This is a genomic window from Thermoanaerobacterium calidifontis (assembly GCF_055381745.1).
The window spans coordinates 346,029-403,699 of the sequence record NZ_AP042436.1; the positions used below are offsets into that span (position 1 = coordinate 346,029).

60 protein-coding genes, 1 tRNA gene and 2 other annotated features (2 of these 63 cut by a window edge) are annotated in these 57,671 nt (G+C 38.2%); of the genes, 59 read left to right on the top strand and 2 right to left on the bottom strand.

Going from position 1 to position 57,671, the window contains the following annotated elements:
* The 7 genes from lysS to ACZ42G_RS01825 form a co-directional block, all read left to right on the top strand.
* Nucleotides 1–461: the 3' end of a lysine--tRNA ligase gene (gene lysS, locus ACZ42G_RS01795; protein WP_464851144.1), read on the top strand. It extends 1,060 nt beyond the left edge of the window; only the last 461 of its 1,521 coding nucleotides appear in the window; its start codon lies off the left edge, out of view; the stop codon is at nucleotides 459–461.
* Between the two features lie 129 nt (nucleotides 462–590).
* Nucleotides 591–1,157: a GTP cyclohydrolase I FolE gene (gene folE, locus ACZ42G_RS01800; RefSeq protein ID WP_014757876.1), complete on the top strand. Its 567-nt coding sequence runs from the start codon at nucleotides 591–593 to the stop codon at nucleotides 1,155–1,157.
* Nucleotides 1,158–1,178: 21 nt separating this feature from the next.
* On the top strand, nucleotides 1,179–1,991 hold the full coding sequence (gene folP, locus ACZ42G_RS01805) for a dihydropteroate synthase (protein ID WP_014757877.1): 813 nt from the start codon (nucleotides 1,179–1,181) through the stop codon (nucleotides 1,989–1,991).
* Entirely contained in the window at nucleotides 1,988–2,485 is a 498-nt protein-coding gene (gene folK, locus ACZ42G_RS01810; RefSeq protein ID WP_464852082.1) for a 2-amino-4-hydroxy-6-hydroxymethyldihydropteridine diphosphokinase, read from the top strand. Before folP ends, folK begins: the two co-directional genes overlap by 4 nt.
* A gap of 2 nt (nucleotides 2,486–2,487) precedes the next feature.
* Nucleotides 2,488–2,859, top strand: a complete 372-nt coding sequence (queD, locus tag ACZ42G_RS01815) for a 6-carboxytetrahydropterin synthase QueD (RefSeq protein WP_014757879.1) — start codon at nucleotides 2,488–2,490, stop codon at nucleotides 2,857–2,859.
* A gap of 19 nt (nucleotides 2,860–2,878) precedes the next feature.
* Entirely contained in the window at nucleotides 2,879–3,568 is a 690-nt protein-coding gene (sfsA, locus tag ACZ42G_RS01820; RefSeq protein WP_014757880.1) for a DNA/RNA nuclease SfsA, read from the top strand.
* An 87-nt stretch (nucleotides 3,569–3,655) separates the two neighbouring features.
* Nucleotides 3,656–3,871 carry a DUF896 domain-containing protein gene (locus tag ACZ42G_RS01825; protein WP_014757881.1) on the top strand — a complete coding sequence of 72 codons (216 nt, stop codon included), beginning with the start codon at nucleotides 3,656–3,658 and terminating at the stop codon, nucleotides 3,869–3,871.
* A gap of 22 nt (nucleotides 3,872–3,893) precedes the next feature.
* On the opposite strand, the gene ACZ42G_RS01830 is transcribed toward ACZ42G_RS01825, so the two are convergent.
* A complete protein-coding gene (locus tag ACZ42G_RS01830) occupies nucleotides 3,894–4,079 on the bottom strand; it encodes a hypothetical protein (RefSeq protein ID WP_014757882.1) in 186 nt (61 codons plus the stop codon).
* A 103-nt stretch (nucleotides 4,080–4,182) separates the two neighbouring features.
* On the opposite strand from ACZ42G_RS01830, the gene ACZ42G_RS01835 reads away from it, so the two are divergent.
* From ACZ42G_RS01835 to radA, 14 genes are all read left to right on the top strand, one after another.
* The gene (locus ACZ42G_RS01835; protein WP_014757883.1) at nucleotides 4,183–5,577 is read left to right on the top strand and encodes an aspartate aminotransferase family protein; all 1,395 of its coding nucleotides are present in this window, start codon (nucleotides 4,183–4,185) and stop codon (nucleotides 5,575–5,577) included.
* A gap of 8 nt (nucleotides 5,578–5,585) precedes the next feature.
* Nucleotides 5,586–6,077, top strand: a complete 492-nt coding sequence (locus tag ACZ42G_RS01840; protein ID WP_014757884.1) for a thioredoxin family protein — start codon at nucleotides 5,586–5,588, stop codon at nucleotides 6,075–6,077.
* Nucleotides 6,078–6,283: 206 nt separating this feature from the next.
* Nucleotides 6,284–9,709: an adenosylcobalamin-dependent ribonucleoside-diphosphate reductase gene (locus ACZ42G_RS01845; protein WP_014757885.1), complete on the top strand. Its 3,426-nt coding sequence runs from the start codon at nucleotides 6,284–6,286 to the stop codon at nucleotides 9,707–9,709.
* Between the two features lie 175 nt (nucleotides 9,710–9,884).
* Nucleotides 9,885–11,549: a sensor domain-containing diguanylate cyclase gene (locus ACZ42G_RS01850; RefSeq protein ID WP_464851148.1), complete on the top strand. Its 1,665-nt coding sequence runs from the start codon at nucleotides 9,885–9,887 to the stop codon at nucleotides 11,547–11,549.
* Nucleotides 11,550–11,617: 68 nt separating this feature from the next.
* Nucleotides 11,618–11,779, top strand: a complete 162-nt coding sequence (locus ACZ42G_RS01855; protein WP_168170192.1) for a hypothetical protein — start codon at nucleotides 11,618–11,620, stop codon at nucleotides 11,777–11,779.
* A 297-nt stretch (nucleotides 11,780–12,076) separates the two neighbouring features.
* Entirely contained in the window at nucleotides 12,077–13,804 is a 1,728-nt protein-coding gene (ptsP, locus tag ACZ42G_RS01860; protein WP_464851150.1) for a phosphoenolpyruvate--protein phosphotransferase, read from the top strand.
* A 110-nt stretch (nucleotides 13,805–13,914) separates the two neighbouring features.
* Nucleotides 13,915–15,951, top strand: a complete 2,037-nt coding sequence (fusA, locus tag ACZ42G_RS01865) for an elongation factor G (protein WP_464851152.1) — start codon at nucleotides 13,915–13,917, stop codon at nucleotides 15,949–15,951.
* A gap of 197 nt (nucleotides 15,952–16,148) precedes the next feature.
* Nucleotides 16,149–17,366, top strand: a complete 1,218-nt coding sequence (locus ACZ42G_RS01870; RefSeq protein WP_464851154.1) for an NAD(P)-dependent malic enzyme — start codon at nucleotides 16,149–16,151, stop codon at nucleotides 17,364–17,366.
* 56 nt (nucleotides 17,367–17,422) lie between these two features.
* Nucleotides 17,423–17,623 (top strand): hypothetical protein, encoded by a 201-nt coding sequence (locus ACZ42G_RS01875; RefSeq protein WP_274893921.1) that lies wholly within the window; start codon nucleotides 17,423–17,425, stop codon nucleotides 17,621–17,623.
* Between the two features lie 152 nt (nucleotides 17,624–17,775).
* Nucleotides 17,776–18,249, top strand: coding sequence for a CtsR family transcriptional regulator (locus tag ACZ42G_RS01880; protein ID WP_085112729.1), 474 nt, complete (start codon nucleotides 17,776–17,778; stop codon nucleotides 18,247–18,249).
* Between the two features lies 1 nt (nucleotide 18,250).
* Complete coding sequence (locus ACZ42G_RS01885; RefSeq protein ID WP_085112728.1) at nucleotides 18,251–18,778, top strand: UvrB/UvrC motif-containing protein; 528 nt, start codon at nucleotides 18,251–18,253, stop codon at nucleotides 18,776–18,778.
* 9 nt (nucleotides 18,779–18,787) lie between these two features.
* Nucleotides 18,788–19,795 (top strand): protein arginine kinase, encoded by a 1,008-nt coding sequence (locus tag ACZ42G_RS01890; RefSeq protein ID WP_085112727.1) that lies wholly within the window; start codon nucleotides 18,788–18,790, stop codon nucleotides 19,793–19,795.
* A 19-nt stretch (nucleotides 19,796–19,814) separates the two neighbouring features.
* Entirely contained in the window at nucleotides 19,815–22,247 is a 2,433-nt protein-coding gene (locus ACZ42G_RS01895) for an ATP-dependent Clp protease ATP-binding subunit (RefSeq protein WP_085112726.1), read from the top strand.
* 97 nt (nucleotides 22,248–22,344) lie between these two features.
* Nucleotides 22,345–23,691 (top strand): DNA repair protein RadA, encoded by a 1,347-nt coding sequence (gene radA, locus ACZ42G_RS01900; protein ID WP_085112725.1) that lies wholly within the window; start codon nucleotides 22,345–22,347, stop codon nucleotides 23,689–23,691.
* A gap of 24 nt (nucleotides 23,692–23,715) precedes the next feature.
* Here radA and ACZ42G_RS01905 read toward each other — a convergent pair whose 3' ends face one another.
* On the bottom strand, nucleotides 23,716–24,111 hold the full coding sequence (locus ACZ42G_RS01905; protein WP_013787120.1) for a nucleoside triphosphate pyrophosphohydrolase family protein: 396 nt from the start codon (nucleotides 24,109–24,111) through the stop codon (nucleotides 23,716–23,718).
* A 254-nt stretch (nucleotides 24,112–24,365) separates the two neighbouring features.
* Here ACZ42G_RS01905 and ACZ42G_RS01910 point away from each other — a divergent pair, with 254 nt between their 5' ends.
* The 38 genes from ACZ42G_RS01910 to rplP form a co-directional block, all read left to right on the top strand.
* Nucleotides 24,366–25,469, top strand: coding sequence for a PIN/TRAM domain-containing protein (locus tag ACZ42G_RS01910; RefSeq protein ID WP_013787121.1), 1,104 nt, complete (start codon nucleotides 24,366–24,368; stop codon nucleotides 25,467–25,469).
* 108 nt (nucleotides 25,470–25,577) lie between these two features.
* Entirely contained in the window at nucleotides 25,578–26,270 is a 693-nt protein-coding gene (gene ispD / locus ACZ42G_RS01915; protein WP_085112723.1) for a 2-C-methyl-D-erythritol 4-phosphate cytidylyltransferase, read from the top strand.
* 65 nt (nucleotides 26,271–26,335) lie between these two features.
* On the top strand, nucleotides 26,336–27,580 hold the full coding sequence (locus ACZ42G_RS01920; protein ID WP_274893925.1) for a lipase family alpha/beta hydrolase: 1,245 nt from the start codon (nucleotides 26,336–26,338) through the stop codon (nucleotides 27,578–27,580).
* A 10-nt stretch (nucleotides 27,581–27,590) separates the two neighbouring features.
* On the top strand, nucleotides 27,591–28,073 hold the full coding sequence (ispF, locus tag ACZ42G_RS01925; RefSeq protein WP_464851157.1) for a 2-C-methyl-D-erythritol 2,4-cyclodiphosphate synthase: 483 nt from the start codon (nucleotides 27,591–27,593) through the stop codon (nucleotides 28,071–28,073).
* Nucleotides 28,074–28,121: 48 nt separating this feature from the next.
* Complete coding sequence (locus ACZ42G_RS01930; protein WP_085112720.1) at nucleotides 28,122–29,834, top strand: proline--tRNA ligase; 1,713 nt, start codon at nucleotides 28,122–28,124, stop codon at nucleotides 29,832–29,834.
* Nucleotides 29,835–29,905: 71 nt separating this feature from the next.
* Nucleotides 29,906–30,145 (top strand): hypothetical protein, encoded by a 240-nt coding sequence (locus ACZ42G_RS01935; protein ID WP_013787126.1) that lies wholly within the window; start codon nucleotides 29,906–29,908, stop codon nucleotides 30,143–30,145.
* Nucleotides 30,146–30,278: 133 nt separating this feature from the next.
* The gene (gene gltX / locus ACZ42G_RS01940) at nucleotides 30,279–31,736 is read left to right on the top strand and encodes a glutamate--tRNA ligase (RefSeq protein WP_464852083.1); all 1,458 of its coding nucleotides are present in this window, start codon (nucleotides 30,279–30,281) and stop codon (nucleotides 31,734–31,736) included.
* Nucleotides 31,733–31,925: a binding site (T-box leader), on the top strand. It overlaps the preceding gene by 4 nt.
* 50 nt (nucleotides 31,926–31,975) lie before the next feature.
* Nucleotides 31,976–32,647, top strand: a complete 672-nt coding sequence (epsC, locus tag ACZ42G_RS01945) for a serine O-acetyltransferase EpsC (protein ID WP_085112717.1) — start codon at nucleotides 31,976–31,978, stop codon at nucleotides 32,645–32,647.
* On the top strand, nucleotides 32,634–34,028 hold the full coding sequence (gene cysS, locus ACZ42G_RS01950) for a cysteine--tRNA ligase (protein WP_085112716.1): 1,395 nt from the start codon (nucleotides 32,634–32,636) through the stop codon (nucleotides 34,026–34,028). Before epsC ends, cysS begins: the two co-directional genes overlap by 14 nt.
* On the top strand, nucleotides 34,028–34,450 hold the full coding sequence (locus tag ACZ42G_RS01955; protein WP_085112821.1) for a Mini-ribonuclease 3: 423 nt from the start codon (nucleotides 34,028–34,030) through the stop codon (nucleotides 34,448–34,450). The genes cysS and ACZ42G_RS01955 overlap by 1 nt, the downstream gene beginning before the upstream one ends.
* 2 nt (nucleotides 34,451–34,452) lie before the next feature.
* Nucleotides 34,453–35,199, top strand: coding sequence for a 23S rRNA (guanosine(2251)-2'-O)-methyltransferase RlmB (gene rlmB, locus ACZ42G_RS01960; RefSeq protein WP_464851159.1), 747 nt, complete (start codon nucleotides 34,453–34,455; stop codon nucleotides 35,197–35,199).
* 4 nt (nucleotides 35,200–35,203) lie between these two features.
* On the top strand, nucleotides 35,204–35,698 hold the full coding sequence (locus ACZ42G_RS01965) for an NYN domain-containing protein (protein WP_085112714.1): 495 nt from the start codon (nucleotides 35,204–35,206) through the stop codon (nucleotides 35,696–35,698).
* A 91-nt stretch (nucleotides 35,699–35,789) separates the two neighbouring features.
* A complete protein-coding gene (gene sigH / locus ACZ42G_RS01970; protein WP_085112713.1) occupies nucleotides 35,790–36,434 on the top strand; it encodes an RNA polymerase sporulation sigma factor SigH in 645 nt (214 codons plus the stop codon).
* 56 nt (nucleotides 36,435–36,490) lie between these two features.
* A tRNA-Thr gene (locus tag ACZ42G_RS01975) sits at nucleotides 36,491–36,566 on the top strand.
* A gap of 74 nt (nucleotides 36,567–36,640) precedes the next feature.
* Nucleotides 36,641–37,843, top strand: a complete 1,203-nt coding sequence (gene tuf, locus ACZ42G_RS01980) for an elongation factor Tu (protein ID WP_274893932.1) — start codon at nucleotides 36,641–36,643, stop codon at nucleotides 37,841–37,843.
* A 113-nt stretch (nucleotides 37,844–37,956) separates the two neighbouring features.
* Nucleotides 37,957–38,106, top strand: a complete 150-nt coding sequence (gene rpmG, locus ACZ42G_RS01985) for a 50S ribosomal protein L33 (protein ID WP_013296962.1) — start codon at nucleotides 37,957–37,959, stop codon at nucleotides 38,104–38,106.
* Between the two features lie 28 nt (nucleotides 38,107–38,134).
* Complete coding sequence (gene secE, locus ACZ42G_RS01990) at nucleotides 38,135–38,335, top strand: preprotein translocase subunit SecE (RefSeq protein WP_013787136.1); 201 nt, start codon at nucleotides 38,135–38,137, stop codon at nucleotides 38,333–38,335.
* Nucleotides 38,336–38,365: 30 nt separating this feature from the next.
* Complete coding sequence (gene nusG, locus ACZ42G_RS01995) at nucleotides 38,366–38,893, top strand: transcription termination/antitermination protein NusG (protein ID WP_014757914.1); 528 nt, start codon at nucleotides 38,366–38,368, stop codon at nucleotides 38,891–38,893.
* A gap of 25 nt (nucleotides 38,894–38,918) precedes the next feature.
* Nucleotides 38,919–39,341 carry a 50S ribosomal protein L11 gene (rplK, locus tag ACZ42G_RS02000; protein WP_085113710.1) on the top strand — a complete coding sequence of 141 codons (423 nt, stop codon included), beginning with the start codon at nucleotides 38,919–38,921 and terminating at the stop codon, nucleotides 39,339–39,341.
* 58 nt (nucleotides 39,342–39,399) lie between these two features.
* Complete coding sequence (gene rplA, locus ACZ42G_RS02005; RefSeq protein WP_041592050.1) at nucleotides 39,400–40,092, top strand: 50S ribosomal protein L1; 693 nt, start codon at nucleotides 39,400–39,402, stop codon at nucleotides 40,090–40,092.
* Between the two features lie 40 nt (nucleotides 40,093–40,132).
* Nucleotides 40,133–40,251: a sequence feature (ribosomal protein L10 leader region), on the top strand.
* Between the two features lie 14 nt (nucleotides 40,252–40,265).
* Nucleotides 40,266–40,793: a 50S ribosomal protein L10 gene (gene rplJ / locus ACZ42G_RS02010; RefSeq protein WP_014757917.1), complete on the top strand. Its 528-nt coding sequence runs from the start codon at nucleotides 40,266–40,268 to the stop codon at nucleotides 40,791–40,793.
* Between the two features lie 29 nt (nucleotides 40,794–40,822).
* Nucleotides 40,823–41,197, top strand: a complete 375-nt coding sequence (gene rplL / locus ACZ42G_RS02015) for a 50S ribosomal protein L7/L12 (RefSeq protein ID WP_013787141.1) — start codon at nucleotides 40,823–40,825, stop codon at nucleotides 41,195–41,197.
* Between the two features lie 273 nt (nucleotides 41,198–41,470).
* Entirely contained in the window at nucleotides 41,471–45,184 is a 3,714-nt protein-coding gene (rpoB, locus tag ACZ42G_RS02020; RefSeq protein WP_464851160.1) for a DNA-directed RNA polymerase subunit beta, read from the top strand.
* 26 nt (nucleotides 45,185–45,210) lie between these two features.
* A complete protein-coding gene (rpoC, locus tag ACZ42G_RS02025; RefSeq protein WP_464851162.1) occupies nucleotides 45,211–48,765 on the top strand; it encodes a DNA-directed RNA polymerase subunit beta' in 3,555 nt (1,184 codons plus the stop codon).
* A gap of 84 nt (nucleotides 48,766–48,849) precedes the next feature.
* A complete protein-coding gene (locus ACZ42G_RS02030) occupies nucleotides 48,850–49,095 on the top strand; it encodes a ribosomal L7Ae/L30e/S12e/Gadd45 family protein (protein ID WP_013787144.1) in 246 nt (81 codons plus the stop codon).
* 64 nt (nucleotides 49,096–49,159) lie between these two features.
* Nucleotides 49,160–49,531: a 30S ribosomal protein S12 gene (gene rpsL / locus ACZ42G_RS02035; protein WP_013787145.1), complete on the top strand. Its 372-nt coding sequence runs from the start codon at nucleotides 49,160–49,162 to the stop codon at nucleotides 49,529–49,531.
* A gap of 15 nt (nucleotides 49,532–49,546) precedes the next feature.
* Entirely contained in the window at nucleotides 49,547–50,017 is a 471-nt protein-coding gene (rpsG, locus tag ACZ42G_RS02040; RefSeq protein WP_014757920.1) for a 30S ribosomal protein S7, read from the top strand.
* 48 nt (nucleotides 50,018–50,065) lie between these two features.
* Nucleotides 50,066–52,135 carry an elongation factor G gene (gene fusA, locus ACZ42G_RS02045; RefSeq protein ID WP_085113705.1) on the top strand — a complete coding sequence of 690 codons (2,070 nt, stop codon included), beginning with the start codon at nucleotides 50,066–50,068 and terminating at the stop codon, nucleotides 52,133–52,135.
* A 25-nt stretch (nucleotides 52,136–52,160) separates the two neighbouring features.
* On the top strand, nucleotides 52,161–53,363 hold the full coding sequence (gene tuf, locus ACZ42G_RS02050; RefSeq protein ID WP_274893939.1) for an elongation factor Tu: 1,203 nt from the start codon (nucleotides 52,161–52,163) through the stop codon (nucleotides 53,361–53,363).
* 176 nt (nucleotides 53,364–53,539) lie between these two features.
* On the top strand, nucleotides 53,540–53,848 hold the full coding sequence (gene rpsJ / locus ACZ42G_RS02055; RefSeq protein ID WP_013296976.1) for a 30S ribosomal protein S10: 309 nt from the start codon (nucleotides 53,540–53,542) through the stop codon (nucleotides 53,846–53,848).
* 51 nt (nucleotides 53,849–53,899) lie between these two features.
* A complete protein-coding gene (rplC, locus tag ACZ42G_RS02060; RefSeq protein ID WP_085113704.1) occupies nucleotides 53,900–54,529 on the top strand; it encodes a 50S ribosomal protein L3 in 630 nt (209 codons plus the stop codon).
* 17 nt (nucleotides 54,530–54,546) lie between these two features.
* Nucleotides 54,547–55,167, top strand: a complete 621-nt coding sequence (gene rplD, locus ACZ42G_RS02065; protein WP_013787150.1) for a 50S ribosomal protein L4 — start codon at nucleotides 54,547–54,549, stop codon at nucleotides 55,165–55,167.
* Entirely contained in the window at nucleotides 55,167–55,460 is a 294-nt protein-coding gene (gene rplW / locus ACZ42G_RS02070) for a 50S ribosomal protein L23 (RefSeq protein ID WP_013787151.1), read from the top strand. The genes rplD and rplW overlap by 1 nt, the downstream gene beginning before the upstream one ends.
* Nucleotides 55,461–55,485: 25 nt before the next feature.
* Nucleotides 55,486–56,316 (top strand): 50S ribosomal protein L2, encoded by an 831-nt coding sequence (rplB, locus tag ACZ42G_RS02075; protein WP_085113703.1) that lies wholly within the window; start codon nucleotides 55,486–55,488, stop codon nucleotides 56,314–56,316.
* 21 nt (nucleotides 56,317–56,337) lie between these two features.
* On the top strand, nucleotides 56,338–56,619 hold the full coding sequence (gene rpsS / locus ACZ42G_RS02080; protein ID WP_013787153.1) for a 30S ribosomal protein S19: 282 nt from the start codon (nucleotides 56,338–56,340) through the stop codon (nucleotides 56,617–56,619).
* Between the two features lie 17 nt (nucleotides 56,620–56,636).
* Nucleotides 56,637–56,969, top strand: a complete 333-nt coding sequence (gene rplV, locus ACZ42G_RS02085; protein ID WP_085113702.1) for a 50S ribosomal protein L22 — start codon at nucleotides 56,637–56,639, stop codon at nucleotides 56,967–56,969.
* A gap of 12 nt (nucleotides 56,970–56,981) precedes the next feature.
* A complete protein-coding gene (gene rpsC / locus ACZ42G_RS02090) occupies nucleotides 56,982–57,647 on the top strand; it encodes a 30S ribosomal protein S3 (protein ID WP_013787155.1) in 666 nt (221 codons plus the stop codon).
* Between the two features lie 2 nt (nucleotides 57,648–57,649).
* A protein-coding gene (gene rplP / locus ACZ42G_RS02095; protein ID WP_013787156.1) for a 50S ribosomal protein L16 crosses the window boundary here: on the top strand, nucleotides 57,650–57,671 show its start. The gene runs 413 nt beyond the window's last position; 22 of the gene's 435 nt are visible here — the first part of the coding sequence; it begins with the start codon at nucleotides 57,650–57,652; the stop codon falls past the right edge of the window.

Genomic DNA, 57,671 nt, shown 5'->3' on the forward strand with positions numbered 1-57,671 from the left:
AAGATGGCATGAAAAAGGGTGATGTTATAGCACTGATGTTTGATGAGCTTTGTGAAAGCCATCTAATTCAGCCTACATTTATAATTGATTACCCTGTTGAAATATCTCCATTGGCTAAGAGAAAACACGATAATCCTGCCCTTACATCAAGATTTGAGGCCTTTATATACGGCAGAGAAATTGCAAACGCATTTTCAGAGCTAAATGATCCAATCGATCAAAAGGAGAGATTTATAGAGCAGCTTAAGCAGAGGGAAGCTGGAAATGATGAGGCACACATGATGGACGATGACTTCATAAATGCCTTGGAAGTTGGCATGCCTCCTACAGGTGGATTAGGCATTGGAATTGATAGGCTTATCATGTTTATGACTGATGCGTATTCTATAAGGGATGTCATATTGTTCCCTACAATGAAGCCAAAGACAGATCAGGATGAAACAAAGGACGATGGCGAATAATTTTAAAAGCGAAAAACGGTTCATGAGAGCCGTTTTTTATTTTTAATCGTCAAATTGCTGCAATACTTGTGCGTCAGCCTAAAAAATGTTATATTGATATAAAAATAAGTTCTTTTAAGGAGCATGGCGATGATAGATAAAGAGAAGATAAAAAAAGCGGTGTACGACATTCTTGAAGCCATAGGTGAAGACCCTAAAAGAGAAGGACTTTTAGAAACGCCCGATAGGGTTGCCAGGATGTACGAAGAAATTTTTTCAGGTCTTCATGAAAATGTGATGGATGTCATAAAGACATTTAAAGAAGACGAGCATCAAGAAATAGTTATAGTAAAAGATATTCCAATGTACTCCATGTGTGAACATCATTTGCTGCCATTTATGGGTGTTGCACATGTGGCGTACCTTCCGAGAAAAGGCACAATTCTGGGACTTTCCAAGCTTGCCAGAATCGTCGATATTTTGGCCAAAAAGCCTCAACTGCAGGAGAGGCTTACCAGCGAGATCGCTGATACGATTGTAAAAGCTGCAAACCCTTTAGGAGTTGCAGTCGTAGTAGAGGCAGAGCACCTTTGCATGACGATGCGGGGCATAAAAAAACCTGGCGCCAAGACTGTAACGTCTGCGCTTAGGGGGCTATTTAAGACAGATCAGAGGGCAAGAGAAGAAGTCATGCTTTTGATAAATGGAAAGCGATGATCACAAGGAAAGGGTGATATTATGGCTTATATGTTAAAATTAAGAGATAAAGAGTTGGAAATTGGCAAGAGAACGTACATAATGGGCATATTGAATATGACGCCTGATTCTTTCTCCGATGGTGGGAAATACAATACTTTGGAGAAGGGCATGGAGAGAGCTTTAAAGATGATGGAAGACGGAGCTGATATAATAGACGTAGGCGGCGAATCTTCAAGGCCTGGATACGAGCCTGTGACGGCAGAAGAAGAACTTTCCAGGATAAATGATATAGTCAAGAAGTTGTGTGAAGTAGACACCATAATTTCAATTGATACAATGAAGTCAAAAGTGGCTTACGAGTGCCTTAAAAATGGAGCTCACATCATAAACGACATCTGGGGTTTGCAAAGAGATCCTGATATGGCAAAAGTCGTTGCTGATTATGGCGCTGGCGTGGTGATAATGCACAATAAGGAAGTGGCAGAATACCATGACCTTTTACAGGAGGTTATAAGTTTCTTTGAGAAAAGCATTGATATTGCTTTAAAAGCAGGCATAAAAAAGGAGAACATAATGATCGATCCAGGAATAGGTTTTGGGAAGACTTTAGAGCACAATCTGACATTGATGAAAAGGCTTGATGAACTTAAAATATTGGGACTTCCTATATTGCTTGGTACATCAAGAAAATCAATGATAGGGCGTGTCTTAAACCTTGACGTAAATGAAAGAATGGAGGGTACTGCTGCCACAGTTGCGGTTGGAATAGTAAAGGGTGCTGACATCGTCAGAGTGCACGACGTGAAAGAAATGTGGCGAGTAGCCAGGATGACGGATGCGATGATAAGATGACAGATGTCTTTTTATCAATTGGCTCTAACATCGGTGATAGGGAGGAATACTTGAGAAATGCCCTTATAAGGCTTTCAGAAAATTCTGTCATCATAGAAAAGGTGTCGCCCATCTACGAGACAGAGCCTGTAGGTTATAAGGATCAAGGCAAATTTTTAAATGCTGTAGCAAAGGTAAAAACGGAACTTAAACCGCATGAACTGTTAAAAGTTGTGAATAGTGTGGAAAAAGAGCTTAAAAGAGAGAGAACTGTAAGATGGGGTCCAAGGACGATTGACATAGACATTCTTCTGTACGGCGATTTGGTTGTAGATGATGACGATTTAAAAATACCCCATGAGCGCATGTGGGAAAGAGCTTTTGTGTTGATTCCACTTAATGATATTGCACCTTATATGACGAAAGATGGGGAGAAATTGTCTTGCCTAATAGAGATGCTGCCGGATAAAGAAGACGTCAAACTATTAAAGAGAGATTGGTACAAGGTGGTGTAGATATGAAGGTGACAAAGTCATTTACATTTGACAGTGCTCACAATTTGACTAAGTACAATGGAAAGTGTGAAAATCTTCATGGGCACACGTATAAGCTGGAGGTAACGGTGGAAGGCGGTATAGACGATGAAGGAATGGTCATAGATTTTGCTCAGCTTAAAGCTATCGTTGATAGTGAAGTGGTAAAAAAATTGGATCATGCGTACTTAAATGATGTCTTAGGTTTTAACACAACGTGTGAAAATATAGCAATGTGGATGTGGGAAAAATTAGACCCTCTTTTAAAAAGTGATAGATTTCATCTTTTCAGCATAAGGCTGTGGGAAACCCCTACGAGTTTCGCCGAAGTAACCATACAGGACTTTACAAAGTAACTGTGGAAGGTTGTGTCAGATGTTTATAGAAAATCCCATTGTAAAAGGGAGATTTTTGGAGAGAATAAACAGATTTTTAGCTCGTGTAGAGGTAGACGGCCAAATTATAACTGTTCATGTACCTAATACAGGCAGGTGCAAAGAATTATTTGTGCCGGGCGCAACTGTTGTCCTTGAAAAGCGGGAAGGAATGGGAAGAAAAACTCCTTACGAGTTGGAATTCGTCTATAAAGGGAAAAGGCTTATATCTATTGATTCACAGATTCCCAACAAAGTAGTGATGGATAACATTGTGCAGGGCAAATTGGATGAATTTGCAGGATATGATGTTATTGAAAAAGAGAAGACGTATAAAAACAGCAAATTTGATCTTAAGCTTTCTAAAAAAGATGAGGTTTTTTTCATAGAAGTTAAAGGGGTCACCCTTGAGGAAAATGGCGTTGTAATGTTTCCGGATGCACCAACTGAGAGAGGAACAAAACACATGGTAGAGCTTAAAAGCGTTAAAGAAGAAGGCATGAGAGCCGCTGTCGTTTTTCTCGTGCAGATGGATGACGTGCTTTATTTTACGCCAAATGTAAAGACAGATATTAAATTTGCCTCTGCTTTAAAAGATGCTATTGAATCCGGTGTTGAAGCCTACGCATATTGTTGCGAAGTTAAAGAAAACTTTATTGACATTAAAGGTGAAGTCGAAATTAAAATTTAACCATGTTAGAGGGCGAGGTTACTCGTCTTTTGTTTTTTTGCTAAAAGTCATATAATATAATTATTAATTAGTGATTGAGGTGAATATATGATTACAAAAGAGATGATAGACAGGATAAATTATCTGTACCATAAATCAAAAAATGAAGGTCTAACAGATGAAGAGAAGATAGAGCAGTCAAAGTTAAGGATGGAGTACGTAAAGGAGATAAGAGAGAGGGTAAAGCAGCAGCTTGACAGCATAAAATTTGCAGATGAGGATGATTGTCACGACGATTGCTGCCATCATCACCATCACCATTAAAAGAGGGAGAGATGTATCTCCCTCATGTGACTTTGTCGTGCATAGGCCTTTTTACATCTTTGCTTATGCCATGATTGTGGGCTCTGTATTGGGCTTTTTGCGATTTTGCTTCTCGCTTAAAATGCCTTGTCTCCCACTTGTAGATGTCAGCAGCGAATTCCACTCGGTTTCCCTTGATGTTGGTCCAGTGGCTCTTTCTGATTGACATCAAAAACACCTCCAGTGATTTTTGGTGTTTAATTATATTTTTCATTAATAAAACAAATTTATACTGATGGTATCATTTTAAATTTAAAGAAAGGATGTTTTTTATGAAAGAGGATCAAAGATACATAACGTGTGATGATGCGCTTAGACTGAACAGAAGCCAAGTACGGGAAAATTACAAGGAGTACGTAAATGCTAATTTTGTCTCTATGCTTTCTATGCTGCAGTTTGATAAGCTTTTTGTGAAAGCAAAAGGCGTATCTGTATGGGACAGCGATGGAAACGAGTATTTGGATTTCTTGGGCGGTTATGGCGCATTAAATTTAGGCCACAATCCAGATGAAATTTATGAAGCGATAGAGAAAGTCAGAGATTTTCCCAATATACTTCAAGCTGCAGTAAATGATTTTCCTGGGGCATTGGCATACGATTTGGCGATGGTTACGCCTGGCGATTTAAAGAAAAGCTTTTTCTGCAACAGCGGCGCTGAAGCAGTGGAAGGTGCACTGAAACTTGCTAAAATTGCCTCAGGCAAGCATAAAATAGTCTACTGCAAAAATTCATTTCATGGAAAATCTGCAGGAGCTCTTTCTGTCACAGGACGGGAAAAATACCAAAAGTACTTTATGCCTCTCCTTCCCGATACAGTGCAGGTGGAATATGGGGATTCTAATGCATTAGAAGATGCTTTGAAAGGAAAAGATGTTGCTGCATTTATTGTAGAGCCTATACAAGGTGAAGGTGGTGTCATAGTACCACCGGATGGATATTTAAGAGAAGTAAGAGAGCTTACTGAGAAATACGATGCGTATTTGATATTTGATGAAGTACAGACTGGGTTTGGCAGGACTGGAAAAATGTTTGCCTGTGAGCACGAAGAAGTGGTGCCTGACATAATGTGCTTGGCTAAATCGCTGGGAGGCGGTGTGATGCCTATAGGTGCGTATATAGCAAAGGATGAGATCTGGAAAAAAGGATATGGCACTACTGATAGATGTCTTTTGCATACATCTACGTTTGGTGGCAATACGTTAGCATGTGCTGCTGGCATTACAGCCATAAAACTTATTTTGGATAAAAACCTTCCTGAGGCAGCGAAAGAAAAAGGCGAATACTTCTTAAAAAGGCTAAAGGAGCTAAAAGATAAGCATAAATTGATAAAAGATGTAAGAGGCAAAGGTCTTATGATAGGTGTGGAATTTAACCAGCCAGAAGGCGGGCTTTTAGACAAATTGTCTGGAGGAGCCGTATCAAAATTATCCAACGAATACTTAGGATCATTGGTGGCAGGAGAACTTCAAAACAAACATCGTATCATAACTGCCTATACTCTTAACAATCCAAATGTTATAAGGTTTGAACCGCCACTTATTGTTACTAAAGAGCAGATTGATAGAGTTGTAGATGCTTTAGATGAGATAATGACCAGAAGTGGTAGTCTATTGGGGATGACATTATCGAGTGCAAAGACCGTTTTGGGTTCATTTTTTAATAGATAGGTGATTTTATGGATATTAAGAAATTGTTTGATAGCGGTATAAGTTTTAATGAATTTATTAAAAGCGAAGACAACAAGAACCCAGAAATCTTCAAAAATAGATTTGAAACTGTAACTATAGATGAAAGCATAAAGAATATTAAAAATAGCAGCAGGGTTTCAAGTGTTTTGGCTTTCGCTGAAAGCTGGTGTCCTGACTGTCAAGTAAGTGTGCCTATAATGGCTAAGATATGTGATATATTGGAAATCGACTTTCACATACTAAAAAGAAAAGGGCACGAAGAAGAAATGATGGCGTTATGCAAAGAGAAAGAAGCAAGGATACCTACATTCGTATTTCTCAACCATGATTTTAATGTATTGGACATTTGGATAGAGAGGCCTAAAGCGATAAAGGAACTTGTGGCAAAAGGCGACAATAGCTTTAGAAGTGGTTATGTAAATGGAGCATACGACAAAGAGATTATAGATGAGCTTTTAGAAAAAATATCCCGTTCATGATGACGGGATATTTTTATGGCGTATCAAATAAAATTTGCAAATGACGATATAAAGATTTAGAAATCTAAGATATGAAGAAAAATCGTGGCAAATAGATATAAAAATTAAATGAGAGAGGATTTGTCTTGATACACAATAAGATGTATAATTAACTTTATCAATACACAAAATATTGTAGTTAATTACATAATGAGGAGAGGTTTTAAATGAATTTGACTGAAAACTCTAAGAAGGTTCTTGAGAGAAGGTATCTGGCAAAAGATGAGAATGGACGTGTCATTGAGACTGTTGAGGAGCTTTTTGAGAGAGTTGCGAAGGCGATTTCAGATGTAGACAAAGAGTACGATATAAACGCAGACACAGAAGCAGTCAAAAAAAGGTTTTATGAGATGATGACGAGCTTTGACTTTTTGCCTAATTCTCCTACGCTTATGAATGCAGGAAGGCCATTAGGGCAACTTTCAGCGTGTTTTGTGCTTCCCGTGGGGGATTCCATGGAAGAGATATTTGACGCAGTGAAGTATGCAGCCATAATTCACAAAAGTGGTGGTGGCACAGGGTTTAGCTTTTCAAGACTTAGGCCGAAGGGAGCTACAGTGAGATCGACAGGTGGTGTGGCGTCTGGCCCTGTAAGCTTTATGAAGGTGTTTAATTCTGCTACTGAAGCGGTAAAACAGGGTGGCACACGCCGTGGGGCAAATATGGGTATATTGCGGATAGATCATCCAGATATCCTTGAGTTCATTCAATGTAAACAAGACAACAATGAAATCACCAATTTTAACATAAGCGTTGGGATAACAGAAGATTTTATGGAAGCAGTTGAAAAGGGACAGGATTATGACTTAATAGATCCGCATACCAATAAAGTCGTGAAAAGTCTAAATGCCAGGGAAGTATTTAAGCTTATCGTGGAAATGGCTTGGAAAAACGGAGAACCCGGAATCGTATTTTTGGATCGCATAAACGAAAAGAATCCGACGCCTCTTGTAGGCGAAATTGAATCAACTAACCCATGTGTCACAGGGGATACGTGGGTGATGACTACAGAAGGGCCAAGACAGGTTAGCGATTTAATTGGAAGATCTTTTGATGCTGTGATAGACGGTAGGATTTATAAAACGACAAATGAGGGATTCTTTAAAACAGGGCATAAGCACATCGTCGTGCTTGAAACTGTTGAAGGGTATTATATCAGATTGACTGATGACCATAAAGTCTTAAAAGTTGTAGATGACAGTTTAAATGAGATTAAGACCGAATGGGTCTCTGCAAAAGATTTAAAACCTGGAGATAATATTCTTCTTAACAATCACAGGAATTTAATAGGATGGTCAGGTGAATTGAATGAACAAGATGGATATTTGTTAGGACTATTGGTGGGGGATGGAGTCCTAAAGAAAGACACTGCTATTATTTCTGTCTGGAAAGCAGGAAAAGCTGTAGGAGGAGATGTTGATGATTGTGGTATAAATAGTGTCATGCAATATGCTTTGGATTGTGCAATGAATTTGCCACATCGCAGAGATTTTGCAGGATGGATAGAAATAAAAGGTAGAAATGAGTACAGGTTAAAGTTGGCATCATTAAGAGATTTGGCATTTAAAATGGGGATGCGCAATGGATTTAAAACGGTAACTCCCCAGTTGGAAAAAATGTCGTCGAATGCTTACATAGGCTTTATTAGAGGGCTTTTTGATTGTGATGCTTCTGTGCAAGGTAGTCCTGAAAAAGGAGCGAGCATAAGACTTTCGCAAAGCAATTTAGCACTTTTAAAAGCGGTTCAAAGAATGCTGTTGCGGTTGGGCATTGCAAGCAAAATATATACAAACAGAAGAAAATATAGTATAAAGCTAATGCCTGATGGCAAAGGTGGTCTAAAGGAATATAAAATAAAGCCACAACATGAGTTGTGTATTAGCGGCGATAATATGGTAATATATGCAAAGCGTATAGGGTTTAAAGATGACAAAAAAATGGACAAGTTGAAAGTTGTTTTATCATCGTATAAAAATGGTGCTCGAAAGGAACGCTTTGTGGCAAGAGTTTCGGATATTAGAGAAGATGGATTTGAAGATGTTTATGATGTACAAGTGCCTGGAATCAATGCATTTGATGCAAATGGAATAATTATACATAATTGTGGTGAGCAACCACTTTTGCCATATGAATCCTGCAATTTAGGCTCTATAAACCTAAAAAATATGCTTAAGGAGAAAGATGGAAAGTACGAAGTAGATTACGATAAATTGAGAGACACTGTTCATGATGCTGTGCATTTTCTTGACAATGTGATCGATGCGAATAAATATCCACTGCCACAGATAGACGAAATGACGAAAGGCACAAGGAAAATAGGCTTAGGAGTTATGGGCTTTGCTGACATGCTTCTTATGCTGAATATACCTTACAATTCTGAAGAAGCTGTGGAATTTGCCGATAAATTGATGAAATTCATCGATGAAGAATCTAAAGCGGCATCGATGGAACTTGCAGAAAAGAGAGGCGTTTTTAAATACTACGATAAAAGCATATACAAAGAAAAAAACATGAGATTGAGAAATGCAACGACTACAACTATAGCACCAACCGGTACAATATCCATTATCGCAGGAACGTCAAGTGGAATTGAGCCGCTTTTTGCAATAGCCATGACAAGAAATGTGATGGATAATACCCAGCTTGTGGAAGTCAACCCTATATTTAAGGAAGTAGCTTTGAAAAGAGGATTTTATTCAGAAGAATTGATGAGGAAGATAGCGCAACAAGGCACTTTAAAAGGCATTGATGGCATACCGGATGATGTTAAAAGAGTTTTTGTAACAGCTCACGACATAGATCCTGTATGGCATATAAGGATGCAAGCGGCTTTTCAAAAGCACGTTGACAATGCGGTTTCAAAGACGGTGAACTTCAGACATGATGCGACGGTAGACGACGTAAGAGAAGTTTACGAGCTGGCTTATAAATTAGGGCTTAAAGGCGTTACCATCTATCGCGATGGAAGCCGTGATTCACAAGTGCTGAATTTGGGGATAAAGAAAGCTGAAAAAGAAAGTGTGAAAGAAGACAAGAAAGAAAGTCGCAATCAAATCGTCCCAAGGCCAAGGCCTTCTGTGACGAAAGGCATAACTGAAAAAGTGAGAATAGGTTGCGGCAACTTGTACATTACCGTCAATTACGATGACGAAGGTATTTGCGAGGTGTTCACTAACTTAGGACGAGCCGGAGGCTGCCCATCTCAGTCAGAGGCTACCAGTAGACTTATATCCATAGCTTTAAGATCAGGTCTTGATGCAAAGTCAATAGTAGAACAGCTAAAAGGTATAAGGTGCCATTCTACATTAAGGCAAATGGCAAACAATAAGGAAATTAAAGTTCTTTCGTGTCCAGATGCCATTGCTAAAGTCATTGAGAAAGTCATGAAATTAAAAGTTGAAGAAGATGAAAGCTTCGCACCAATTGACGTGCCTATAAATGGAAGCAGCCATAAAAACGATGATGCGGTTTTACAGGCGGCATATACTTATGACACACAAGAAGAACGCTTTTGTCCAGAATGTGGCAGTGAAATAGAACATGAAGGCGGATGTGTTGTGTGCAAAAACTGTGGCTACTCAAAATGCGGTTAAGTTTTAAAAAGATCTCCCTAAAACGGGGAGATTTTTTATTCTCTCAAAAAACGACAAATTGTGAATTTTAGATGTGATATAATTTCATTTGTGTATAAAATTTTGTTTATTAACAATGAAGGATTTTTTTAATTTGTGTCGAATAACACATTAATTAGATTAAGAGGGGTTAAAAATGTTAAAAAAAAGGGAAACATTGTTTGATTTCGTGTTAATTGCGGTGGGGTTTTCGCTTCTTATCTACACATGCTTTAAATACGGCATTAAAATCGATATGAAGCTGTTTGCTATACTCCTGATAGCCATGGTTACTCTTGACAATTTGGGCATAAAGTACACCGACATAAAGCTTTCTATAAGCCCTGTAATCACGATAGCATCTTTCTTGATATATGGTGCGGAGTCGTCTGCTCTTTTGGCTACTGCATCTACCATGATTGAGACAATATTTTTCAGAAAAAAAGTAAAAAATGGATTTTTAAATGGAGCAATGTTTTCCATAACATACATAGTAGCAGGGCATCTTTATGAGATTTTAGGTGGAAAAATCGGACGATTTTCAGTTGGACAGCTTATATATGTGGTGATTTACGTGCTTACAAGTTTTGTAATAAATTACTTTATCTTGTACTATGCGTTGAAAGCGCAAGGAAAGATTCTATTTAAGAAATACTGGACGGAAAGCTCAGTTTTAGAGTTGGTTTCTTATTTTGTAATGGTACCTGTAGGTATATTTTTAGCTAATATGTATATGAAATTTGGCACTGTTATTTTTATATACCACGTCATACCTTTGATTTTGCTGTCGTTTTTCATAAAGGCTTTTAGGGATCTTTACAAGGCCAACCAGAGGCTAAATGCTTTATATGAAATGGTGAAAATAATCAATTCGAAGTTGGATTTAGACAAAACTTTAGAAGCAATATTGTATGAGACGGAAAAAGTAGTAACCGTATCGGGGATAGCTATTTATTTGAAGGATGACAATGGCTTTTTGATAAATGAAAAGACTAAGTGCAGGGAAGAATCAATAGGTGCTTTTAAGGATGTATACATGAACAATGAAGGGATTATAGGCAAAGTTGTAAGTGAAGGGAAATCTGTAATAATAGGCAATTTAAAAGCAGATAAGCGCTACTTAGACAAAAATATATCTAATTATTACGATTCTGCAATTGTAGTTCCTATAAAAGGAGCGGAAGGCATAATAGGGTGTATATCTGCATTTCAAAATGAAATCAACGCATTCGATGAAGACTCTTTAAAGATAATGGAGGCATTATCAGAGCAATCTTCGATAGCCATAATGAACGCAAAGAGATATTTTGAAATAAGTAAAAGGTCTATTACTGATCCTCTTACAAAAACTTATAACAGGAGATTTTTTGATCAGATATTGCATGACAGCATAGCAAAATCATCTATTGAAAAGACGCCTGTAAGCCTCATAATGCTGGATGTAGATAGGTTTAAACAGATTAACGATACATACGGGCACATGGTGGGAGATACTGTGCTTAGGGAGATTGCTTCAAGGATAAAAAGCTGTGTGAGAAACAATGATATCGTTGCAAGATACGGTGGGGAGGAGTTTTCTGTTATACTTCCGAACTTGACAGCGGAACAGGCGTGTGTGATCGCTGAAAGGATAAGGTATGAAGTATCGTCTAAACCGATAAAGACTGATGCAGGTGATATAAATATAACTGTCAGCGCTGGCGTCGCTGATTTTCCAAATAAAGCGGAGTCTGCGGAGAAACTCATAAGCCATGCCGATAGGGCTCTTTACGCTGGCTGTAAGACAAAAGGCAGAGACAGAGTCGCTGTGTATGAAATATAAATCTTCATAATATCTTCATTTTGAGTGGATACAATATATATAAGTGATCTTTCAAGGAGGAATTCAAAATGGAGATATTTAGGTATATATTTGACAGCAAGTACAGAGAAAAAGTTTCAAACGAGTTTACACAGCAAGTCATTACATTAAACGACGAAGCAGAAAAATCTATTAATGATGCTTACAATCAAACTGATCAAAATGTTGCTGATGGCAACAAAGATCAATAAACGCCGGTTCACACCGGCATTTAAAAAAGTGGATGAAGCAAAAGTGAGGAGGTTAACCTCCTCACTTTTGTCATGTTTTGATTTATTTTCACAGCAAGCTTCAATTAATTTGATTTTTATGATATGATAAATTGTGAAGGTGGGATAAGTGAAACATGTTTGAAAAAACAGTCTATAAATGATACACTATTTTTATTGTTTGCCAGTTAATAACTGTTGGCAAAATATTATAAACACTTAAAATTGTACTACTATTATGCTATAATATCTATTAAAGTCAAATGAGGAGGAAAAAAGATGTTAAAAGGCGTTGCGGCATCACCGGGTATTGCAATAGGCAAGGTTTTTTTGTATGAGAAGAAGTTTGCTGAAATCAATACCCAAACTATCGATGAATCAATGGTAAAAGATGAAATAGCAAAATTTGAAAATGCAATCGAATTAACGAAAGCTCAATTGGAAAAGATCAAGGAAAAGACGGAAAGGGAGTTTGGAAAAGACAAGGCTGAGATTTTTGAAGCACATCTTATGCTGGCAAACGACCCGGAGCTTTATGATTCTGTTGTAAATATGATAAAAATTGATTATGTTACGGCTGACAATGCGGTGAACCACGTCATTGAGCAGCATGCATCCGTGATGGAATCCCTTGACGACAAGTATTTAAAAGAAAGAGCGGTTGACTTAAGGGATGTTGGACATAGGATAATAAATAATATACACGGCATAGTGGATGTAAATTTGTCAGAGCTTGATGAAGATGTGATAATAATTGCCAAAGATTTAACACCATCTGATACGGCTACAATGAGAAAAGAAAAAGTCTTAGGATTTGCTACAGATGTAGGCGGCAGGACTTCCCACACTGCTATTATGGCTCGGTCATTAGAAATTCCAGCAGTAGTAGGAACAGGGAATGTCACTAAACAAGTTTCTGATGGCGATATCGCCATTGTAGATGGAAATGAAGGAGTCGTAATTGTAAATCCCACTGAAGACGTCCTTAAGGAATATGAGGAAAAGCGGGATAAATATAAGATTCGAGTTGAAAAGCTGAAAGAATTAAAAGACTTGCCTGCAGTAACCAAAGATGGAAGGCAATCGATGTTGGCGGCAAATATCGGCACGCCCAATGACGTAGAAGGTGCTTTGAAAAACGGCGCTGAGGGGATAGGGCTCTTTAGAACAGAGTTTTTGTACATGAATAGGAATGACTTTCCTACAGAAGAAGAACAATTTGAAGCATATAAATACGTAGCAGAGAAGATGAATGGCAAACCAGTCACCATAAGGACATTAGATATTGGCGGTGATAAGAAGCTACCATATCTAAATATGCCAGACGAGATGAATCCATTTTTGGGTTACAGAGCCATAAGGCTTTGCCTTGACGAAAAAGAGATGTTTAAAACACAGCTTAGAGCTTTGCTTAGAGCCAGTGCATATGGAAACATATTGATAATGTATCCGATGATTTCTTCGGTAGTTGAAGTAAGAAAGGCGAATGAGATTTTAAACGAAGTCAAAGAAGAACTGGATCGAAAGGGCATAAAATACGATAAAAACATAAAAGTTGGCATAATGGTAGAAATACCATCTGCTGCGGTGACTGCGGATCTTCTCGCAAAGGAAGTAGACTTCTTTAGCATCGGCACTAACGATTTGTGCCAATACACGCTTGCTGTCGATAGGATGAATGAAAGGATAAAAGATTACTATAAGCCGTTTAATCCCGCAATATTGAGGCTTATTAAGAATGTCATAGATGCATCACACAAAGAAGGTATATTTACAGCTATGTGCGGTGAAATGGCTGGTGATCCGCTTACAACAGTTATCCTTTTGGGATTAGGCTTAGATGAATTTTCAATGAGTGCGAGTTCGATACCCAATATAAAGAATATCATAAGAAATGTAACTTATGAAAAGGCTAAAGAGTTTACGGAAATGGTATTAAACATGTCAACACCTGATGAGATAGAAGAAGCAGCAAGAAAAATTTTATATGAAATAATTGGCGAATAAAAAACCTCCGGGCATACCGGAGGTTTTTTATAAAAAATTTTTTAATTTAAGAGGAAATTTAAAATCAATATAGAATAATAATATTAAAGCAATAAGATAGGGGGATATATATGAAAGATTATAAAACGCAACAAATAAGAAATGTTGGATTAGTTTCGCATGGCGGAGCTGGAAAAACTACGCTTGCAGAAGCACTACTGTATAATGCAAAGGCCATAGATAGGATTGGGCGCGTAGAAGATGGAACAACTGTATCTGATTACGATCCTGAGGAAATTTCAAGGCAAATCTCTATATCCACATCTGTAATTCCGATTGAGTGGAAAGACTGCAAAATAAACGTGCTTGATACACCTGGCTACTTTGATTTTTTTGGCGAAGTAATCAGCGGATTGAAGGCTGCCGACAGCGCTGTGCTGGTCGTTTGTGCTGCATCAGGGGTTGAGGTTGGCACTGAAAAGTCATTTTACATGTTAGAGGCTGAAAAGCTTCCTACTGTGGTGTTTATAAACAAGATGGATAGAGAAAATGCAGACTTTTATAAGACTCTTGATCAGTTGAGAAATAAGTTTGGCAATAAAGTTGTGCCTATGACATTGCCTATTGGCAGTGAACACAGTTTTACTGGATATGTAGACCTTATTACGAATAAAGCATACGTTTACACCCAGAAGGGAGTTCAAGAATCAGACATTCCTGCTGAGATGGAAGAAAGTGTATCGCAATATAGAGAGGAGCTTATAGAAGATATTGCTGAAAATGATGAAGCCTTGATGGAGAAATTCTTTGCGGGAGAAGAGCTTTCTAAAGACGAATTGCTTAAAGGTTTAAAGGAAGGTGTGAAAAGTAGGGACATTTTTCCTGTAGTTTGTGGGTCAAGCTTAAAAAATATCGGTATAGATGCATTGTTAAATATTATGACAGATGTTTTGCCATCGCCTATTGAGGCCAACAAATTTAAGGCTGAGGCAGATGAAGATAAACCTTATTCAGCTTTTGTATTTAAGACGATAGCGGATCCTTTTGTAGGGAAATTGTCTATATTTAGAGTTGTTTCTGGCACTGTGTCTTCTGACTCCACTGTGTATAACGGTACAAAGAAGGCAAATGAAAAGATTGGACAGTTGTATGTATTAAGAGGAAAAAAGCAAATACCCGTTTCAAAATTGGTTGCTGGTGATATAGGAGCATGTTCAAAATTGCAATTTACAATGACAGGCGATACACTTTGTGATCAAGCAAAACAAGTAGAATATGGACCCATTGTATTCCCTGAGCCTACATTGGCTTTGGCTATAGAGCCTAAGGCAAAAGGCGACGAAGACAAGATAAGCAATGGACTTCAGAGACTTCAGGAAGAAGATCAGACGTTTAAAGTCGAGAAAAATGTTGAAACAGGGCAAGTCATAGTATACGGCATGGGGGAGCAGCATATAGAAGTCATATCCAAGAAACTTCAAAGCAAATTTGGAGTAGAGTGTGTTCTTACAGAGCCTATAATACCTTACAGAGAGACGATAAAAGGCAAATCGAAAGTGGAAGGTAAGCACAAAAAGCAAACTGGAGGACATGGGCAATACGGCCATGTATGGATAGAATTTGAACCGTACAAAGAAGGAGAGTTCAAATTTGAAGACAAGATATTTGGTGGAGCGGTGCCAAAGCAATACATTCCTGCGGTTGAGAAAGGACTTAGGGAATGCATAAAAGAAGGCGTGCTTGCTAAGTACCCTGTTGTGAATATAAAAGCAACGCTTTTGGATGGCTCTTTTCACCCTGTAGATTCATCTGAGATGGCGTTTAAAGTTGCTGCATCTATAGCTTTTAAGAAAGGCATGGAAGAGGCAAATCCTGTTTTGTTAGAGCCTATAATGCACGTAGAAGTAACAGTGCCTGAAGAGTATATGGGTGATGTGATTGGAGACCTAAACAAAAGGAGAGGGCGCATATTAGGGATGGAGTCAAAAGGAGACATGGAGGTGGTGACTGCGGAAGTTCCTCAAGCTGAAATGGCTAAGTACGCTACAGATTTAAGATCATTGACACAGGCAAGAGGAGAATTCAAAATGTCGTTTGCAAGGTATGAAGAGGCGCCACCTGCTGTTGCAGAAAAAGTAATAGAGGCAAGAAAAAAATCTCAAGAATAATTTCAAAAGGGGCTGTTGCACAACCGACTGTATATGTCATAGTGCATCAGCCTTTTTTATAAGATAAAAACGAAATCACAGGTTCTAAATGACATGCGATTGGCTTTTTAATGATTTATCAAACTAAAGTAATAGATATTTGCAAGATTATGATATATAATATTCTTAATATACTGTATACTTTAAGGAGGGTAACAATGGATTTAAGAGAAGAAGCATTAAAATTACATAAGGAAAACAGGGGGAAAATCAGCATTTTAAGTAAAGTGCCAGTCAATGATTCAAAAGATTTGTCACTTGCTTATACACCAGGTGTCGCAGAGCCGTGCAAAGAGATACAAAAAAATCCTGATGTTGCTTATGAATACACAAACAAAGGCAACTTTGTAGCAGTTGTCACTGATGGCAGTGCGGTTTTGGGGCTTGGCGATATTGGTGCTATAGCCGGGATGCCTGTAATGGAAGGAAAGGCGGTATTATTTAAGGAATTTGGAGGAATTGATGCATTTCCGATTTGTATTGCTACAAAAGATGTTGATAAAATCGTTGAGACAGTCATAAACATAGCTCCTACTTTTGGAGGCATAAATCTTGAAGACATATCTGCTCCAAGATGCTTTGAGATTGAAGAAAGATTGAAAGAAGCTTTGAATATACCTGTTTTCCACGACGATCAACATGGGACTGCCGTTGTGGTTTTTGCTGGATTGATAAATGCTTTAAAAATTGCCGGTAAGAGTTTGAAAGACATTAAAGTGGTTATAAATGGTGCTGGTGCGGCAGGCATTGCGATAGCCAAGTTACTTATCAATGCTGGAGCTGGAGATGTTGTGTTATGTGATAGAAAAGGCATCGTTTATGATGGAAGAAATGATACAGATGTATCAAAAATATCAATTGCTAAGATCACGAATAAAGATAAGATAAAGGGAACGTTAGCTGATGCCTTGATTGGTGCCGATGTTTTTATAGGTGTATCGGCTCCTAATGTGCTTTCAAAAGACATGGTAAAATCCATGAACAAAAATTCGATTGTATTTGCATTGGCAAATCCAATCCCCGAAATATATCCTGATGAGGCGAGAGAAGGCGGAGCACTGGTAGTCGGGACTGGAAGATCTGATTTTCCAAATCAGATAAACAATGTGCTGGCTTTTCCAGGCATATTTAGAGGTGCCCTTGATGTTAGAGCAACTGAGATAAATGAGGAAATGAAGATTGAGGCAGCATACGCAATTGCTGGATTGGTTTCTGATGATGAATTAAATGAAGATTACATAATACCAAAAGCATTTGATAAAAGAGTAGCTAAGGCGGTTGCATTGAATGTTGCAAAAGCAGCTATAGATACAAATGTGGCCGGTTTCGATGTAGATATAGAAAAGATAGAGTCAAAATTGAATAAAATTTTATAGTATGAATTGACCTCCTTTGAAAAAAATAAATATAAATTAAAAAAGGAGGTTTTTTTATGCCGCTACATCACAGACTTTCTAATATTTATTATGGCAATAATGATTTTATAAACATAGATGATGACATTGTAAAGATGTTAAGCATATATGGAAAATCTAATATTAAGAGAAAAGGCCATGAGTTCATAGATGAGTACAATGACTTTTACAGTGATTGTGATTTTTATTTTAGCGAAAATAAAAGTTATGATGAGTAAAAGTTAATAAATATTTGAAATATACGTTTAATCTGCTTTAAATAATGCTTAAATGGAAAAATATAAATTAAATGGTTGTTGACTGTATAGAAAAGAGGAATAAAATAGTAAGTGAAGGTCAAAGAAAGTCAAAGTAAGAAAGAGGTGATGGGATGGCGAGGCTAAGCGATTTAATAGAGGACTTTATAAAAAGCTTGATAGAAGAAGCTGATGAAGAATATATTGAGATAAAGAGAAATGAACTGGCTAATATTTTCAATTGCGCCCCATCACAGATAAACTATGTACTTGAGACGAGATTTAACTTATCAAATGGATACATCATTGAAAGCAGGCGTGGTGGTGGCGGATACATTAAAATAATCAAAAGGCCTGTTTCCAAAGATTGGATGTCAAAATTGATTTCAGATATAGGTGACAACATAACAGAAAGCAAAGGCAGGCTTTACATCGACACTTTATTAGAACATGATCTGATAACTGAAAGGGAAGCTGCATTGATGAAATCTGTGCTTAACGATAAGATTTTACCTGTTGCACAGTACGAAAAGCCTATTTTGAGGGCGATACTTTTAAAAGTGATGTTAGCAGAACTTTCAAATAATTTGATAAAAAGGAGTGATTAAAATGTTGTGCGATAAATGCAAAGAAAGACCAGCGACAGTCCATTATACTCAAATAATAAACGGCGTCAAGACAGAAATGAATTTGTGTGAGCAATGCGCTCAACAGGAAGGACTTTTAAACAGCGAGACATTTTCACCGTTTGTGAATTTTACACCATTTTCTGTGCAGGATTTGTTGGCAGGATTGATGAATTTTCTTCCAAATACAGGAAATACTTATATAGAGGAGCAATTAAAGTGCAGCAATTGCGGCATGACATACGACAGATTTAAAGAAACAGGCAGGCTTGGATGCAGTAGATGCTATGATTCTTTTTCAGATGAATTAAACCCGCTTATAAGGAGAATTCACGGAAGCACTGGACATAGAGGCAAGATTCCAAGAAAGACAGGCGGAGCATTAAGGGCAAAGAGAGAAATAGAGGAGCTTAAAGCGAAACTTGATAAGGCAGTAAAAGAGGAAGCATTTGAGGAAGCTGCAAAATTGAGAGATAAAATCAGAGAATTGGAGAAAAAGTATGGAAAGTAGGTGATGCTGATGTTTGACCATGACAATGATGTTGTGATTTCCAGCAGAATTAGACTTGCCAGAAATTTAAGCAATATTCCATTTCCGCCTGTCATGACGGAAAGTGAGGCAGAAAAAGTCAAAGAATCGGTAAAAAAGGCCATATTTGACAGTAAAACAATACTTTCAACGCAGTTTTCAGAGTACGACATGAAAAAAATAACTCCTCTTGAGAGGCAATCCCTTGTTGAAAGGCACTTGATAAGCCCTGATCTTGCGCAAAACACTAAAAACGGCAGTGCCCTTATAAAAAACGACGGAACTGTAAGCATACTTATAAACGAGGAGGATCACTTAAGGATTCAGACCATATTTAATGGGCTTAATTTAAAAGAAGCTTGGGATCTGGCAGACAAGATTGATGATTTGATTGAGGAAAACATAAGCTATGCTTTTGACGAAAAGTTAGGTTATCTTACAGCATGTCCTACGAATGTGGGAACAGGTATAAGAGCGTCTGTTATGGTACATCTGCCGGCTCTTACTATAACCGGACAGATAGGCAATGTTCTAAATTCTGTATCTAAAATTGGAATAGCAGTAAGAGGCATGTATGGTGAGGGGACTCAATCATTAGGCGATATTTACCAGATATCAAATCAAGTCACATTAGGCCAAAGTGAGGTAGACATAATAGAAAACCTTGAAGGCATTGTAAAGCAGATTATATCCAATGAAAGAAAATCAAGAGAGGATCTTTACAAGAAGAGAAAAGTGCAGATAGAAGACAGAATAGGCAGATCATACGGTCTTTTGACAAATGCAAAGGTAATGTCTACTCAAGAATTCATGAAACTTATTTCAGACGTTAGATTAGGTGCTGTTTTAAACATTGTAAATTTGGACATTCAAAAGATAGATGAGATAACAACACATATTCAGCCTGGGAACCTACAAAAAATAATAGGGAAACAATTAGAGCCATATGAAAGGGATATTAAGAGAGCTGAGTATGTATCAAAATTGATTAAAGGATAAAAATTTAGGAGGTGTTTTTATGGCAATGTTTGGTAGATTTTCGGAAAAAGCACAAAAAGTGCTTTATCAAGCACAGGAGGAAGCTCGCTCACTATACCACAATTACGTGGGAACGGAGCATATTCTTTTAGGTCTTATTAAAGAAGAAGACGGCATAGCATCCCGGGTTTTAAAAAGCCTTGGTGTCACTTACGAAGATATAAGAGCAAAGGTAGAATCACTTATTGGAATGGGAAATGTGCCTGGCGATGTGGTAGGATATACGCCAAGAGCAAAGAGGGTTTTGGAGCTTAGCTTTGCTGAGGCCAGAAGGTTTAATACAAATTACATCGGAACAGAGCACATCTTATTGGGCCTTATTAGAGAAGGTGAAGGTGTAGCAGTAAGGATTTTGATGGAGTTAGGTGTAGACTTCAACAGAGTCAGAGAAGAAATAGTAAAGATGGTAAGCGAAGAACCTTCTGGCACTACAAATAAAGCGCAAAGAGCTAAGAATACAAATACACCTAACTTGAACCAGTTTGGAAGAGATCTTACAGAGCTTGCAAGGGAAGGAAAGTTGGATCCTGTCATTGGACGTGAAAAGGAGATAGAAAGAGTAATACAGATTTTAAGCAGAAGGACTAAAAACAATCCATGCCTTATTGGCGAACCTGGAGTAGGTAAAACTGCAATCGCCGAAGGATTGGCAGAGGCCATCGAAAGTGGTACTATACCGGAGATTTTAAAGGGCAAACGGGTTGTAACATTAGATATGGCTTCAATGGTTGCAGGCACGAAGTACAGAGGAGAATTTGAGGATAGGTTGAAAAATGTATTGAATGAGGTCATCAAGGCAGGAAATGTCATACTTTTTATAGATGAGCTTCACACTATAATAGGTGCTGGTGCGGCAGAAGGTGCAATAGACGCATCTAATATCTTAAAGCCAGCCCTTGCGAGAGGAGAGATACAAGTCATTGGTGCTACTACAATCGATGAATACAGGAAGTACATTGAAAAAGATCCTGCTCTCGAAAGGAGATTTCAACCTATAATGGTTGAGGAGCCGTCTGTTGAAGAAACGATAGAAATATTAAAAGGACTAAGGGACAAGTATGAAGCACATCACAGGATAAAGATTACCGATGAAGCGATTGAAGCAGCAGCAAAACTTTCCCACAGGTATATAACAGATAGATTCCTTCCTGATAAGGCTATAGACCTTATAGACGAAGCTGCGTCGCGAGTCAGACTTAAGACAGTTACAGCGCCGCCAGAGATAAAAGAATTGGAAGATAAATTAAATATGCTTAATAAAGATAAAGAAGAGGCTATAAGGACTCAGGAGTACGAAAAAGCTGCTAAGATAAGAGATGAAGAACAAAAAGTTAAAGAGCAACTGGAAAACTTAAAATCAAAATGGCAGCAGAATTCATTAGTTAAAGAAAAAAGCGTTGGTGCTGAAGAAATTTCGCAAATTGTATCCCTTTGGACTGGCATTCCAACACAGAAGCTTGCACAAGAAGAATCTGAAAGGCTTTTGCATTTGGAAGATATACTGCACAAGCGTGTAATAGGTCAGGATGAAGCAGTGGATGCAGTGGCAAGAGCCATAAGAAGGGCAAGAGTTGGACTTAAAGATCCGAAAAGACCTATTGGATCATTTATATTCTTAGGGCCAACAGGTGTCGGTAAGACAGAGCTTAGCAAAGCGCTAGCGGAAGCCATGTTTGGAGACGAATCAGCGATAGTCAGAATAGATATGTCTGAGTATATGGAAAAATTCTCTGTATCAAGGCTTATCGGCTCTCCTCCAGGATATGTTGGATATGAAGAAGGCGGAGAGCTTACTGAAAAAATAAGAAGAAAGCCGTATTCGGTCATCTTATTTGACGAAATTGAAAAAGCTCATCCAGATGTGTTTAATATACTGTTGCAAATATTAGACGATGGAAGGCTGACAGATTCAAAAGGCAGAACGGTAGATTTCAAAAATACACTCATAATAATGACTTCCAACGTTGGAGCACAGCTTATTAAGAAGCAGACTACTTTAGGTTTTATGCCTGAAAGCAACGCAGAAAAAGAATCGTACGAAAAGATGAAGGAAAACATCTTAGAGGAACTTAAAAAATCATTTAGGCCTGAATTTTTAAACAGGATTGATGATATCATCGTATTCCGTCAACTGACGCAGGATGACATAAGGAAGATTACCGATTTGATGATCGCTGATTTGAATAAGAGGCTTAAAGATAACAACATAAGCCTTGAATTTACAGATGATGCAAAAGAAGAACTTCTTAAAGAAGGCTATGATGTGACTTACGGCGCAAGGCCATTGAGAAGGGCTATACAAAAAGTTGTTGAAAGTGAGCTTTCTGAGCTTATGCTGAAAGGCGAGATAAAATCTGGCGATAAAGTTTTAGTTAAATTAAAAGACGGTAAATTTGATTTTACGAAAGTTTAAGCATACTTGGATACTCTCTTAAGTGAGGGTATCCAATTTTTATATTTCAATGTGATATAATTTTAGTGATAGATATACATGGAAAGTCGGTGGAAATGTGAAAAAAGATAAGACTAAATTTGTCTGCCAACAGTGCGGATTTGAAAGCACAAAGTGGATGGGAAAGTGTCCTAATTGCGATGAATGGAATTCGTTTGTTGAAGAGGTAGTTGAAGACAGCGACAAAAAGTCGCGAGAAAGCGTACTTACATCAAAAGTTGAGCTTTTAAAAGATATAGAGGCAAAGGATGAAGACCGTATAAAAACAGGAATTAGTGAATTTGACAGGGTATTAGGCGGTGGTGTTGTAAAAGGTTCTCTTGTTTTAATTGGGGGAGAACCCGGCATCGGCAAGTCAACTATGCTTTTGCAGATATCGGACGTGATGTCTAATTTCACAAAGGTTTTGTACATTTCAGGAGAAGAATCATCAAGCCAGATAAAAATGAGAGCAGACAGAATCATAAAAGGCAAGCAGGAGATATACTTCTTGGCCGAAACTAACATAAACAATGTGGAAAGACATGTAGAGAAGATATCGCCTGGTTTTATTATAGTTGATTCAATCCAGACTATGTACGCAGATGAAAGCACAACTATACCAGGCAGTGTGTCGCAAGTAAGGCAAGTTACGCAGCATCTTTTAAGGCTATCGAAACAAAACGGGATTACTGTATTCATAATAGGTCATGTAACTAAGGAAGGCTCTATAGCAGGCCCAAGAGTGTTGGAGCATATGGTGGATACTGTATTGTACTTTGAAGGTGATAGGACGCAGTCATTTAGGATATTAAGAGCTTACAAAAACAGATTTGGCTCTACAAATGAAATAGGGGTATTTGAAATGGAATCAGAAGGTTTAAAAGAGGTAAAGAATCCTTCTGAAGTGCTTTTATCTGGGAGAGATTTGAATGCACCGGGTCTTGCTGTAATAAGCTCTATGGAGGGCACGAGGCCAATTTTATTAGAGGTTCAATCGCTTATTTGCCATACCAATTTTGGATTGCCAAGGAGGATGTCAACAGGCATAGATTACAACAAATTTGTCCTTTTATTGGCTGTATTGGAAAAGAAATGTGGGATAAATCTTTCACAATCAGACGTATACTTAAATATAGCTGGTGGATTGAAAGTACAAGAGCCTGCGGCTGATTTAGGAATAGTTGCAGCTTTAATATCAGGGTATTTAAATATTCCCATCTCTAATGACATCTGTTTTTCTGGTGAGGTTGGATTGATAGGCGAAGTAAGACCTGTAAGCAATTTAGAGAGAAGGATAAGTGAAGCCAGAAAGATGGGGTTTAAAACAATAGTAGTGCCACAGATGAAGGTAGAAAATAATTACGATATGAACGTAAAAAAGATTAAAAACATCGTAGAACTTACAGATGTAATTGCAAAATAAAAAGTGGGTCTATCCCCACTAAAATCACAGCATATTGAAAACTCCCAGCGTATTAAGCTCTTTATCCTTTTTAAGCAAGATATCGTAGAAGTTTAAGCCCAGCGTGTTGCAAAGGGCTATTATATAGAATATGTTGTTGCCGATTTCGGTTTCTAAAACTTCACGGCAGTTATCGCACAACTGACCATCCACATGTGTTTTGATGTACTTATGTGCGTCTTCTATCATGGCATCTTCAGGGATTTCTTGCTTTTGTGCATTGATTTTTAGACAACCGCACTCTGTAACAGATTTTGCTACTGCTCTGTTGACTCTGGCACTGCTTTCTTGAATTTTTGTCAAAATATCGAGAATGCTCTTGTGACGTATTAAGTATTCTTCTACTGTGTTTTGTAGATCATCGACTATTATATCCTTCATGGTTATGCCCACTCCCGTTTCTTTAAATCTTAAATCAATTATATACTTGTAAATGTTGTGTTGTCAATATTTACACGAAATAACATTTATAGCATGACTAAATTTTTTGTAAATTGACAATGTTTATCTATAAGTAGTATACTTTTATTAAAGAAGCCCTATACATGTAAAATTTGTTATGTGCCTTTATAAAATTTCCCCATTGACTTATAATTAGTGACATTTTTGATAATAATAGAAGTGGAGGTGAATATATGTTATACAAAATTGTAAGAGGAATAATTTCGATAGTTGGCTTAGGGGTGGGATTTGAAGCGGCTTACCTGTCTTTGGCTGTATTGAAGCTACAAAAATTGATGGATTTGACATTGACGAGCATTACATCAATCATTGTATACGCTGTTGGGGCTTTGATAGGCGGAATCATATTTTTTATTTTTTCTCCTAAACTTATTAAATGGGGAAAAGATTTCGAAGGTTGGCTTGAGACAGCACTTCAAAAATCACCGATATACGATATCTTAGTTGGAGCTTTCGGATTAATCATTGGATTGATTTTGGCAAACCTTATTAGCGCTCCTATTTATCAGCTTCCATTTGTAGGAAAGGTTATTCCTATAATAATCAGTGTGTTTTTCGGTTATCTTGGAATAAGCATATCATTGAAGAAAAAAGATGAATTTATGAATTTGTTTGCGATAGTGAAAAAGATGGGACAGCAAAAATCGCAAAAAGTAGAGATAAGCGAGATACCAAAAATTCTCGATACCAGTGTCATAATAGATGGCAGGATTTTTGATATATGTAAAACGGGGTTTGTAGAAGGACCCCTTATTATACCTAATTTTGTGCTGGAGGAATTGAGGCATATAGCTGATTCATCTGATTCATTAAAGAGGAATAGAGGCAGAAGAGGCCTTGATGTTTTAAATAAGATACAGAAGGAATTGGATATGAAGGTGCAGATTGTAGATAAGGATGTGGACGCATCCGAAGTAGACACGAAACTTTTAAGGCTTGCCAAGATGATGAATGGGAAAGTTATAACAAATGATTATAATTTGAATAAAGTAGCTGAATTTCAAGGTGTACCCGTCCTTAATATAAATGAACTTTCAAATGCGGTAAAGCCTGTGGTGCTTCCTGGAGAAGAGATGGTCGTTCAGGTCATAAAGGATGGGAAGGAATCTGGTCAAGGCATAGCCTACCTTGACGATGGCACTATGATCGTGGTAGACGGTGGCAAAAAACATATAGGCGATACATTGGATGTCCTTGTAACAAGCGTTTTACAGACTGCAGCAGGTAGAATGATATTTGCCAAACCGAAGCAAACAGATCAAGAAAAAGCTATGTGATATTTTAAGGCATTTTCCTTTCGAAGATGCCTTTTTTATTTTGTCGATGGCGGAAAGATGGTGAATATGATATAATTTTACCAGTATATTTTTTGTAGAGGGTGCATTATGTTTATTAGTGCAATAGTCGTTGCTGCTGGTAAAGGCAGAAGAATGGGAACAAAATTAAACAAGGTTTTTTTGAAATTAAACGGAAAGCCTGTTCTATACTATACTCTAAATGTCTTTGAAAAATTATCGGAACTTAATGAGATAATTTTAGTGGTGTCTAACGAAGACATAGATTACTGCAGACGGGAAATAATCGATAAATATAATTTTAAAAAGGTAAAGCAGATAGTTGCCGGTGGGATGGAGAGACAGGAATCTGTTTTCAATGGGTTAAAGGCTGTGAATAGCAGATGCGACATAGTGATGATACATGATGGAGCAAGACCTTTTATCGACGAGGCCACACTAAAAAAGGGCATAGAAGAGTCTAAACATCACAGTGCTGTAGGTATTGCTGTTCCAGTGAAAGACACTATAAAGGTAGTTGACGATGACAATTTTGTAGTAGATACCCCTGATAGGACAAATCTTATGGCCATCCAAACGCCACAAATTTTTGAATACAGGCTTATATACGAAGCACATTTAAAAGCAATGGAAGATGGTTTTTTAGGTACAGATGATACTGTCCTTGTAGAAAGGCTTGGACATAAAGTAAAACTTGTGGAAGGTAGCTACAGGAATATAAAGATTACTACTCCTGAGGATTTGATAATATCTGAGGCTTTCTTAAAAACAATATATCAATAACATTATTATTTTAACCTCATATAATTATAGCAGGAGAGATGCCTAAATTATATGAGGTGATTGTGATGAGAAGGCCTCTTGTATTTATTCACGGAATATTTGGCTCCATGTATGTTCCTACGCTTGTTGGCAAAGCATGGGGGTTTGGACCTGCAGGTTATATATACGATTCTTTCGTTGAAAATTTGAAATCATTGGGATATACGGAGGGCAAAAATCTTTTTATTTGCTATTATGAATGGTGGAAGGATATACCTGAGTGTGTAAACACACTTATGTCTAAGATAAATGAGGCAAAAATAAAAAATAATTGCGATAAAGTCGACGTTGTATGCCACAGCATGGGTGGTTTACTTCTTAGAAGCTATGTGCAAGGAGATTTTTACAGAAATGATGTAGGCAAAGTGGTTTTTTTATCTTCTCCTCATTATGGAGCTGCTAATGCATATTATGCGTGGGAAGGCGGTGCAGTTCCTCCTGACAACGACGAGGATTTTTTAAATATACTTTTAAGGGGATTTATCTGGGCTATAGGCAAAATAAAAGGGGAGAAAGATGAGCTTATGATAATAAGAAGGTACATTCCATCTATAAAATCTCTCATGCCAAGTGTCGAATATGGAAACTACGTTTTTAAATACCCGATTAAAAACAACAAGATCGTGTTTAAAAATATACTTTACATGAAGGAACAGAATACCTTTTTAAATGAATTAAACAGCTCAATTGATAAATTTTATGAAAGAGCTGATGAAGTGTATGTTTTTTCGGGAAATGGTATATACACGAATAAATTCATTCAAGTTGCCGATAGTAATGATAGCGTATTGTGGCCTGACGGCCGTGCTGTTGGTGTTGTGAGAGATGATAAAGGGGATGGAACCGTATTGATTAAAAGTGCTTTAGGAGTTGAGGGAAATAAATATGTCTTGAATGCAGGCCATGGAGGAATATTAAATGCTTCTATTCCGCATCTAAAAGAAATATTGGGCGTAGAAGAAGCACCTAAGGCAAGCGTTTTGGAAAAGATATTGTCTTTTGTAAATATATTGACAGATAGTAAAGTCCTTGTGCTTGACAGAGGGCAAAAACTTAAAAAGTACAATGTCTTTGGAAAAGTAAATTGGTACATGGCTATTAATGAAGAAGGGGAATACTACTTTTCTTCACCAGACTTTGCAGCAAGGTCTATCATGATTCATACAAATAAAGGTTTTGCTGTTAAAACAATAAAGCAAAAAGACAGATTTAGGAAGTCTGAAACTCGTCTTTTTGTAGATAGAAATGGAAATTTCGAGTTTAAGGGATAGGAGTGTTTTTATGAGAGTCGGTATTGGATACGACGTACACAGATTAGAGGCGGGAAGAAAATTGATATTGGGCGGTGTACAGATTCCGTACGTTAAGGGGCTTTTAGGTCATTCAGATGCCGATGTCCTTATACATGCTGTCATTGACGCAATTCTCGGTGCTGCAGGGTTAGGCGATATAGGAACTCATTTTCCTGACTCCGAGTGGATTTATAAAGATATAGACAGCACTGTGCTCCTTAAGAAGACGTTAGATTTGATAAAAGATAAATACTCTTTAAACAATATTGACTGCATCATTATAGCTCAGGAACCGAAATTGGCACCGTATAAAGATGCTATATCCAAAAATTTGTCGAAAGTTTTAAATATTGGGATTGACAGAGTTAACATTAAAGCAAAGACCGAAGAAGGTCTTGGATTCACAGGTAGAAAAGAAGGAATTGCTGCGTACGCGATAGCAAGTCTTTCTGAAAAATGTATTGACAGTTAAAATTAAATTAAATAAAATACAAACATGATAAATATTAGGAGGTAGACGATGAGATTATCACAATTGTTTATACCAACGATGAGAGAGGTACCAGCGGAAGCTGAGATACCAAGCCATATTCTCATGTTAAAAGCCGCCATGATGAGAAAACTTGCATCAGGTGTGTACATTTATTTGCCGCTTGGCAAAAGGGTCCTTAAGAAGATTGAAGAAATTGTGAGAGAAGAGATGGACAGAGCAGGGGCACAGGAGGTGCTTATGTCCGCCATAATACCTGCGGAACTTTTAAAAGAATCCGGCAGATGGGATGTTTTTGGACCTGAAATGTTTAAGCTAAAAGACAGAAATGACAGGGAATTTTGCTTAGGTCCTACCCATGAAGAAGTTTTTACAGACCTTATAAGAAATGATGTAAAGTCATACAGGCAGCTTCCATTGACAATATATCAGATTCAGACGAAGTATAGAGATGAGAGGCGGCCCAGATTTGGTGTCATGAGGTCTCGTGAATTTATAATGAAAGATGCTTACAGCTTTGATGTCGATTGGGATGGACTGGATGTGTCTTTTGATAAGATGTACGATGCTTACTGCAGGATATTTGACAGGTGCGGCTTAAAGTACACTGTCGTTGAAGCTGATACAGGTGCTATGGGTGGAAAGGATTCTAAAGAATTTATGGTGACATCTAATGTTGGAGAAGCAGTAATTGTCTATTGCGACAACTGCGGCTATGCTGCCAATGAAGAAAAGGCAGAATGTACTATTCAGCATGTAAGTGATGAAGAGATGAGGACATTAGAAAGAATTTATACGCCTGATGTAAAGACGATCGATGAACTTGTGTCGCATTTGGATGTTGAAGCAGAAAGATTTGTAAAGACGTTGATATACAAGTACAAGGATAAGGTAGCTGCAGTTCTTATAAGAGGCGACAGGGAAGTAAACCTTGTAAAACTGGCGAATCTTTTGAATGTAAGCGAAAATGATGTTGAATTGGCTGATGAAGAAACTGTAAAGAAAGTCACATCTGCCAATGTAGGATTTGCTGGTCCTATTGGACTTAAAGGGGATGTAATGATTATAGCAGATGCGGAGATACCTGCCATGAGAAATGTCATCGTCGGCGCTAATGAGACAGACTACCATTTGAAAAATGTCAATTACGGAAGAGACTTTAAAGCGGATGTAGTATCAGATGTTAGAAAAGTTGTAGACGGCGATAAATGCCCGAAATGTGGAAATCCTTTAAAACTGGATAGAGGAATTGAAGTAGGACACATTTTTAAATTAGGCACAAAATATTCTGATGCATTAGGTGCAAATTATATAGATGAAAATGGCAATGAAAAGCCTATAATAATGGGCTGTTACGGCATAGGGTTAAACAGAATTGCGGCTGCTGCAATAGAGCAAAATCACGATGACAAAGGCATCATTTGGCCAATGTCTATAGCACCATATCACGTCATAGTTGTACCTGTAAATGTGTCAAATGATGCGCAGAGAGATCTTGCAGAGAAATTGTACGATGAATTATCTAAAGCTGGCATTGAGGTTTTGATTGACGACAGGGATTTGAGAGCAGGCGTAAAATTTAATGACGCTGATTTGTTAGGTATACCTATTAGAATAACCGTAGGAAAGAAAGCCCAAGACAATATTGTTGAGCTGAAATTAAGAAAAGAAGAAAAGCCGATAGAATTAAAATACGATGAAGTTTTAGGGAAAGTTAAAGAATTAATAAGTGAAAATATATAGGAGCTAAATGCTCCTTTTTTGCATAATATTTTAAGAATGACAAAAAAATAAAGTAGGAAAGGAGTGGTTTAATGTCCATTTACATAATGGGGATTTCTGTCGATAAAAGATCGGATTTTGCACCAAAGGTGCAAGAAGTATTGACGAAGCATGGACAAAACATATTGGCCAGGTTTGGAATACACGATGACAGCGATGATAATGGGCTTATAACGTTAAATGTCAGAGGTGATGAGAAGTATATAAACGAATTTTCAAAAGAGCTTACAAGCATTCCGTCTGTTAAAGTAAATCACATGACGGTTAAATGATTAAAGGGATAGGAGACTATCCCTTTATTGCTTTAATTAAGTATTAGATTGCCCTTTTTATGAAAATATATTGTAAGTGTGAAATAAAATTTGTATAATGTATATGATGAATACAAAAGATGGAGATGGCTATATGGAAAAAAGAGTTAGGTTTGCACCAAGCCCTACAGGTGCTATTCACATAGGAAATATACGCACTGCGTTATTTAATTATCTATTTTCAAGAAGCGAAGGTGCTAAGCTTATATTGAGGATAGAAGATACGGATTTGACAAGATCTTCGAAGGATTTTGAGAAGTTAATATTCAAAGAGTTAAGCTGGCTTGGCATAGAATGGGATGAAGGGCCTGACAAACCCGGTGAATACGGACCGTACAGGCAAAGCGAAAGGCTTCATATATACAATGAATATGCAGAAAAGCTTATAAAAGAAGGTAAAGCCTATAGATGTTACTGTACTCCTGAAGAGCTGGATAAAGACAGAGAGGAATCTGTTAAAAGAGGAGATATACCGAGGTATTCTGGAAGATGCCGGCATTTGACTAAAGAACAGGAAGAGGAGTATTTGCGGCAAGGCAGGAAACCTTCCATTAGATTCATAATTCCTGATGATGTTACAATATCATTTGATGATATGATAAAGGGAAAGATCGAAATTAAGTCAGACACGCTTGGTGGTGACATGATAATAGTAAAATCTGATGGCATGCCGACTTACAACTTTGCAGTCGTTGTAGATGATACTCTTATGAAAATAACCCATGTCATAAGAGGTGAAGATCATATTTACAACACTCCTAAACAGCTTCTCATTTATGAGGCACTTGGCTTTAAACCACCTGTATTTGCTCATGCGCCTCTTATCTTAGGACCAGACAGGACTAAGCTTTCTAAAAGGCATGGGAATACTTACATTGGACAATACAGGGAAATGGGTTACCTACCTGAAGCGATGTTTAACTTTTTGTCGCTTTTAAGTTGGTCTCCAGATGACAATGTTGAATTGATGTCTAAAGATGAAATAATTAAAAAATTTAATTTCAATAAGATTCACAGTGCTAATCCTGTTTTTGACATAGAAAAGCTGAATTGGATGAATCAACACTACATTCAGATGAGTCCTATTGAAAGAATTGTAGATTTAAGCTTGCCGCATCTTAAAGAGGCAGGGTACATTGGTGAAAATATAGATGAGGCTACGTACGAATGGCTAAAAAAGGTTGTGTCACTTTTTAAAGATGGCTTGCACTATGTGGCTGAACTGAAAGACAAGGCAAAGATGTTCTTTGTCGATGATTTGGAATACAATAGCGAAGCAAAAGAAACTTTGCTGTCAAGTGATGCTAAGAATGTACTGATGACATTTAAAGAAGAAATCGAGAATATGGATGAAGTTACAGAAGATGGCATAAAAGAACTGCTAAAGATGTTGCAAAAGAAGATAGGAGTCAAAGGAAAAGCGTTTTTCATGCCTATAAGATTTGCTTTAACAGGGCAAGACCATGGACCTGAACTTGTGATGATAATTCCTCTTTTAGGGAAACATAAAATATTGCAAAGGATAGATAAAGCCTTAAAATCAATATCGTAAATGTGATGATTGGGAGAGTAGCATAATAGATTCCAAAAGAGAGGAGCTGTCGTGGGCTGAAAGCAGCTTCTGGATATATTGTGTGAAGTGCACCCATGAGCAATGCGCATTGTCGCACGGGTATCCGTTATAAATACAAGTGGAGTTTACTCAATCAGAGTGGAACCGCGAGCCCCCCTCGTCTCTGGATGATGGGGGATTTTTTTATCAATTATTTATTGAAAAGGGGATTGGTTATCATGTTTAAAACATTGAAGGAGGACATTAAAGTAGTGTTTGAGAGGGATCCTGCTGCAAAAAGCGTGTTAGAAGTAGTTTTATGCTATCCGGGATTCCATGCTATAATATTTCATAGAATTGCACACTACTTATACAATAAAAAGCTGTTGCTGTTATCAAGGCTTATTTCACAATTTAGCAGGTTTTTAACTGGAATAGAAATACACCCAGGTGCTAAAATAGGAAAGGGATTTTTTATAGATCACGGAATGGGCGTAGTGATAGGGGAAACGACAGAAATAGGGGATAATGTGACGCTGTATCAAGGAGTTACATTAGGCGGTACTGGAAAGGATAAGGGTAAGAGGCATCCTACTATAGGCAATAATGTAGTTGTTGGAAGTGGTGCAAAAGTCTTAGGGCCTATAAAGATAGGCGATAATACGAAAATAGGTGCAGGTGCTGTAGTGCTACATGACGTTCCACCAAATTGCACTGTCGTTGGTGTTCCTGGACATTGCGTAAAAAAAGACAACGTGAGAGTAAGTCCGGCATCTAAAGTAAATGTGGACTTAGAGCATGGAAAGCTGCCTGATCCAATTGAAGATGAGTTAAGAAGGTTAAAAGCCAGAATCAAAAGGTTAGAAACATATATAAACAATGTGGAGGATGATAGAGATGAAGATTTATAATACGCTTACCAGAAAAAAAGAAGAATTCGTGCCATTGAAGGATAATGTTGTAAATATGTATGTATGCGGACCTACTGTGTACAATTTTATCCATATAGGCAATGCGAGAGCGTTTATCGTCTTTGATACTGTCAGAAGGTATCTGGAATATAAGGGTTATAAAGTAAACTATGTGCAGAACTTTACAGATATAGACGATAAACTCATAAAAAGATCCCATGAGGAAAACACAACTGTAAAAGAATTAGCTGACAGGTACATTGAGGAGTATTTCAAGGATGCTGACAGCTTAGGAATAAAAAGAGCCACATTCCATCCAAGAGCTACAGAAAACATCGAAGAAATAATTGAGTTTGTGAAAAAGCTTATTGATAAAGGGTTTGCTTATGAAAAAGATGGGAATGTGTACTACGATACGACGAAGTTCAAGGATTATGGGAAACTTTCACACAAAAATATAGATGAGTTAAAGGCTGGGGCACGAATAGAGGTAAATGAAGACAAGAAAAATCCAACAGACTTCGTCCTTTGGAAGGCTGCGAAGGAAGGAGAACCGTATTGGGATAGCCCGTGGGGTAAAGGCAGACCTGGTTGGCATATTGAGTGCTCAACAATGTCTACAAAGTTCTTAGGCAAAACCCTTGATATACATGCAGGTGGTCCTGATCTCATATTTCCGCATCATGAAAATGAGATTGCACAGAGTGAAGCTGCAAATGATGCAGAGTTTGCAAAGTATTGGATGCACATAGGATACTTAAACATCAATAATGAAAAGATGTCTAAGTCAAAAAACAATTTTTTCACCGTAAGAGACGTAATCAGCCAATACGATCCTGAAGTTTTGAGGTTTTTCATGTTGATGTCTCATTACAGAAACCCAATCAATTATAGTCAAGACCTTATAGAACAAGCAAAGAACGGGTATTTAAGATTAAGCAATACTGTTTACAACTTGAGACACCTTTTAGATGTGGCGGAAGACAGGCAATTAAGCGATGAAGAAAAAGCGTACAAAGAGAAATATGAAGAGTACAAAAGAAAGTTTGAAGAAGCGATGGATGACGATTTTAACACTGCCGATGCCATATCAGTCATCTTTGAGATGGTAAGAGATATTAATTCAAATATAGATGGAAATTCCCCGAAGGAATTGATAAAATATATATTAGATGTTTTTTTGAATTTATCTTCTGTCCTTGGCATAACTTATAAAAAGAAAGAGCTATTGGATGATGAGATCAAAGAACTGATAGAAAAGCGTCAAGAGGCCAGAAAGGCAAAGAACTGGGCAGAAGCTGATAGAATAAGAGATGAATTGAAAAAACAAGGGATAGTATTGGAAGATACACCTAACGGAGTAAGGTGGAAGAGAGTTTGATGAATCTTTTTACAAAGGATGGCAAAGTTTTTACAAAAAAAGATGTCATGAATTTATCGCCGCTTATTATGGCATTTATCGGCGATAGCGTCTATGATTTGTTTATAAGGACAAATATTTCAGCAAAGGGAAATAGGCCTATAAACAAGATTCACAGAGAATGTGTTAAGTACGTAAAAGCGTCATCACAGTCTGAGATTTTGAAAAATCTCTATGACATGTTTGATGAAGAAGAAAAGGATATAATAAGAAGAGGAAGGAATGTAAAAAGCGCTACTATTCCAAAGCATGCCGGTATCGAAGAATACCGGCTGGCTACTGCTTTTGAGGCTTTACTTGGCTATCTGTATCTTTTGGGAAGATACGATAGGCTTGATGAAATACTAAATTATGCATTAAACTATAATATAAATGAGGGTTAATTATGAAAGAAAATGAAAATATAATATACGGAAGGAATCCTGTGTTAGAAGCTATTAATAGCGGACGAGAGATTGAAAAAATATATGTTTCAAAAAATGCCAAAGGTAATATTTCTAAAATTATAAAATCTGCAAGGGATAAAAATATAATCATATCAACTGCAGACAATGTGACATTAGACAAGATGTCCGGAAACGGCAACCATCAGGGAGTAGTCGCATTGTGCTCCCTCTATAAGTATTGTGACGTGGAAGACATACTGGAGTATGCCAATGAGAAAGGTGAAAAGCCTTTTATTCTGTTATTGGACGGGATAACAGACACGCACAACTTTGGAGCCATAATAAGGACTGCAGAAGCTTTTTCAGTACATGGCATCGTAATCCCAAAGAGAAGATCTGCTGTGGTAAACAGCACGGTTGTAAAGACATCAGCAGGTGCCACTGAGTACATGAAAATTGCAAAGGTTTCAAACATAAACAATGCAATAAATAATCTAAAGAAGCAAGGCGTATGGATTGTAGGCAGCAGCGTGGATGCAAAAGAGGATTTTAGCAATGTTGATTATGATCAGCCTATAGCCATAGTCATTGGCAGTGAAGGTGAAGGGATATCTGATCTTGTTAAAAAGAACTGTGATTATCTTGTAAAGATACCAATGATGGGCAATATGAATTCGCTGAATGCATCGGTAGCGGCATCTATTTTCATGTACGAGGTTGTACGACAGAGGACGGGTAAGGCGTGATTTGATGTATATGGTGATTGATGGATATAACGTGATAAACAATTGGCAGGATTTAAAGCTTGAGGCGAGAAATAACCTTGAGGACGCCAGACAAAAGTTGATAGATATACTTCAAAATTTTAAAGGGTATACAGGATTTAATATAATACTCGTCTTTGATGCGATGTACGCCAAAGGGAAACAACAAAACAAGGAATATCACAATGGAATTGAAGTCGTATATACAAAGGAAGGTGAGTCTGCTGACAGCTACATTGAAGGATTGATAAAAGAAATAGTCAAAAAAGACAAAGTAGTTGTGGTGACTTCTGATTGGATATTGCAGCAAGTCGTATTGGGTCAAGGCGCCATAAGGATGTCATCAAGGGAATTATACGAAGAATTGAATAATTATTTAGAAGATAAAAAGAAGTTTTATACCAAAGACGACAAGAAAGACAGCATTGAATCAAGACTTTCAGAAGAAATTATAGAGAGGCTTAAAAAAATGGCTGAGTAATAAAAATATTCTTTATTACAATCTTGACTACAATCTCTATTAAAAGTATAATTATTTATGTGAACTTGGCCTATAAGCGGAGGCGATTTTTGTGAAATCGGGGGCACAATTAGATCTATACAATGTTTTTTCGTCAATGGATGAAGGTGATGTTGTAGAAGAGGCTCAGAGGGGCAACGAAGCAGCGCTAGAATTCATCATTGACAAGTACTATTCTTTTGTCAAGGCAAAGGCTCGTTCCTACTTTTTGGTCGGTGCGGATAAGGAAGATATAGTGCAGGAAGGTATGATCGGGTTATACAAGGCTATTCGCGATTTTAAAAGCGATAAGCTGTCATCGTTTAAAGCTTTTGCTGAGCTATGCATAACGAGACAGATGATAACAGCCATCAAAACTGCTACAAGGCAAAAACATATTCCTCTTAATTCTTACGTTTCTTTAAATAAGCCGATCTTCGAGGAGGAGTCAGACAGGACATTGATGGACGTTGTGTCCAGTGAATGCATATCTGATCCTGAAGAGTTAATAATAAACCGAGAGGAATACGTTAACATCGAAAACAAGATCGGTGAGATGTTAAGCGACCTTGAGTGGGAAGTGCTTATATCCTACCTTGATGGTAAATCGTATCAGGAGATTGCTGTTGAGCTTAGAAGACATGTAAAATCGATAGATAATGCCCTCCAAAGAGTAAAAAGAAAGCTTGAAAGATATCTTGAGATGAGAAATAGTTAAGTATTGACATTTTAAAGCTTTTATAGTAGAATTTAAAATTGATGCAAAATATGATTGCCCACGTAGCTCAGTCGGCAGAGCGTCGCCTTGGTAAGGCGGAGGTCACCGGTTCAATCCCGGTCATGGGCTCCAATTTTATTTTTTTGTACTTAAGTTTTAAAATATAGAAACGCGTGGATGAGTTTATTAAAGTAGGAGGAAAAGAAATGGCAAAGCAAAAATTCGAAAGAAAGAAACCCCATGCAAACATAGGGACAATAGGACACGTAGACCATGGCAAAACGACATTAACATCAGCAATAACGATAGTATTATCAAAACAAGGAATGGCACAAGCGACAGCATACGATGAAATAGACAAAGCACCAGAAGAAAAAGCAAGAGGAATCACAATAAACACAATGCACGTAGAATATGAGACAGAGAAAAGGCACTATGCCCATGTTGACTGTCCAGGACACGCAGACTACGTAAAGAACATGATAACAGGAGCAGCGCAGATGGACGGAGCGATACTGGTAGTATCAGCAGCAGACGGTCCAATGCCACAGACAAGAGAGCACATCCTGTTAGCAAGACAGGTAGGCGTACCATACATCGTAGTATTCTTAAACAAAGCAGACATGGTAGACGACCAAGAATTAATCGAATTAGTAGAGATGGAAGTAAGAGAGCTGTTAAATGAATATGAATTCCCAGGAGATGACACACCGATAGTAGTAGGTTCAGCATTAAAAGCAATGGAATGCGGATGCGGACAAAGAGATTGCCAATGGTGTGGCAAGATATGGGACTTAATGGATGCAGTTGACAGCTATATACCGACACCAGAAAGAGATGTAGACAAACCATTCCTGATGCCAGTAGAAGATGTATTCACGATAACAGGAAGAGGAACAGTTGCAACAGGAAGAGTAGAGAGAGGCAAATTAAAAGTAGGAGACGAAGTAGAGATAATAGGATTATCAGACGAAAGCAAGAAGACAGTAGTAACAGGAGTAGAGATGTTCAGGAAGACGCTGGATGAAGCAGAAGCAGGAGACAACATAGGAGTATTGTTAAGAGGAGTAACAAGAGACGAAGTAGAAAGAGGACAAGTCTTAGCGAAACCAGGGTCAGTAAAACCGCACACGAAATTTGAAGGACAAGTATACGTGTTAACAAAAGAAGAAGGCGGAAGACACACACCATTCTTCAATGGATACAGACCACAGTTCTACTTCAGGACAACAGACGTAACAGGAGTAATAGAATTACCAGAGGGCGTAGAGATGGTAATGCCCGGAGACCACGTAACGATGACAATAGAATTAATAACACCGATAGCAATGGAAGAAGGACTAAAATTTGCTATAAGAGAAGGCGGACACACAGTAGGAGCCGGTGTTGTTTCCAAGATTCTGTCATAAAAAGGGCTGGGTATTTTACCTGGCTTTTTTTGAGTCTATACATTTAGATTGACATAAATTAATATTTATGATAAAGTTTTAAAAGTAGTTTTAAATTCCGGGAGGTGGAATTGTTGCGGGTTAAGATTACATTAGCTTGCACGGAATGTAAGCAGAGAAACTATAATACTACTAAAAACAAGAAGAACGATCCTGATAGGATAGAGCTTATGAAATACTGTAGGTTCTGCAGAAAACATACATTGCATAAAGAGACAAGGTAAAATACAAGTTATAAAGGGATGTGATTCGATGGCTGCCGATGAAAGGAGAAAAGTCGGGAAGTTTTTTAGGGAAATAAAAGCCGAGATGAAGAAAGTTACGTGGCCAACAAGAGACAATTTGATTGCATATACAGAAGTTGTACTGGTTGTGGTAATAGCATTTACATTGTTGATATTCCTTGCAGACTCGGCCTTTAGCTATCTACTGAAATTAATTATAAAAAGTTAAAGGAGGATGGGGTTTATCCCCAAATCGATGATGTCTGAAACAAATTCAGCTAAATGGTATGTAGTCCATACTTATTCCGGATATGAAAATAAGGTTAAGGCGAATCTGGAAAAGTCTGTTGAAAATAGAAATCTTCAAAATTTAATACATCAAGTCGTAGTTCCGACTGAAAAAGTGGTAGAGATAAAAGACGGCAAAAAGAAGTCTGTTGACAGAAAGGTATTTCCAGGATACGTACTGGTGAAGATGGTAATGAATGATGAATCATGGTATGTGGTAAGAAATACCAGAGGCGTAACTGGCTTTGTTGGGCCTGGATCTAAACCTGTACCACTTACTGAAGCGGAAGTGAGAAGCTTAGGCATTAAGGAGATACAGACGTCAGTAGATATAAAAGTAGGCGATAGTGTTAGGGTTATTGCCGGACCACTTGAGAATTTCATCGGTGTTGTTGAAGAGATTTACCTTGACAGACAAAAGGCTAAAGTTTTGATTTCGATGTTTGGCAGAGAAACCCCAGTGGAATTTGACTTTGTCCAGATTCAAAAAATTCAATAGATGACATGAATTAGGAGGTGTAAACATGGCTAAAAAAGTTGCTGCAGTTGTCAAGATACAGTTACCTGCAGGAAAGGCTACACCAGCTCCACCAGTAGGTACAGCTCTTGGACCACATGGTGTCAATATAATGGGTTTTTGCAAGGAGTTTAATGAAAAGACGGCAAAACAAGCTGGTTTGATCATTCCTGTAGTTATTACCATATATGCAGATAGGTCATTTTCATTCATCACAAAGACACCACCTGCGGCTGTGCTTTTAAAGAAGGCTGCTGGTATTGAAAGTGGTTCACCACAGCCTAACAAGCAGAAAGTCGCAAAGATTTCAAAGGATAAAGTAAGAGAAATAGCAGAACTGAAGATGAAAGACTTAAATGCATCAGATATTGAGGCGGCTATGAGAATGATAGCTGGTACTGCAAGAAGCATGGGCATTGAAATTGAGTAGTAGTTGTTAAGTGGGAGGACTTGTGTCCGAAAAATACCACAAGGAGGTAAAAAATAACATGAAACATGGTAAGAAGTATTTAGATAGTGTGAAATTAATAGATAAGACAAGATTGTATGATGCAAATGAAGCTGTCGATTTGGTTTTGAAGACTGCAAAGGCAAAATTTGATGAGACCGTTGATCTTTCGGTAAGGCTTGGTGTTGATCCAAGACATGCAGATCAGCAGGTCAGAGGAACTGTAATACTTCCTCACGGGACAGGCAAGACGGTTCGAGTTTTGGTTTTTGCAAAAGGCGATAAAGCAAAAGAGGCTGAAGCTGCTGGTGCTGAATATGTTGGAGCTGAAGAATTAGTCGCAAAAATTCAAAATGAAAACTGGTTTGACTACGATGTTGTTATAGCTACACCAGACATGATGGGTGTAGTAGGTAGACTTGGTAAGGTCTTAGGACCAAAAGGCTTAATGCCAAACCCAAAGGCTGGTACAGTCACATTTGACATTGAGAAGGCAGTAAAAGACGTGAAAGCTGGTAAAATTGAGTACAGAGTTGACAAAAATTCAATAATCCATGTACCTATTGGAAAAGTTTCTTTCGGACAAGAGAAATTGGTTGAGAATTTCAAGACGATAATGGATGCTATAATAAGATCTAAACCTGCAGCAGCAAAAGGACAATATTTGAGAAGCGTTGTCCTCTCATCGACGATGGGACCTGGAATCAAGGTTAATCCGCAAAGAATCGTATGATAGCTGTTGACATAAAACCATAATAGTGATATACTCTTAAAGTAAAATTGAAAACTTACCGTAGACAGTAGGTGTGGCAACACATAAATCCTACCGAGGTTTTTGATAAAGCTAAGAAAGGATCCTCATGTCTACGGTGGATCCTTTTAATATTTAAGACGGGAGGTGTAAGTTTGAGCACAGCGAGGGAAGCTAAGGAAAAAGTCGTTAGTGAGTTTAAAGATAAACTGGGAAGAGCACAATCCGTCATATTTACCAGCTACAGTGGATTGACAGTTGAGGACGATACTGCTTTAAGGAGAAAGTTTAAAGAGGCTAACGCTGAATACAAAGTATACAAAAATACTTTGATGTGGCGTGCGGCGCAAGAACTTGGTTACAATGACTTGAAAAAGTACTTAGAAGGACCAACATCAGTATCTTTCGGGTACGATGATCCTGTTACACCTGCTAAGATTCTGGTTGAATTTTTGAAAAACAATAAAGGTTTGGAATTAAAAGCAGGTATTGTAGATGGCAAAATAGTAGGGCCAGAGGAAATAAAAGCATTATCAGAATTGCCATCAAAAGAAGAACTTATCGCAAAAGCACTTGGCAGCATGAAGGCGCCTATAAACAACCTTGTATATGTATTGTCTGGTACATTGAGAAGTCTTGTAATAGCTTTAAATGCTGTTAAAGAGAAAAAAGAAGCACAATAACACAAAAATAAAAAATGGAGGTATATGTAATGAATAAGGAAGAAATCTTAGAAGCCATAAAAAATATGACAGTTTTGGAATTAGCTGATTTAGTAAAAGCTTTGGAAGAAGAATTTGGAGTTTCAGCAGCAGCACCTGTTGCTGTAGCAGCAGCACCTGCAGCAGGAGCAGCAGCAGCACCTGCTGAGGAGAAGACAGAATTTGATGTCATATTGTCAGATGTAGGTTCAGAAAAGATAAAAGTAATAAAAGTTGTTAGAGAGGTTACAAATCTCGGATTAAAAGAAGCAAAAGATCTTGTTGAAGGTGCTCCAAAGCCAATTAAAGAAGGCGTAAGCAAAGATGAAGCAAATCAAATAAAGGCAAAATTCGAAGAAGTTGGAGCAAAAGTAGAAATAAAATAATTAAAATATCAAAGAGAAAAAAGCATTCGGCAAGAGTGCTTTTTTCTTTTTATTGAATATCCCTTATTGACATGCTTTTGCCATTGTGGTAATATTATATATTGCATTAACAGTGTCATTTATTACATAAATGAAGAACGGCAACAAAAATTTTTATTGCATGTAAATAATAGAATATTTGTATGTATTTTGGTAAATAATAATTATGTCTTTCTGTATATTATCCAAAAGCTTTCTCTTTTGGTTATTTTAAATTTATAAGGGGTGAAGTGGATGTTACATCCTGTTGATGCCGGCTACAAGAAGCGCATGAGCTTTGCAAGGATTGAAGAAGTCTTGGATATGCCTAATTTGATTGAAGTCCAAAAAAATTCCTATAAGTGGTTTTTGGAAGAAGGCTTAAGGGAGGTTTTCCGAGACATATCTCCGATTGAAAGTTTTACCGGCAATTTGTCTTTAGAATTTTTAGACTACAAGCTTGATGACAATCCTAAATACTCTGTAGAGGAATGTAAAGATAGGGACACTACTTATGCGGCGCCAATGAAAGTAAAGGTAAGATTGACTAATCGCGATACTGGTGAAATAAAGGAATCAGAAGTTTTTATGGGCGATTTTCCTTTGATGACAGACAAAGGTACTTTTATAATAAATGGCGCGGAACGCGTTATTGTCAGCCAGTTGGTAAGATCGCCAGGCGTATATTACGAACAACAGTTTGATAAGTTAGGTAAGAAGCTGTTTTTTGCTACTGTCATACCGAATAGAGGTGCATGGCTGGAGTACGAAGAAGATTCAAATGATATTTTTTCTGTTAGAATAGATAGGACGAGAAAAGTTCCAATCACTGTTTTTCTTAGAGCTTTAGGTTATGGGACGGATGCACAGATATTGGATCTTTTTGGGGAAGATGAAAGAATAAAGGCTACTCTTGATAAGGACACCACAAAATCTGAAGAAGAAGGTTTGCTTGAGGTATATAAAAGATTGAGACCTGGTGAACCGCCTACTGTTGAAAGCGCTAAAAGTTTGCTGTACTCTTTATTCTTTGATCCAAAAAGATACGATCTTGCGCATGTTGGTCGCTATAAGTTTAATAAAAAGCTTGCATTAAGTTCGAGATTGACGAATCAGAAAGCCGCTGCAAAAATTGTCAATCCACTGACAGGCGAAATCATCGTTGAGGAAGGTCAAAGAATATCAAGGGAGATTGCTAAAAAAATCCAGGATTGTGGCATAAATGAGGTTGAAGTGCTTGTTGAAGGAAGACCAGTTAAGATAATTGGCAATAATACTGTTGATATTAATGAATATCCGCTTTCCTTTGATGTGTCAGATCTTAAGATAAAAGAGAAAGTGCATTTGACTGTTTTGAAAGAGATTCTGGATAATTTTTCAAGCGAAGATGACATAAAAAATGAGATAAGAAGAAGACTGGATGAATTAATACCTAAACATATCACTAAAGATGATATTATTGCTTCTGTAAATTACAATTTAAATCTTTCATATGGTATTGGGTTTGTTGATGATATTGATCACCTTGGAAATAGAAGGCTCAGATCAGTTGGCGAATTGCTTCAAAATCAGTTTAGAATAGGTCTATCAAGGATGGAAAGAGTAGTTAGAGAAAGAATGACTATACAAGATGTCAGTGAAATTACTGCTCAAAACCTGATAAATATTAGGCCTGTTGTTGCTGCAATTAAAGAGTTTTTTGGAAGTTCACAGCTTTCACAGTTTATGGATCAGACAAACCCCCTTGCAGAGCTTACTCACAAGAGAAGATTAAGTGCATTAGGCCCAGGAGGGCTAAGCAGAGAAAGAGCCGGAATGGAAGTCAGGGATGTCCATCATACACATTACAGTAGAATGTGTCCTATAGAGACGCCTGAAGGTCCAAACATAGGACTTATTGGTTCCCTCGCTACATATGCACGGATAAACGAGTATGGGTTTATTGAAGCTCCTTACAGAAAAGTCGATAAATCGACAGGTAAGGTCCTCAATGAGATTGTGTATATGACTGCAGATGTGGAAGATGAGTATGTGATCGCTCAAGCAGACGAACCTCTTGATGAAGAGAATAGATTTGTAAATGAGAGGGTTACAGTTCGCTCGAAAGATGATATTTTGTCAGTGCCCAGAGAAGAAGTAGATTTTATGGATGTTTCTCCGAAGCAGGTAGTTTCTGTAGCTACCGCAATGATTCCTTTCCTGGAAAATGATGATGCAAACAGGGCTCTGATGGGTTCAAACATGCAGAGACAAGCTGTTCCACTCCTTGTTCCACAGGCGCCTATCGTTGGGACTGGCATTGAGTATAAGGCTGCCAGGGATTCAGGCGTTGTAAATATCGCCAGAAACAGTGGCATAGTAGAGAGAGTTACGGCAGACAAAATAGTAATAAAGACAGATGATGGAAGACGTGACGAGTATGAACTTCTTAAATTTAAGAGATCAAACCAAGGGACTTGCATAAATTGCAGACCAATAGTAAATGAAGGGAATCGCGTTGAAAAAGGACAGGTTATAAGCGATGGACCTTCTACAGAATTGGGTGAAATTGCACTTGGACGCAATGTATTGGTTGGATTTATGCCTTGGGAAGGTTACAATTACGAGGATGCTATTTTGATTAGCGAAGAACTTGTAAAGGAGGATGCTCTTACATCTATCCATATTGAGGAATACGAGTCAGAGGCAAGAGACACAAAATTAGGACCGGAAGAGATAACGAGAGATATTCCTAATGTTGGCGAAGAAGCATTAAAGGATTTAGACGAGAGAGGAATCATACGCATTGGTGCAGAAGTTACGGCTGGAGACATTCTCGTCGGCAAAGTAACTCCAAAAGGCGAAACAGAGCTTACTGCAGAAGAAAGATTGTTAAGAGCCATATTCGGAGAGAAAGCGAGAGAAGTCAGAGATACTTCTTTAAGAGTTCCTCATGGTGAAGGCGGCATAGTTGTAGATGTTAAAGTGTACACGAGAGAAAATGGCGATGAACTGCCTCCAGGAGTAAATGAAATGGTGAGAGTCTTTATCGCACAGAAGAGAAAGATATCTGTTGGCGATAAGATGGCAGGTAGGCATGGAAATAAGGGTGTCGTTTCAAGGATACTTCCTGTTGAGGATATGCCGTTTTTACCTGATGGTACACCGCTTCAGATTTGCCTGAACCCTCTTGGTGTTCCTTCTCGTATGAATATCGGTCAGGTTTTGGAAGTCCACTTAGGACTTGCAGCAAAAGCTTTGGGTTGGTATATGGCTACGCCGGTATTTGATGGTGCCCATGAGGAAGATATACAAGAGCTGCTTGAAAAGGCAGGATTTTCGCCGGATGGAAAAATACAGCTTTACGATGGAAGAACAGGTGAACCTTTTGACCATCCAGTTACTGTTGGATATATGTACATGCTTAAGCTGCATCACCTTGTCGATGATAAAATGCATGCAAGATCTACAGGACCATATTCTCTTGTCACACAGCAGCCACTTGGTGGTAAAGCACAGTTTGGTGGTCAGAGATTCGGTGAGATGGAAGTATGGGCGCTTGAAGCATATGGAGCTGCCCACACATTGCAGGAAATACTTACAGTTAAATCTGATGATATAACAGGACGTGTGAAGACATACGAATCTATAGTCAAAGGTGAAAATATACCAGAGCCTGGTGTACCAGAGTCATTTAAGGTTCTTGTTAAAGAATTGCAAAGCCTTTGCCTTGATGTAAAAGTATTGACTGAGGATAATCAAGAAGTAGCACTGAAAGAATTTGAAGATGAAGATGATGATGATATCTCAGAAGATACGATAAACATTAATATTGAAGGCAGGGAAGATGCGCCGCCAGAGGTAAATTATGGCGAAGAATTTAACGAAGATTTTGATGAAGATAAAGATGCATTTGACGATCTTAACTTTGAACCGACCGATATAGACTTTGGCGATAGTGACAGCTTTGATGACGATTATGATCTATAAAATTATTATGAAGGGAGCGAAACTCCTTGTTTGAGCTTAAGAATTTTGATTCAATGAAAATAGGACTTGCTTCACCTGAAAAGATAAGGGAATGGTCAAGAGGTGAAGTAAAAAAACCTGAGACTATAAATTACAGAACTTTAAAGCCAGAAAGAGAAGGTCTGTTTTGTGAAAAGATATTTGGACCTACAAAGGATTGGGAATGTCACTGTGGAAAGTATAAAAGAGTAAGGTACAAAGGCGTTATATGCGATAGATGTGGTGTTGAAGTCACAAGGTCGAAAGTTAGACGTGAAAGGATGGGGCATATTGAGCTTGCTGCCCCAGTTTCCCATATATGGTATTTCAAGGGTATACCAAGCCGCATGGGATTAATACTTGACATGTCCCCAAGAGCCCTTGAAAAAGTTTTGTATTTTGCGTCTTACGTCGTGATAGATCCTGGTGAGACTAACCTTTCCAAGAAGCAGCTTTTAAGCGAGAAAGAGTATAGAGAGTATTTAGATAAATACGGCAACAAGTTTAAGGCAGGCATGGGTGCTGAATCAATAAAAGAGCTTCTGCAGGAAATAGATCTCGAGAAGTTGTCGAAAGAGTTAAAGGCTGAAATTAGGGAGTCAACAGGGCAAAAGCGTGTAAGAGCCATAAGAAGGTTAGAAGTTGTTCAGGCGTTTTTGGATTCAGGCAATAAGCCTGAATGGATGATACTTGACGTGATACCTGTAATTCCGCCTGATTTAAGGCCAATGGTTCAATTGGATGGTGGAAGGTTTGCAACGTCGGATTTGAACGATCTTTATAGAAGGGTTATAAATAGAAACAATAGATTGAAAAGACTTCTCGACTTAGGTGCTCCTGACATCATAGTCAGAAATGAGAAGAGAATGTTGCAGGAAGCTGTTGATGCCCTTATTGATAATGGCAGAAGAGGAAGGCCGGTTACAGGTCCTGGCAATAGGCCACTGAAGTCTTTGTCTGACATGCTAAAAGGTAAGCAAGGAAGATTTAGGCAGAACTTGTTAGGTAAGAGGGTAGACTATTCTGGCCGTTCTGTTATAGTAGTTGGTCCTGAATTAAAGCTTTATCAGTGCGGTCTTCCTAAAGAGATGGCTCTTGAGCTTTTCAAGCCTTTTGTGATGAAAAGGCTTGTTGACAAAGGGATAGCGCAGCATATAAAGAGTGCTAAAAGAATGGTGGAAAAGGTGCGCCCAGAAGTTTGGGATGTATTAGAAGATGTAATCAAAGAGCATCCAGTTCTTTTAAACAGAGCACCTACACTGCACCGTTTAGGCATACAGGCATTTGAACCTGTGTTGGTAGAAGGCAGGGCTATAAAGCTTCATCCGTTAGTATGTACGGCTTACAACGCTGACTTTGATGGAGACCAGATGGCAGTCCACGTTCCTTTGACTGTAGAGGCGCAAGCAGAAGCGAGATTTTTAATGCTGGCTGCTAACAACATATTAAAGCCACAGGATGGAAAGCCTGTCATGACACCTACTCAGGATATGGTTTTGGGGTGCTACTATTTGACAGGCGATGAAGACGGCGTCTTAGGCGAAGGTAGGTTATTTAAAGACTACGAAGAAGCTCTTATGGCGTATCAATTAGGCCAAATAAATATTCATGCCAAGATAAAAGTGAGAATGAAGAGAGAGGTAAATGGCGAGGTTAAAACTAAAGTCATCGAGACAACTATAGGAAAGCTTATATTTAATTCGGCCATACCTCAAGATTTAGGCTTTGTGGATAGGACAAATCCTGATACAATGTTTGATCTGGAGGTATCTACATTAGTCGATAAGTCAAAATTAGGCAAGATATTGGACAGAGTATATAGAGTGCATGGACCTACAAAGACCGCTGAAACCTTAGACAAAATAAAGGCTTTAGGCTATCAGTATTCTACTAAAGCTGCACTGACTGTCAGCGTTTCTGATATGGTAATACCTGAAGAGAAGAAGACCCTCTTAAATGAAGCTGACGAAGCAGTTAAGAAGATAGATGCTCAGTTTAGGCGCGGTCTCATTTCGGAAGAGGAAAGGTATGAAAGCGTCATTAGAACGTGGAACATGACGACAGAAAAAGTAAGCGATGCCCTCATGGCTAATCTTGATAGATTCAATCCTATATTCATGATGGCTCATTCAGGTGCAAGAGGCAGTAAAAACCAGATAAAGCAGTTAGCTGGTATGAGAGGATTGATGGCTAACCCGGCGGGTAGAATAATTGAGCTTCCTATAAGATCTAATTTCAGAGAAGGACTTAACGTTTTGGAATTCTTTATTTCTACTCATGGCGCCAGAAAGGGTTTGGCTGATACGGCTTTAAGAACTGCTGACTCAGGTTATTTAACCCGTAGGCTTGTAGATGTAAGCCAGGATGTTATAATCAGAGAAGATGATTGCGGTACAGATGAAGGAATTTATGTAAGTGAGATTAAAGAAGGCAACGAAGTAATAGAAAAGCTTGCTGATAGATTAAGCGGAAGAGTATCACTGGAGGACATAAAAGATCCCACTACAGGCGAAATAATAGTAAAGAAAAATACGATGATTTCTGAAGAAGATGCAGAGAAAATTGAAGAGTTAGGCATAAAGAAGGTTAAGATAAGATCTCTCTTGACATGCAAATCAAAGCATGGCGTCTGCAGGATGTGCTATGGAAGGAACTTGGCTACCGGTTCACAAGTTGAAATTGGTGAGGCCGTCGGTATAATTGCGGCGCAGGCCATAGGAGAACCTGGTACACAGCTTACAATGAGAACTTTCCATACTGGCGGTGTTGCTGGCGCTGATATAACACAAGGTCTTCCGAGGGTTGAGGAGCTGTTTGAAGCGAGAAAGCCAAAGGGATTAGCTGTTATATCTGAGATACCAGGCGTTGTAAAGATAAATGAGACCAAAAAGAAGAGAGAAGTCGTAATAACGGACAACGAAAATAATATTTCGAAGACATATCTCATACCTTACGGCTCAAGGCTTAAAGTTCAAGATGGTCAGTACATTGAAGCAGGTGACGAGCTTACAGAAGGATCTGTAAATCCACACGACATATTGAAGATAAAAGGGCTGTTTGCAGTACAGACTTATTTACTGCAGGAAGTTCAAAAGGTATACAGGCTTCAAGGTGTTGAAATAAACGACAAGCACATAGAGGTAATAATACGTCAAATGATGAGAAAGATTAAGATTGAAGATTCCGGAGACACATCAATGATGCCTGGAGAGCTGGTAGATATGTTTGCCTTTGAAGAAGAAAATAGAAAAGCTTTGGAGAAAGGTTTAAGGCCAGCTTCAGGAACGAGAGCCCTTTTAGGAATTACAAAAGCTGCCCTTGCTACAGATTCATTCTTATCTGCTGCATCATTCCAAGAGACAACCAGAGTTTTGACTGATGCAGCCATAAAAGGAAAGGTTGATCCTTTGATAGGCCTTAAGGAAAATGTCATAATAGGTAAACTGATTCCGGCAGGAACAGGTTTGTCAAGGTATAGAAATATTGTAGTTAAGACTGCAGGTCAATCAGAAAGTGAAGGAAATGCTGCTGAAAGTGATAATGTAGAGGCAAATGTAAAATAATATCTATTGTTGACAGAGTTTGACCTTAATGATAAAATATTTAAGTGTGTTGAAAACTACTTCCATGTAGGGAGGAAGAACTTAATGAGTTCAAGTAAAAGCAGTTCTTCTAAAATGGTTATAGGAGCGAAGCAGACATTTAAAGCCGTTACAAATGATAAAGCTGCTAAAGTATATATTGCTCGGGATGCTGAAGAACATGTAACTAAAAAAATCATTGATGCTTGTAATTCAAAGTCTATCGAAATAGTTTATATAGACACAATGAGTGAATTAGGTGATATGTGCGGCATTGATGTTGGAGCAGCTACTGCTGCTGAATTAAAGTAAGAGCAATGAGATTTATCCCCTAAATAGGGGATAAATCTTCTAAAAATTGGAAGGAGGTGGAATGATGCCGACGATCAATCAATTAGTAAGAGAAGGAAGAAAGAAAGTTAAATATAAATCCGCATCCCCGGCATTAAAAGGTAATCCTCAAAAGAGGGGCGTTTGCACTGTTGTTAAAACTACAACACCAAAGAAGCCTAACTCTGCTTTAAGAAAAATAGCAAGGGTAAGACTTGTCAATAACACAGAAGTCACAGCATATATACCAGGTATTGGCCATAATCTTCAAGAGCACTCTGTAGTACTTATAAGAGGTGGAAGGGTAAAAGACTTGCCTGGTGTTAGATACAAAATTATAAGAGGAACACTTGATGCAGCTGGAGTTGCAAACAGGAAACAAGCTCGCTCACAATATGGTGCTAAGAAACCTAAATGATAGGAGGGATAGTGAATGCCTAGAAAAGGCTATGTAGCAAAACGCGATGTGCTACCAGATCCAGTATATAATAGCAAAAAAGTGACAAAGCTAATAAATAAGATAATGTACAGTGGCAAGAGAGGCATAGCACAGAAGATATGCTACGGTGCATTTGATTTAATACGAGAAAAAACTGGTAGAGATCCATTAGAAGTATTTGAAGAGGCATTGAACAATGTCATGCCTGTTCTTGAAGTAAAGCCGAGACGTGTAGGCGGTGCGACTTACCAAGTACCTGTTGAGGTAAGGCCTGAGAGGAGACAAACTCTTGGAATCAGATGGATCATTGACTTTGCAAGAAAAAGAAGCGGAAGGACAATGGTTGAAAAATTAGCAGCCGAAATCATGGATGCTGCAAATAATACAGGTGCTAGCGTAAAGAAAAGAGAAGATACACATAAAATGGCTGAAGCAAATAAAGCATTCGCACATTACAGATGGTAATAATGGTTATGGTAGTGTGTATTATATGGGCAGGAAAGGAGGATATAAATGCCTAGAGATTACAGCTTAGATAAAGTTAGGAATATTGGAATAATGGCGCATATAGATGCTGGCAAAACTACTACTACCGAAAGAATACTGTTTTATACAGGAAAAGTCCATAAAATAGGTGAAGTCCATGAGGGAAATGCTACAATGGACTGGATGGAGCAAGAGCAGGAAAGAGGTATTACGATAACTTCTGCTGCTACAACATGCTATTGGAAAGATCACAAGATAAATATAATAGATACGCCGGGACACGTGGACTTTACAGTTGAGGTAGAGCGCTCTTTAAGAGTATTAGATGGTGCAGTTGCAGTCTTTTGCGCAAAGGGTGGCGTTGAGCCACAATCAGAGACAGTTTGGAGACAGGCTGATAAATACAGAGTTCCAAGATTGGCTTACGTAAATAAGATGGACATAATGGGTGCGGACTTTTTTAATGTAATTAAAATGATGAAAGAAAGATTAAACGCAAATCCTGTAGCAATACAGCTTCCTATTGGAAAAGAGGATACGTTTGTTGGGATCATTGACTTGATTAAGATGCGTGCTATCATATACGAAGATGATTTAGGTACAGTATCAGACGAAGTCGAGATTCCTGCAGATTTAAAGGATTTAGCTGAAGAGTACAGAGAAAAGCTATTAGAAGCTGTTTCAGAGCAAGATGAAGTTTTGATGGAAAAATACTTAGAAGGCGAAGAGATTACAGAAGAGGAGATACACGCTGCTTTAAGAAAGGGAACTATCAACAACGAGCTGGTGTGTGTAACTTGCGGTTCTTCTTACAAGAACAAAGGTGTTCAGCCGATGCTGGATGCTGTCGTAAGGTATCTGCCATCTCCTATAGATATTCCTGCTGTAAAAGGCATGAAGCTTAATAGTGATGAGGAGATAGAGAGAAAGGCAGATGACAACGAACCATTCTCAGCACTTGCTTTTAAGATAATGGCTGATCCTTATGTCGGAAAACTTGCGTTTTTCAGAGTATATTCTGGAACTTTGGAAGCAGGTTCATATGTTTTAAATTCCACAAAAGGAAAGAAAGAGAGAATAGGAAGAATTCTTCAAATGCACGCTAATCACAGGAAGGAAATTGATAAAGTTTATACAGGTGATATAGCTGCAGCAGTTGGACTGAAAGATACAACTACAGGCGATACATTGTGCGATGAAAATCAGCCTATTCTATTAGAGTCGATGGAGTTCCCTGAACCTGTTATAAGAGTTGCGATAGAGCCAAAAACTAAAGCTGCTCAGGATAAAATGGCAGTAGCTCTTCAAAAGTTAGCTGAAGAAGATCCTACATTTAAGACGTACACAGATCAAGAGACAGGCCAGACTATTATAGCCGGTATGGGCGAGTTGCACTTGGAAATCATAGTCGACAGAATGAAGAGAGAATTTAATGTAGAGTGCAACGTCGGCAAACCACAAGTTGCTTATAAAGAGACCATAACAAAACCTGTGCGCGTAGAAGGAAAATTCATAAGGCAGTCAGGTGGACGTGGTCAGTATGGTCATGTATGGCTTGAAATGGAACCTTTAGAGAGAGGTCAAGGATATCAATTTGAAAATAAGATAGTCGGTGGTGTTATACCAAAAGAATACATTCCTTCAGTAGATGCCGGTGTGCAGGAAGCAATGGAAAATGGCATCCTTGGAGGATACGAAGTTGTTGACGTTAAAGTTTCATTAGTTGACGGTTCATACCATGAAGTCGACTCATCTGATATGGCATTTAAGATAGCAGGTTCAATGGCTTTCAAAGAAGGTATGAAAAAGGGTGGCGCTGTTCTTTTAGAGCCTATAATGGAAGTGGAAGTCGTTGTTCCTGAGGAATATATGGGCGATGTAATGGGTGATATAAACTCAAGGCGTGGAAGAATTGAAGGTATGATGGATAGAGCTGGTGCGAAAGTCATAAGAGGCATGGTTCCACTGGCTGAAATGTTTGGATATGCTACAGACCTTCGTTCGAAAACTCAAGGAAGAGGTACTTATACGATGCAATTTAGCCATTATGAAGAAGTACCTAAAAACATCGCTGATCAAATATTAGAAAAAAAATAAAAAATTAATGTAAGGAGGAAAAGAAATGGCAAAGCAAAAATTCGAAAGAAAGAAACCCCATGCAAACATAGGGACAATAGGACACGTAGACCATGGCAAAACGACATTAACATCAGCAATAACGATAGTATTATCAAAACAAGGAATGGCACAAGCGACAGCATACGATGAAATAGACAAAGCACCAGAAGAAAAAGCAAGAGGAATCACAATAAACACAATGCACGTAGAATATGAGACAGAGAAAAGGCACTATGCCCATGTTGACTGTCCAGGACACGCAGACTACGTAAAGAACATGATAACAGGAGCAGCGCAGATGGACGGAGCGATACTGGTAGTATCAGCAGCAGACGGTCCAATGCCACAGACAAGAGAGCACATCCTGTTAGCAAGACAGGTAGGCGTACCATACATCGTAGTATTCTTAAACAAAGCAGACATGGTAGACGACCAAGAATTAATCGAATTAGTAGAGATGGAAGTAAGAGAGCTGTTAAATGAATATGAATTCCCAGGAGATGACACACCGATAGTAGTAGGTTCAGCATTAAAAGCAATGGAATGCGGATGCGGACAAAGAGATTGTCAATGGTGTGGCAAGATATGGGACTTAATGGATGCAGTTGACAGCTATATACCAACACCAGAAAGAGATGTAGACAAACCATTCCTGATGCCAGTAGAAGATGTATTCACGATAACAGGAAGAGGAACAGTTGCAACAGGAAGAGTAGAGAGAGGCAAGTTAAAAGTAGGAGACGAAGTAGAGATAATAGGATTATCAGACGAAAGCAAGAAGACAGTAGTAACAGGAGTAGAGATGTTCAGGAAGACGCTGGATGAAGCAGAAGCAGGAGACAACATAGGAGTATTGTTAAGAGGAGTAACAAGAGACGAAGTAGAAAGAGGACAAGTCTTAGCGAAACCAGGGTCAGTAAAACCGCACACGAAATTTGAAGGACAAGTATACGTGTTAACAAAAGAAGAAGGCGGAAGACACACACCATTCTTCAATGGATACAGACCACAGTTCTACTTCAGGACAACAGACGTAACAGGAGTAATAGAATTACCAGAGGGCGTAGAGATGGTAATGCCCGGAGACCACGTAACGATGACAATAGAATTAATAACACCGATAGCAATGGAAGAAGGACTAAAATTTGCTATAAGAGAAGGCGGACACACAGTAGGAGCCGGTGTTGTTTCCAAGATTCTTGCTTAAGAAAAAATGTGCTAATAGCATAAGCTATTAGCACATAACTATTGTTTTGTCAAGACTTGAAATAATGCGCTCTTTAAGGTAAACTAATAAAGTTGGACGGATTTTTACAGAGTTGAAAACGCGTGGATGAGTGTATATGGAATTAATGATTGCTTATATAGAAGGAGGGAATAATTATGCCCAAACAGAAAATTCGCATAAGATTAAAAGCTTTTGATCATATGGTGTTAGATCAATCTGCTGAAAAGATTGTTGAGACGGCAAAGAGGACAGGCGCAGAAGTGTCAGGACCTATACCACTTCCGACGGAAAGAGATGTAATCACGATACTAAGAGCGCCACATAAATACAAAGATTCGAGGGAACAGTTTGAGACAAGGACACACAAGAGGCTTATTGATATATTAAGCCCAACACCTAAGACTGTAGATGCATTAATGAGATTGGATTTACCAGCGGGTGTCGATATAGAGATAAAATTATAAAATTAGGAAATTATGACGCGAAAGCGTCCGATGATTTCAGGAGGGTAGAAGATGAAAAAGGCAATACTAGGCAAAAAACATGGAATGACACAGATATTTGTAGGAAACGAAATGATACCAGTTACAGTTGTAGAGGCAGGTCCATGTGTAGTCGTTCAAAAGAAGACTAAAGAAAATGATGGATATGATGCTATACAAGTTGGTTTCGGTGATGTAAAAGAAAAAAGATTGATAAAGCCTTTAAAGGGACATTTTGCAAAAGCAAATGTGCCGTTTAAAAAATATTTAAGAGAGTTTAGGCTAGATGATATATCATCTTATGAAGTTGGCAGTGAAATAAAAGCTGACATCTTTTCTGTTGGCGACAGAGTCGATGTGATTGGAACATCAAAGGGTAAAGGATTTGCAGGTGTAGTAAAAAGGTACAATGCCAACAGAGGACCTATGGCCCATGGTTCTAAATACCATAGAAGACCAGGTTCGATGGGAGCTAGTTCAGATCCTTCAAGGACATTTAAAGGCAAAAAACTGCCAGGTCATATGGGAAATGAAAGAGTTACTATTCAAAACTTAGAAGTAGTAAAAGTAGATCCTGAAAAGAATTTGCTGCTTATTAAAGGTTCAGTGCCAGGAGTCAAGGGTTCGCTCCTTATGATAAGAGACACTGTTAAGAGCAAATAACGAAAGGAGGAAAATAGATGCCGAAGGTAGCGGTTTATAATATAAATGCAGAACAAATTGGTGAAATTGAATTGAGCGACAATGTATTTGGCGTTGAAGTAAATGTACCTGTCATGCATGAAGCAGTTTTAAACTATTTGGCAAACCAAAGACAGGGTACTCATTCAACAAAAAGACGTGGCGAAGTTAGAGGTGGCGGTATTAAGCCTTGGAGACAAAAAGGTACTGGTAGAGCTCGCCAAGGAAGTATAAGAGCACCACAATGGGTAAAAGGTGGCGTTGTTTTTGGGCCGAAACCGAGAGATTACAGTTACAACATTCCAAAGAAGGTTAAGAGGCTTGCATTAAAATCAGCTTTATCTTCAAAAGTAAGAGACAATGAGATAATAGTCATTGATGATATTAATATAGATGAGCCAAAAACTAAAAAAATTGCCGAGATGCTTAAAAAGTTTGATGTAAAGAATGCGCTTATTGTCATTCCTGATGGCAAGGAAAATGTTATTTTGTCATCCAGGAACATACCAAATGTAAAGGCTGTTTTCGCAAATAGCTTGAACACATACGACGTATTAAAATACGACAGATTTATAATTACGAAGGATGCGGTTAATAAAGTTGAGGAGGTGTATGCTTGATGGATGCAAGAGATATAATCTTAAAACCGGTTATTACCGAAAAAAGCATGAATCTAATGAATGAAAGAAAATACACCTTCATCGTCGATAAAAACGCGAATAAGATTCAGATAAAGCAAGCTGTTGAAGAATTATTTGGCGTCGATGTTGAAAAAGTCTATACAATGAATTATATGGGTAAGTTAAAAAGAGTAGGTAGAAATGTCGGCAGGACTAATAGCTACAAAAAGGCTATCGTGAAGCTAAAACCAAACAGCAAAGGAATCGAATTCTTTGAAGGATTGCAAGCGTAAGAGATCTATTTAAGGAGGGAAAACAATGGGTATAAAAAAATACAATCCTACATCACCTGGTAGGAGACAAATGACTGTATTGACATTTGAAGAAATTACAAAAGACAAACCAGAAAAGTCGTTGACAGTCAGTCTCAACAAAACAGGTGGACGCAATGTATACGGCAGGATAACTGTGCGCCATCGTGGCGGCGGTCACAAAAGAAAATACAGGATCATTGATTTTAAAAGAGATAAAGATGGTGTACCAGGAAAAGTAGCTTCTATAGAGTACGATCCAAACAGATCAGCATTTATTGCTCTTATCCACTATCTTGATGGTGAAAAAAGATATATTATAGCACCATATGGCTTAAAAGTTGGTGACATAGTAGAATCTGGTGAAAATGTTGATATTAAAGTAGGTAATGCGCTTCCACTAAGCCGTATTCCGGTTGGTACGTTTATTCACAATATTGAGTTAGTAGCTGGTAAAGGTGGACAGTTGGTCAGGGCAGCTGGTGCTATGGCTCAATTGATAGCAAAAGAAGGAGATTATGTGCAGGTAAGAATGCCGTCTTCAGAAGTAAGGCGCATCAGATCCAATTGTAGAGCTACAATCGGACAAGTATCTAATTTAGATCATGAGAATGTAACGATTGGTAAAGCTGGTAGGTCAAGATGGTTAGGTATAAGGCCTACAGTTAGAGGTTCAGTAATGAATCCTGTTGATCATCCACATGGCGGTGGTGAAGGTAAGGCACCTATAGGACATCCGGGACCAATGACTCCATGGGGCAAACCTGCTCTTGGATATAAGACACGTAAGAAAAACAAGTCTACTAATAAAATGATAGTAAAAAGTCGCAAAGCTTAGTTGGGAAGGGAGGCTGTGATTTTGAGTAGATCCTTAAAAAAAGGCCCTTATGTTGATGAAAAACTCTTGAAAAAGATAGAAGAAATGAATAAGAAGAATGAAAAAAAGGTTTTGAAGACATGGTCAAGGAGTTCCACTATATTCCCACAGATGGTTGGTCATACTATAGCAGTACACGATGGTAGAAAGCATGTACCTATCTATATAACAGAGGATATGGTCGGTCACAAGTTAGGGGAATTTGCTCCAACACGTACGTTCCACGGCCATGCAGATACTGAAAAGTCTTCAAAAGTACAATAGGCAAAGGAGGTAATAGTGTGGAAGCGAAAGCAGTCGCAAAATATGTAAGAATTTCACCTCAAAAAGCAGGCCTTGTTATGAATTTAATACGCGGTAAAGATGTCAATGAAGCGTTAGCGATATTAAAGTTCACTCCGAATAAGGCGGCAGGCATAGTGGAAAAAGTTTTAAAATCAGCTATTGCAAACGCTGAAAACAACTTGGGACTTGATAGAGACAACCTTTATGTTGCTAAAGCTGTTGCTGATCAAGGTCCTATAATGAAGAGAATGATGCCAAGGGCGATGGGTAGATCAAATCTGATGAGAAGAAGAACGAGCCATATAACAGTAGTAGTTGATGAAAAATAAAGGAGGGATAAAATGGGTCAAAAGATTAATCCTCGTGGCTTAAGAGTTGGTGTTTCACAAGATTGGTATGCAAAATGGTTTGCAAAGGATAAAGATTTTAGCGATCTTTTGATTGAAGATATAAAGATAAGAGACTATATAAAGAATAAAATTTATGCATCGGGTGTGCCGAAAATCGAAATAGAAAGAGCAGCTAATAGGATAAAGATTGATGTTTATACTGCAAAGCCTGGCATGGTAATAGGAAAAGGCGGAGCAGGTATAGAAGAATTGAGACAAGAAATCGAAAAAATGACGAATAAAAAAGTCGTCATAAACATCGTTGAGGTAAAAAATCCAGAGTTGGATGCACAGCTAGTGGCTGAAAACATAGCTTCACAATTAGAAAGAAGAATTTCATTCAGACGTGCAATGAAGCAATCTATAGCGAGAGCAATGAAACAAGGTGCTAAGGGTATAAAGATTGCGTGTTCAGGAAGATTGGCTGGAGCTGAAATTGCTCGTACTGAAAGATACCATGAAGGGGTTGTGCCACTACAGACATTAAGAGCTAACATTGATTATGGATTTGCGGAAGCAAATACAACATATGGCAAGATCGGCGTTAAAGTTTGGATTAACAAAGGAGAGATATTGCCACAGCCGAAGAAACAGGTAACAGCGGAAGGAGGCAAATAACCATGTTGATGCCTAAGAGAGTAA

Coding starts and splice junctions, on each gene's coding strand:
- folE (WP_014757876.1), top strand. CDS start 591: ATGATAGATAAAGAGAAGATAAAAAAAGCGGTGTACGACATTCTTGAA.
- folP (WP_014757877.1), top strand. CDS start 1,179: ATGGCTTATATGTTAAAATTAAGAGATAAAGAGTTGGAAATTGGCAAG.
- folK (WP_464852082.1), top strand. CDS start 1,988: ATGACAGATGTCTTTTTATCAATTGGCTCTAACATCGGTGATAGGGAG.
- queD (WP_014757879.1), top strand. CDS start 2,488: ATGAAGGTGACAAAGTCATTTACATTTGACAGTGCTCACAATTTGACT.
- sfsA (WP_014757880.1), top strand. CDS start 2,879: ATGTTTATAGAAAATCCCATTGTAAAAGGGAGATTTTTGGAGAGAATA.
- ACZ42G_RS01825 (WP_014757881.1), top strand. CDS start 3,656: ATGATTACAAAAGAGATGATAGACAGGATAAATTATCTGTACCATAAA.
- ACZ42G_RS01830 (WP_014757882.1), bottom strand. CDS start 4,079: ATGTCAATCAGAAAGAGCCACTGGACCAACATCAAGGGAAACCGAGTG.
- ACZ42G_RS01835 (WP_014757883.1), top strand. CDS start 4,183: ATGAAAGAGGATCAAAGATACATAACGTGTGATGATGCGCTTAGACTG.
- ACZ42G_RS01840 (WP_014757884.1), top strand. CDS start 5,586: ATGGATATTAAGAAATTGTTTGATAGCGGTATAAGTTTTAATGAATTT.
- ACZ42G_RS01845 (WP_014757885.1), top strand. CDS start 6,284: ATGAATTTGACTGAAAACTCTAAGAAGGTTCTTGAGAGAAGGTATCTG.
- ACZ42G_RS01850 (WP_464851148.1), top strand. CDS start 9,885: ATGTTAAAAAAAAGGGAAACATTGTTTGATTTCGTGTTAATTGCGGTG.
- ACZ42G_RS01855 (WP_168170192.1), top strand. CDS start 11,618: ATGGAGATATTTAGGTATATATTTGACAGCAAGTACAGAGAAAAAGTT.
- ptsP (WP_464851150.1), top strand. CDS start 12,077: ATGTTAAAAGGCGTTGCGGCATCACCGGGTATTGCAATAGGCAAGGTT.
- fusA (WP_464851152.1), top strand. CDS start 13,915: ATGAAAGATTATAAAACGCAACAAATAAGAAATGTTGGATTAGTTTCG.
- ACZ42G_RS01870 (WP_464851154.1), top strand. CDS start 16,149: ATGGATTTAAGAGAAGAAGCATTAAAATTACATAAGGAAAACAGGGGG.
- ACZ42G_RS01875 (WP_274893921.1), top strand. CDS start 17,423: ATGCCGCTACATCACAGACTTTCTAATATTTATTATGGCAATAATGAT.
- ACZ42G_RS01880 (WP_085112729.1), top strand. CDS start 17,776: ATGGCGAGGCTAAGCGATTTAATAGAGGACTTTATAAAAAGCTTGATA.
- ACZ42G_RS01885 (WP_085112728.1), top strand. CDS start 18,251: ATGTTGTGCGATAAATGCAAAGAAAGACCAGCGACAGTCCATTATACT.
- ACZ42G_RS01890 (WP_085112727.1), top strand. CDS start 18,788: ATGTTTGACCATGACAATGATGTTGTGATTTCCAGCAGAATTAGACTT.
- ACZ42G_RS01895 (WP_085112726.1), top strand. CDS start 19,815: ATGGCAATGTTTGGTAGATTTTCGGAAAAAGCACAAAAAGTGCTTTAT.
- ACZ42G_RS01905 (WP_013787120.1), bottom strand. CDS start 24,111: ATGAAGGATATAATAGTCGATGATCTACAAAACACAGTAGAAGAATAC.
- ACZ42G_RS01910 (WP_013787121.1), top strand. CDS start 24,366: ATGTTATACAAAATTGTAAGAGGAATAATTTCGATAGTTGGCTTAGGG.
- ispD (WP_085112723.1), top strand. CDS start 25,578: ATGTTTATTAGTGCAATAGTCGTTGCTGCTGGTAAAGGCAGAAGAATG.
- ACZ42G_RS01920 (WP_274893925.1), top strand. CDS start 26,336: ATGAGAAGGCCTCTTGTATTTATTCACGGAATATTTGGCTCCATGTAT.
- ispF (WP_464851157.1), top strand. CDS start 27,591: ATGAGAGTCGGTATTGGATACGACGTACACAGATTAGAGGCGGGAAGA.
- ACZ42G_RS01930 (WP_085112720.1), top strand. CDS start 28,122: ATGAGATTATCACAATTGTTTATACCAACGATGAGAGAGGTACCAGCG.
- ACZ42G_RS01935 (WP_013787126.1), top strand. CDS start 29,906: ATGTCCATTTACATAATGGGGATTTCTGTCGATAAAAGATCGGATTTT.
- gltX (WP_464852083.1), top strand. CDS start 30,279: ATGGAAAAAAGAGTTAGGTTTGCACCAAGCCCTACAGGTGCTATTCAC.
- epsC (WP_085112717.1), top strand. CDS start 31,976: ATGTTTAAAACATTGAAGGAGGACATTAAAGTAGTGTTTGAGAGGGAT.
- cysS (WP_085112716.1), top strand. CDS start 32,634: ATGAAGATTTATAATACGCTTACCAGAAAAAAAGAAGAATTCGTGCCA.
- ACZ42G_RS01955 (WP_085112821.1), top strand. CDS start 34,028: ATGAATCTTTTTACAAAGGATGGCAAAGTTTTTACAAAAAAAGATGTC.
- rlmB (WP_464851159.1), top strand. CDS start 34,453: ATGAAAGAAAATGAAAATATAATATACGGAAGGAATCCTGTGTTAGAA.
- ACZ42G_RS01965 (WP_085112714.1), top strand. CDS start 35,204: ATGTATATGGTGATTGATGGATATAACGTGATAAACAATTGGCAGGAT.
- tuf (WP_274893932.1), top strand. CDS start 36,641: ATGGCAAAGCAAAAATTCGAAAGAAAGAAACCCCATGCAAACATAGGG.
- secE (WP_013787136.1), top strand. CDS start 38,135: ATGGCTGCCGATGAAAGGAGAAAAGTCGGGAAGTTTTTTAGGGAAATA.
- nusG (WP_014757914.1), top strand. CDS start 38,366: ATGTCTGAAACAAATTCAGCTAAATGGTATGTAGTCCATACTTATTCC.
- rplK (WP_085113710.1), top strand. CDS start 38,919: ATGGCTAAAAAAGTTGCTGCAGTTGTCAAGATACAGTTACCTGCAGGA.
- rplA (WP_041592050.1), top strand. CDS start 39,400: ATGAAACATGGTAAGAAGTATTTAGATAGTGTGAAATTAATAGATAAG.
- rplL (WP_013787141.1), top strand. CDS start 40,823: ATGAATAAGGAAGAAATCTTAGAAGCCATAAAAAATATGACAGTTTTG.
- rpoB (WP_464851160.1), top strand. CDS start 41,471: ATGTTACATCCTGTTGATGCCGGCTACAAGAAGCGCATGAGCTTTGCA.
- ACZ42G_RS02030 (WP_013787144.1), top strand. CDS start 48,850: ATGAGTTCAAGTAAAAGCAGTTCTTCTAAAATGGTTATAGGAGCGAAG.
- rpsL (WP_013787145.1), top strand. CDS start 49,160: ATGCCGACGATCAATCAATTAGTAAGAGAAGGAAGAAAGAAAGTTAAA.
- rpsG (WP_014757920.1), top strand. CDS start 49,547: ATGCCTAGAAAAGGCTATGTAGCAAAACGCGATGTGCTACCAGATCCA.
- fusA (WP_085113705.1), top strand. CDS start 50,066: ATGCCTAGAGATTACAGCTTAGATAAAGTTAGGAATATTGGAATAATG.
- tuf (WP_274893939.1), top strand. CDS start 52,161: ATGGCAAAGCAAAAATTCGAAAGAAAGAAACCCCATGCAAACATAGGG.
- rpsJ (WP_013296976.1), top strand. CDS start 53,540: ATGCCCAAACAGAAAATTCGCATAAGATTAAAAGCTTTTGATCATATG.
- rplC (WP_085113704.1), top strand. CDS start 53,900: ATGAAAAAGGCAATACTAGGCAAAAAACATGGAATGACACAGATATTT.
- rplD (WP_013787150.1), top strand. CDS start 54,547: ATGCCGAAGGTAGCGGTTTATAATATAAATGCAGAACAAATTGGTGAA.
- rplW (WP_013787151.1), top strand. CDS start 55,167: ATGGATGCAAGAGATATAATCTTAAAACCGGTTATTACCGAAAAAAGC.
- rplB (WP_085113703.1), top strand. CDS start 55,486: ATGGGTATAAAAAAATACAATCCTACATCACCTGGTAGGAGACAAATG.
- rpsC (WP_013787155.1), top strand. CDS start 56,982: ATGGGTCAAAAGATTAATCCTCGTGGCTTAAGAGTTGGTGTTTCACAA.